This is a genomic window from Streptomyces sp. NPDC054842 (assembly GCF_053611025.1).
Genome location: NZ_JBSGZN010000014.1, coordinates 112,570 through 167,727, shown reverse-complemented (window position 1 = coordinate 167,727; position 55,158 = coordinate 112,570). Strand labels below are relative to the sequence as shown.

56 protein-coding genes, 2 tRNA genes and 2 pseudogenes (1 of these 60 only partly in view) are annotated in these 55,158 nt (G+C 69.5%); 29 read left to right on the top strand and 31 right to left on the bottom strand.

From position 1 onward, the window contains the following. The 3 genes from ACWGIS_RS14215 to ACWGIS_RS14205 form a co-directional block, all read right to left on the bottom strand. Nucleotides 1–619, bottom strand: the 5' portion of a protein-coding gene (locus ACWGIS_RS14215; protein ID WP_453362675.1) for a helix-turn-helix domain-containing protein. 614 nt of this gene lie to the left of the window's left edge; 619 of the gene's 1,233 nt are visible here — the first part of the coding sequence; it begins with the start codon at nt 617–619; its stop codon lies off the left edge, out of view. 831 nt (nt 620–1,450) lie between these two features. After that, complete coding sequence (locus ACWGIS_RS14210) at nt 1,451–2,050, bottom strand: DinB family protein (RefSeq protein WP_453362674.1); 600 nt, start codon at nt 2,048–2,050, stop codon at nt 1,451–1,453. Between the two features lie 155 nt (nt 2,051–2,205). Beyond that, on the bottom strand, nt 2,206–2,904 hold the full coding sequence (locus ACWGIS_RS14205) for a hypothetical protein (protein WP_453362686.1): 699 nt from the start codon (nt 2,902–2,904) through the stop codon (nt 2,206–2,208). A 724-nt stretch (nt 2,905–3,628) separates the two neighbouring features. Between ACWGIS_RS14205 and ACWGIS_RS14200 the strand changes: the two genes are divergently transcribed. The 4 genes from ACWGIS_RS14200 to ACWGIS_RS14185 all read left to right on the top strand — a co-directional run bounded on the left by ACWGIS_RS14200 (nt 3,629) and on the right by ACWGIS_RS14185 (nt 6,389). Then, nucleotides 3,629–3,817, top strand: a complete 189-nt coding sequence (locus ACWGIS_RS14200) for a hypothetical protein (RefSeq protein ID WP_453362673.1) — start codon at nt 3,629–3,631, stop codon at nt 3,815–3,817. A gap of 94 nt (nt 3,818–3,911) precedes the next feature. Then, a tRNA-Cys gene (locus ACWGIS_RS14195) sits at nt 3,912–3,984 on the top strand. A 5-nt stretch (nt 3,985–3,989) separates the two neighbouring features. Further along, nucleotides 3,990–4,061: transfer RNA gene (locus ACWGIS_RS14190), tRNA-Pro, on the top strand. Between the two features lie 3 nt (nt 4,062–4,064). Next, nucleotides 4,065–6,389, top strand: a complete 2,325-nt coding sequence (locus ACWGIS_RS14185; protein ID WP_453362672.1) for a hypothetical protein — start codon at nt 4,065–4,067, stop codon at nt 6,387–6,389. Between the two features lie 89 nt (nt 6,390–6,478). Here ACWGIS_RS14185 and ACWGIS_RS14180 read toward each other — a convergent pair whose 3' ends face one another. From ACWGIS_RS14180 to ACWGIS_RS14160, 5 genes are all read right to left on the bottom strand, one after another. Next, entirely contained in the window at nt 6,479–7,087 is a 609-nt protein-coding gene (locus ACWGIS_RS14180) for a hypothetical protein (RefSeq protein ID WP_453362671.1), read from the bottom strand. After that, nucleotides 7,087–8,625, bottom strand: a complete 1,539-nt coding sequence (locus tag ACWGIS_RS14175; protein ID WP_453362670.1) for an ATP-binding protein — start codon at nt 8,623–8,625, stop codon at nt 7,087–7,089. Before ACWGIS_RS14175 ends, ACWGIS_RS14180 begins: the two co-directional genes overlap by 1 nt. Beyond that, a complete protein-coding gene (locus tag ACWGIS_RS14170) occupies nt 8,622–9,305 on the bottom strand; it encodes a response regulator (RefSeq protein WP_453362669.1) in 684 nt (227 codons plus the stop codon). The genes ACWGIS_RS14175 and ACWGIS_RS14170 overlap by 4 nt, the downstream gene beginning before the upstream one ends. A 23-nt stretch (nt 9,306–9,328) precedes the next feature. Next, nucleotides 9,329–10,879: a murein biosynthesis integral membrane protein MurJ gene (gene murJ / locus ACWGIS_RS14165; protein WP_453362685.1), complete on the bottom strand. Its 1,551-nt coding sequence runs from the start codon at nt 10,877–10,879 to the stop codon at nt 9,329–9,331. A 146-nt stretch (nt 10,880–11,025) separates the two neighbouring features. Continuing rightward, nucleotides 11,026–12,222: a lipid II:glycine glycyltransferase FemX gene (locus tag ACWGIS_RS14160; RefSeq protein WP_453362668.1), complete on the bottom strand. Its 1,197-nt coding sequence runs from the start codon at nt 12,220–12,222 to the stop codon at nt 11,026–11,028. Nucleotides 12,223–12,437: 215 nt separating this feature from the next. Here ACWGIS_RS14160 and ACWGIS_RS14155 point away from each other — a divergent pair, with 215 nt between their 5' ends. Next, entirely contained in the window at nt 12,438–13,640 is a 1,203-nt protein-coding gene (locus ACWGIS_RS14155; RefSeq protein ID WP_453362667.1) for an Ig-like domain-containing protein, read from the top strand. 226 nt (nt 13,641–13,866) lie between these two features. On the opposite strand, the gene ACWGIS_RS14150 is transcribed toward ACWGIS_RS14155, so the two are convergent. Next, nucleotides 13,867–14,295 carry a VOC family protein gene (locus ACWGIS_RS14150; protein WP_453362666.1) on the bottom strand — a complete coding sequence of 143 codons (429 nt, stop codon included), beginning with the start codon at nt 14,293–14,295 and terminating at the stop codon, nt 13,867–13,869. Nucleotides 14,296–14,871: 576 nt separating this feature from the next. Here ACWGIS_RS14150 and ACWGIS_RS14145 point away from each other — a divergent pair. The 4 genes from ACWGIS_RS14145 to ACWGIS_RS14130 all read left to right on the top strand — a co-directional run bounded on the left by ACWGIS_RS14145 (nt 14,872) and on the right by ACWGIS_RS14130 (nt 19,462). After that, the gene (locus ACWGIS_RS14145; protein WP_453362665.1) at nt 14,872–16,065 is read left to right on the top strand and encodes an ROK family transcriptional regulator; all 1,194 of its coding nucleotides are present in this window, start codon (nt 14,872–14,874) and stop codon (nt 16,063–16,065) included. Between the two features lie 156 nt (nt 16,066–16,221). Continuing rightward, entirely contained in the window at nt 16,222–16,665 is a 444-nt protein-coding gene (locus tag ACWGIS_RS14140; RefSeq protein ID WP_453362684.1) for a lasso RiPP family leader peptide-containing protein, read from the top strand. 17 nt (nt 16,666–16,682) lie between these two features. Next, nucleotides 16,683–18,596, top strand: coding sequence for an albusnodin/ikarugamycin family macrolactam cyclase (locus ACWGIS_RS14135; protein WP_453362664.1), 1,914 nt, complete (start codon nt 16,683–16,685; stop codon nt 18,594–18,596). Further along, the gene (locus ACWGIS_RS14130) at nt 18,593–19,462 is read left to right on the top strand and encodes a lasso peptide biosynthesis B2 protein (protein ID WP_453362663.1); all 870 of its coding nucleotides are present in this window, start codon (nt 18,593–18,595) and stop codon (nt 19,460–19,462) included. The genes ACWGIS_RS14135 and ACWGIS_RS14130 overlap by 4 nt, the downstream gene beginning before the upstream one ends. A 237-nt stretch (nt 19,463–19,699) precedes the next feature. Here the strand turns inward: ACWGIS_RS14130 and ACWGIS_RS14125 are convergent, their stop codons facing one another. Further along, nucleotides 19,700–19,858 carry a hypothetical protein gene (locus ACWGIS_RS14125; protein WP_453362662.1) on the bottom strand — a complete coding sequence of 53 codons (159 nt, stop codon included), beginning with the start codon at nt 19,856–19,858 and terminating at the stop codon, nt 19,700–19,702. 679 nt (nt 19,859–20,537) lie between these two features. Here ACWGIS_RS14125 and ACWGIS_RS14120 point away from each other — a divergent pair. From ACWGIS_RS14120 to ACWGIS_RS14110, 3 genes are all read left to right on the top strand, one after another. Continuing rightward, nucleotides 20,538–21,758, top strand: a complete 1,221-nt coding sequence (locus ACWGIS_RS14120; RefSeq protein ID WP_453362661.1) for a GNAT family N-acetyltransferase — start codon at nt 20,538–20,540, stop codon at nt 21,756–21,758. A gap of 285 nt (nt 21,759–22,043) precedes the next feature. Then, complete coding sequence (locus ACWGIS_RS14115; protein ID WP_453362660.1) at nt 22,044–23,549, top strand: cryptochrome/photolyase family protein; 1,506 nt, start codon at nt 22,044–22,046, stop codon at nt 23,547–23,549. A gap of 231 nt (nt 23,550–23,780) precedes the next feature. Then, nucleotides 23,781–24,182 (top strand): DUF6221 family protein, encoded by a 402-nt coding sequence (locus ACWGIS_RS14110; RefSeq protein ID WP_453362659.1) that lies wholly within the window; start codon nt 23,781–23,783, stop codon nt 24,180–24,182. A gap of 64 nt (nt 24,183–24,246) precedes the next feature. Here the strand turns inward: ACWGIS_RS14110 and ACWGIS_RS14105 are convergent, their stop codons facing one another. Both ACWGIS_RS14105 and ACWGIS_RS14100 read right to left on the bottom strand, forming a co-directional pair. Then, complete coding sequence (locus tag ACWGIS_RS14105; protein ID WP_453362658.1) at nt 24,247–24,603, bottom strand: hypothetical protein; 357 nt, start codon at nt 24,601–24,603, stop codon at nt 24,247–24,249. Between the two features lie 69 nt (nt 24,604–24,672). Beyond that, nucleotides 24,673–24,885 carry a DUF4287 domain-containing protein gene (locus tag ACWGIS_RS14100; protein WP_453362657.1) on the bottom strand — a complete coding sequence of 71 codons (213 nt, stop codon included), beginning with the start codon at nt 24,883–24,885 and terminating at the stop codon, nt 24,673–24,675. Between the two features lie 435 nt (nt 24,886–25,320). Between ACWGIS_RS14100 and ACWGIS_RS14095 the strand changes: the two genes are divergently transcribed. Further along, on the top strand, nt 25,321–26,061 hold the full coding sequence (locus ACWGIS_RS14095; RefSeq protein ID WP_453362656.1) for a dienelactone hydrolase family protein: 741 nt from the start codon (nt 25,321–25,323) through the stop codon (nt 26,059–26,061). A 492-nt stretch (nt 26,062–26,553) separates the two neighbouring features. Continuing rightward, entirely contained in the window at nt 26,554–27,015 is a 462-nt protein-coding gene (locus ACWGIS_RS14090; protein WP_453362683.1) for an SPW repeat protein, read from the top strand. Between the two features lie 118 nt (nt 27,016–27,133). On the opposite strand, the gene ACWGIS_RS14085 is transcribed toward ACWGIS_RS14090, so the two are convergent. Further along, a complete protein-coding gene (locus ACWGIS_RS14085; protein WP_453362655.1) occupies nt 27,134–27,670 on the bottom strand; it encodes a 2'-5' RNA ligase family protein in 537 nt (178 codons plus the stop codon). Between the two features lie 125 nt (nt 27,671–27,795). Next, nucleotides 27,796–28,206 (bottom strand): RidA family protein, encoded by a 411-nt coding sequence (locus tag ACWGIS_RS14080; protein ID WP_453362654.1) that lies wholly within the window; start codon nt 28,204–28,206, stop codon nt 27,796–27,798. A gap of 88 nt (nt 28,207–28,294) precedes the next feature. Between ACWGIS_RS14080 and ACWGIS_RS14075 the strand changes: the two genes are divergently transcribed. Further along, nucleotides 28,295–28,669 carry a winged helix-turn-helix transcriptional regulator gene (locus ACWGIS_RS14075; protein WP_453362653.1) on the top strand — a complete coding sequence of 125 codons (375 nt, stop codon included), beginning with the start codon at nt 28,295–28,297 and terminating at the stop codon, nt 28,667–28,669. A gap of 249 nt (nt 28,670–28,918) precedes the next feature. Here the strand turns inward: ACWGIS_RS14075 and ACWGIS_RS14070 are convergent, their stop codons facing one another. From ACWGIS_RS14070 to ACWGIS_RS14060, 3 genes are all read right to left on the bottom strand, one after another. Continuing rightward, nucleotides 28,919–29,281 carry a DUF2795 domain-containing protein gene (locus ACWGIS_RS14070; RefSeq protein ID WP_453362652.1) on the bottom strand — a complete coding sequence of 121 codons (363 nt, stop codon included), beginning with the start codon at nt 29,279–29,281 and terminating at the stop codon, nt 28,919–28,921. A 76-nt stretch (nt 29,282–29,357) separates the two neighbouring features. After that, nucleotides 29,358–30,500, bottom strand: a complete 1,143-nt coding sequence (locus ACWGIS_RS14065) for a baeRF2 domain-containing protein (protein WP_453362651.1) — start codon at nt 30,498–30,500, stop codon at nt 29,358–29,360. A gap of 294 nt (nt 30,501–30,794) precedes the next feature. Continuing rightward, nucleotides 30,795–31,406, bottom strand: coding sequence for a flavodoxin family protein (locus ACWGIS_RS14060; RefSeq protein ID WP_453362650.1), 612 nt, complete (start codon nt 31,404–31,406; stop codon nt 30,795–30,797). Nucleotides 31,407–31,603: 197 nt separating this feature from the next. On the opposite strand from ACWGIS_RS14060, the gene ACWGIS_RS14055 reads away from it, so the two are divergent. Next, complete coding sequence (locus ACWGIS_RS14055; protein WP_453362649.1) at nt 31,604–32,875, top strand: cytochrome P450; 1,272 nt, start codon at nt 31,604–31,606, stop codon at nt 32,873–32,875. A gap of 102 nt (nt 32,876–32,977) precedes the next feature. Here the strand turns inward: ACWGIS_RS14055 and ACWGIS_RS14050 are convergent, their stop codons facing one another. Both ACWGIS_RS14050 and ACWGIS_RS14045 read right to left on the bottom strand, forming a co-directional pair. Continuing rightward, nucleotides 32,978–33,205, bottom strand: a complete 228-nt coding sequence (locus ACWGIS_RS14050; RefSeq protein WP_453362648.1) for a DUF5133 domain-containing protein — start codon at nt 33,203–33,205, stop codon at nt 32,978–32,980. Between the two features lie 180 nt (nt 33,206–33,385). Continuing rightward, nucleotides 33,386–34,015 carry a TetR/AcrR family transcriptional regulator gene (locus ACWGIS_RS14045; protein ID WP_453362647.1) on the bottom strand — a complete coding sequence of 210 codons (630 nt, stop codon included), beginning with the start codon at nt 34,013–34,015 and terminating at the stop codon, nt 33,386–33,388. Nucleotides 34,016–34,392: 377 nt separating this feature from the next. On the opposite strand from ACWGIS_RS14045, the gene ACWGIS_RS14040 reads away from it, so the two are divergent. Beyond that, entirely contained in the window at nt 34,393–35,529 is a 1,137-nt protein-coding gene (locus ACWGIS_RS14040; RefSeq protein WP_453362646.1) for an FAD-dependent oxidoreductase, read from the top strand. 53 nt (nt 35,530–35,582) lie between these two features. Here the strand turns inward: ACWGIS_RS14040 and ACWGIS_RS14035 are convergent, their stop codons facing one another. Next, nucleotides 35,583–35,957: a VOC family protein gene (locus tag ACWGIS_RS14035; RefSeq protein ID WP_453362645.1), complete on the bottom strand. Its 375-nt coding sequence runs from the start codon at nt 35,955–35,957 to the stop codon at nt 35,583–35,585. Between the two features lie 156 nt (nt 35,958–36,113). On the opposite strand from ACWGIS_RS14035, the gene ACWGIS_RS14030 reads away from it, so the two are divergent. Further along, nucleotides 36,114–36,968, top strand: a complete 855-nt coding sequence (locus tag ACWGIS_RS14030; protein WP_453362644.1) for an alpha/beta hydrolase — start codon at nt 36,114–36,116, stop codon at nt 36,966–36,968. Between the two features lie 37 nt (nt 36,969–37,005). Here ACWGIS_RS14030 and ACWGIS_RS14025 read toward each other — a convergent pair whose 3' ends face one another. Together ACWGIS_RS14025 and ACWGIS_RS14020 are read right to left on the bottom strand one after the other, a co-directional pair. After that, nucleotides 37,006–37,395: a hypothetical protein gene (locus tag ACWGIS_RS14025; protein WP_453362643.1), complete on the bottom strand. Its 390-nt coding sequence runs from the start codon at nt 37,393–37,395 to the stop codon at nt 37,006–37,008. 516 nt (nt 37,396–37,911) lie between these two features. Further along, nucleotides 37,912–38,289, bottom strand: a complete 378-nt coding sequence (locus ACWGIS_RS14020; RefSeq protein ID WP_453362642.1) for a hypothetical protein — start codon at nt 38,287–38,289, stop codon at nt 37,912–37,914. Between the two features lie 341 nt (nt 38,290–38,630). Here ACWGIS_RS14020 and ACWGIS_RS14015 point away from each other — a divergent pair, with 341 nt between their 5' ends. The 5 genes and pseudogenes from ACWGIS_RS14015 to ACWGIS_RS13995 form a co-directional block, all read left to right on the top strand. Continuing rightward, nucleotides 38,631–38,879, top strand: coding sequence for a phosphopantetheine-binding protein (locus ACWGIS_RS14015; RefSeq protein ID WP_453362641.1), 249 nt, complete (start codon nt 38,631–38,633; stop codon nt 38,877–38,879). 129 nt (nt 38,880–39,008) lie between these two features. Continuing rightward, nucleotides 39,009–39,446, top strand: coding sequence for a VOC family protein (locus ACWGIS_RS14010; RefSeq protein ID WP_453362640.1), 438 nt, complete (start codon nt 39,009–39,011; stop codon nt 39,444–39,446). 368 nt (nt 39,447–39,814) lie between these two features. Further along, the gene (locus ACWGIS_RS14005; RefSeq protein WP_453362639.1) at nt 39,815–40,360 is read left to right on the top strand and encodes a hypothetical protein; all 546 of its coding nucleotides are present in this window, start codon (nt 39,815–39,817) and stop codon (nt 40,358–40,360) included. Between the two features lie 168 nt (nt 40,361–40,528). Next, complete coding sequence (locus tag ACWGIS_RS14000) at nt 40,529–41,074, top strand: hypothetical protein (protein WP_453362638.1); 546 nt, start codon at nt 40,529–40,531, stop codon at nt 41,072–41,074. Nucleotides 41,075–41,092: 18 nt separating this feature from the next. Further along, a pseudogene (locus ACWGIS_RS13995) lies at nt 41,093–41,185 on the top strand (DUF4259 domain-containing protein); the annotation flags it as partial. A 105-nt stretch (nt 41,186–41,290) separates the two neighbouring features. Here the strand turns inward: ACWGIS_RS13995 and ACWGIS_RS13990 are convergent. Then, nucleotides 41,291–41,914: a hypothetical protein gene (locus tag ACWGIS_RS13990; RefSeq protein ID WP_453362687.1), complete on the bottom strand. Its 624-nt coding sequence runs from the start codon at nt 41,912–41,914 to the stop codon at nt 41,291–41,293. A gap of 157 nt (nt 41,915–42,071) precedes the next feature. On the opposite strand from ACWGIS_RS13990, the gene ACWGIS_RS13985 reads away from it, so the two are divergent. After that, the gene (locus tag ACWGIS_RS13985) at nt 42,072–42,500 is read left to right on the top strand and encodes a DUF6221 family protein (RefSeq protein WP_453362637.1); all 429 of its coding nucleotides are present in this window, start codon (nt 42,072–42,074) and stop codon (nt 42,498–42,500) included. Between the two features lie 111 nt (nt 42,501–42,611). On the opposite strand, the gene ACWGIS_RS13980 is transcribed toward ACWGIS_RS13985, so the two are convergent. The 3 genes from ACWGIS_RS13980 to ACWGIS_RS13970 form a co-directional block, all read right to left on the bottom strand. Beyond that, nucleotides 42,612–42,989, bottom strand: coding sequence for a hypothetical protein (locus ACWGIS_RS13980; protein ID WP_453362636.1), 378 nt, complete (start codon nt 42,987–42,989; stop codon nt 42,612–42,614). Nucleotides 42,990–43,331: 342 nt separating this feature from the next. Continuing rightward, nucleotides 43,332–43,829 (bottom strand): hypothetical protein, encoded by a 498-nt coding sequence (locus tag ACWGIS_RS13975; protein ID WP_453362635.1) that lies wholly within the window; start codon nt 43,827–43,829, stop codon nt 43,332–43,334. A 90-nt stretch (nt 43,830–43,919) separates the two neighbouring features. After that, complete coding sequence (locus tag ACWGIS_RS13970; RefSeq protein ID WP_453362634.1) at nt 43,920–44,741, bottom strand: AfsR/SARP family transcriptional regulator; 822 nt, start codon at nt 44,739–44,741, stop codon at nt 43,920–43,922. 446 nt (nt 44,742–45,187) lie between these two features. Between ACWGIS_RS13970 and ACWGIS_RS13965 the strand changes: the two are divergent. Beyond that, a pseudogene (locus ACWGIS_RS13965) lies at nt 45,188–45,898 on the top strand (vWA domain-containing protein); the annotation flags it as partial. 111 nt (nt 45,899–46,009) lie between these two features. Here ACWGIS_RS13965 and ACWGIS_RS13960 read toward each other — a convergent pair. The 3 genes from ACWGIS_RS13960 to ACWGIS_RS13950 all read right to left on the bottom strand — a co-directional run bounded on the left by ACWGIS_RS13960 (nt 46,010) and on the right by ACWGIS_RS13950 (nt 49,522). Continuing rightward, nucleotides 46,010–46,789, bottom strand: a complete 780-nt coding sequence (locus ACWGIS_RS13960; RefSeq protein WP_453362633.1) for a 4'-phosphopantetheinyl transferase family protein — start codon at nt 46,787–46,789, stop codon at nt 46,010–46,012. Nucleotides 46,790–47,090: 301 nt separating this feature from the next. After that, on the bottom strand, nt 47,091–48,371 hold the full coding sequence (locus ACWGIS_RS13955) for a phosphopantetheine-binding protein (protein ID WP_453362632.1): 1,281 nt from the start codon (nt 48,369–48,371) through the stop codon (nt 47,091–47,093). Between the two features lie 59 nt (nt 48,372–48,430). Further along, the gene (locus ACWGIS_RS13950; protein ID WP_453362682.1) at nt 48,431–49,522 is read right to left on the bottom strand and encodes an AfsR/SARP family transcriptional regulator; all 1,092 of its coding nucleotides are present in this window, start codon (nt 49,520–49,522) and stop codon (nt 48,431–48,433) included. Between the two features lie 732 nt (nt 49,523–50,254). Here ACWGIS_RS13950 and ACWGIS_RS13945 point away from each other — a divergent pair. The 4 genes from ACWGIS_RS13945 (at nt 50,255) to ACWGIS_RS13930 (ending at nt 52,793) form a co-directional block, all read left to right on the top strand. Further along, nucleotides 50,255–50,629 (top strand): hypothetical protein, encoded by a 375-nt coding sequence (locus ACWGIS_RS13945; RefSeq protein WP_453362631.1) that lies wholly within the window; start codon nt 50,255–50,257, stop codon nt 50,627–50,629. A gap of 149 nt (nt 50,630–50,778) precedes the next feature. Continuing rightward, nucleotides 50,779–51,135, top strand: coding sequence for an ArsR/SmtB family transcription factor (locus ACWGIS_RS13940; protein ID WP_453362630.1), 357 nt, complete (start codon nt 50,779–50,781; stop codon nt 51,133–51,135). 363 nt (nt 51,136–51,498) lie between these two features. Further along, nucleotides 51,499–52,182: a DUF4142 domain-containing protein gene (locus ACWGIS_RS13935; protein WP_453362629.1), complete on the top strand. Its 684-nt coding sequence runs from the start codon at nt 51,499–51,501 to the stop codon at nt 52,180–52,182. Continuing rightward, nucleotides 52,140–52,793, top strand: coding sequence for a class F sortase (locus ACWGIS_RS13930; protein WP_453362628.1), 654 nt, complete (start codon nt 52,140–52,142; stop codon nt 52,791–52,793). The genes ACWGIS_RS13935 and ACWGIS_RS13930 overlap by 43 nt, the downstream gene beginning before the upstream one ends. A 33-nt stretch (nt 52,794–52,826) precedes the next feature. Here the strand turns inward: ACWGIS_RS13930 and ACWGIS_RS13925 are convergent, their stop codons facing one another. After that, on the bottom strand, nt 52,827–53,657 hold the full coding sequence (locus ACWGIS_RS13925; protein ID WP_453362627.1) for an alpha/beta fold hydrolase: 831 nt from the start codon (nt 53,655–53,657) through the stop codon (nt 52,827–52,829). A gap of 159 nt (nt 53,658–53,816) precedes the next feature. Next, on the bottom strand, nt 53,817–54,680 hold the full coding sequence (locus tag ACWGIS_RS13920; protein WP_453362626.1) for an alpha/beta fold hydrolase: 864 nt from the start codon (nt 54,678–54,680) through the stop codon (nt 53,817–53,819). Nucleotides 54,681–55,158 lie beyond the last annotated feature (478 nt).

The following is a 55,158-nucleotide window of genomic DNA, read 5'->3' as shown; positions in this document are numbered from 1 at the left end:
CGTCCGGCATCCGGCCCGCCTCGGCTTCCACCGACACCAGTGCGAGCAACACCCCCGCGCGATCCTCCACGTCCACGCCTCCCTCTCTCGCAAGCCCGTGAGCGGTGGTCGCGGCCTCCAGCGCGGCGGGGATCTCACCGAGCGAACGCAGACAACGGGCGAAACGCGTCAGCCCCCGCACCCGCAACGCCACCAGCCCGACCACCTCGCTCAGCTCCACGAGTTCCGCGAGGTCCTCACGCTCCCCCGCGTGATCACCCTGCACTCGCCGCCGGGCCGCCAACTGCCACAGCGCCTGCCACCGCAACACCGGCGACTCGTGCCCCTCCGCCCCCAACGCATCCCGCAAGGTGTCCAACGCCGTATCGGAACCCGTGGAAGCGACGAGCGTCAGCGCATTGGCAAGAGATCCGCCGGCAGGCTCCTCGAAGTCCGACACGTCAAGTCCCAGCCGGTCGGCCAGAAACATCACAGCCCGCTCGGTGGGCTGGCGGGCCCCCGACTCCAACCGCGACAGATACCCCGTCGACATCCCCTCCCCCACCAACGCCGACTGCGACAAACCACGGGCCACCCGCAGACCGCGAAGACGGCGGCCAAAGGCAGGCTGACGCAACATAAAACCAATCCCTCACAAACACACACGCAGAGGCAGGGGCAGAGGCAGGCGCAGAAACAGGTCAGGAAGCGAAAGCGAGCGAGGCACGGCCCGTGGCACGGACGCAAGCCGAAGCAGGCAAAGGCACAAACGCAGGCACATGCAGGGAACCGCAGGCGATCGGGGCAAGAGCAGCAGCAGGCACGGACAGGGGCAGTAACAGTCCGCGGGGAGAGACAGTTTCACGGGACCGCGACCGCCCCGAGCGTAGGCGCCGGGCAACCACCCGGCAATGTTTTGCCACACTCCCTGAACCCCACCTCGTGCCAACCTCACGAGACCTTCATGTGTTTCTCAAGCGGACTTCGACCACCTAGGGGCAGCATCTCAAGCAGCAATGGCACATCCACGCCCCCGACCACCCAACCCCCCGCGGGAACCGTTCTCGTTCACCTCCACGGGAGACACCCATGACACCCTCGGTTCCCCACCGCCGCCCCACCCGCCGCCACAACCGACCCACATCACCACCCGCCGACCCCGCCATCGCCGACGAGGACGACATCGGCTGGCCCAAATAGCACTCACCACCGCCACTTGCCTGCCATGCGAGGCGTACGCGGGCGCTGCCATGAGTGCCGAGGACGCCGGACATGGAGACGTATCGGCTCACCGAGGTCGCGAGCCCTCGGCTCGCTCACAGCCGCTCGTCACACGGAGCGGTCGCACCACCCTGCGGACGAGCAGCGGACTACGGCAGCAACGGCGCGGCCGGCCAGCGGAGTTCAGCAGACCCCGGCCGCTCCGATCGGTCAGCACCCACGACCGGCGTCGACCTGCGCCGACACCAAGTCAGGTGAGACGCCCCTGAGCCTTGATCGGCGCAGCCGACCTGGCGGCCTGCTCGATGTTCGCGCAGTGGGCTGCACGGGCTTCCTCATCGATCGGCTGCTCGTGTTCCGGGCGCAACCCGGTCCGGCCGTCCAGGCTCTCGCGCAGGATGTCGGCGTGCCCCGCATGCCGGATGGACTCGCCGAGGACATGAACCATGACGGCGAACAGATTCGTGCCGGCATGCGGCTGCGGCCACCACGGCACGTGGCCGGGGGCGTCGAGGGAAAGCTCATCGATCGTCGCGTCCGAGTGTTCCCAGGTGCGCCGGTAGAACGCGGTGATCTGCGCGCGGGTCTCCTGCTCGGTCGCCCACAGATCGCTGCCGTCGGAGTCCTGCCATCGGGTCAGGGGTTCCGGGGAAGGGCGGTCGAAGACCTCGCCGAAGTACCTGGCCTCGACGGTGGCCACGTGTTTGACCAGGCCGAGGAGGTTGGTCCCGGTCGCTGTCAACGGTCGGCGGGCGTCGTACTCCGACAAGCCGTCGAGCTTCCAGAGCAGCGCCTTGCGGTCCCGTCGGAGTCTCCCGTGCAGGTGGTCTTTCGCGAACTCATCGATCATGCGGCTTGAGCCTGCCATGGGCTGCTCGTGGTCTCAAGATCCCCATGTGGGTCGCAACGACTGCCAGAGCCGAAGTCTGCCGCCGCCCTGACCTGCTGCAGGGAGCTCGCGGGGCACCGGATCGGCTGCCCCGCGAACCGGCGTCCGGTCTCCGCCTACTCGGCGGCAAGTTGCTTGAGGTCCACGATGTCGCCTGCGGAGGGCTGCTCGGGCTTGACGGGCTTGTTGTAGTCGCTGAACGTCGTCGACTCAGGCTGGGAACCACCCGTGGTGGTCGCCTTGAGGATGTAGGGCTTCCCCTCGGAGGCCACATACAGCGTCCACGTCTTGCCGCCGGACTTCTTCACCAGCTTCACCGCCGGTTCGCCGTCCACCGACGTGCTGCCCTTCTTGGACATGCCCTTGCGCTCGGACTTGTCCTCGTCCAGGGCGGCGAGCAGACCTTGCTTGTCACACAGCCCGCCCAACTGGTCATCCTCCGCGGGCACCTTCACCCACTTGTCAGCGACCTTGGGCACCACCTTGTCCGCGCCGGCTTTCTGCTTCAGGCTGGTCCGCCAGTACTTCTCGTCGCCCTTGAGATACAGCGTCGCCCCTGTATGCCGTACCTCCGCCCTCGCGCCCTCCTGCGTGAGCGTCCCCTGGCAGTTCTCCTCCTTGTCGACCGCGATGTCGAGAGCCAGTAACTCGCCTCCCGCCTGTCGCACATTGCCCTTGAGGCGCATGGAGTCAGCCTGCTGAGTGGCCTTGACCGCCTGATCGGCCACCTCGTCGGCAGACTTCCCCTTGAACGCCTCCTCGTCACTCCCGCCACACGCAACCAGGCTCAAGGCACACACGCCCGTCGTCGCCACTGCTGCCAAGCGTCCCGTCCCTCGCATCACACCCACTCCTCAGAGGGCCACATGCGCGCCCCCGGCAAGCGCCCGATCCCGATGATCACGGCGTGAAACACCCGTCTTCCCCACCGGTCACCCACAACACGCGGTACCTGGCATTCCGGATATGCCGCGCCTGTGCGTCCAGCTGACCTCAACGAGCTGCTTGCCTGCTTCGCGCCCTGACCGCGCTTTCAGTCGCCCTGGCCTATCTCGGCGAGGCCACACTGGTACCCCCTCGACAGGCCGGACGGACGGACCTCATGGACCGGTAGCGCCGCCGGAACTGGTCAGGCGATGGCCGTCCGACCCCACCATCGCCGAAACTGGTCAGGCGATGGCCCTCCGACCCACCCCCTCGCGTCCTCCAGCCCAGAAGCCGACTCACCTGCCCGACCGGATCCCCCGCGAGGACAGTGCGCACCGTGGCAGGATGACGGCATGCTGATCCGAAAGGCGGATGCCGCGTAGGCGTCCGAAAGGGCTGCGCGCCGAGCGTTGGCGGCCCCGACAAGGTGTCCCGGTTCGCCGGATCCGCGGTGTTTCCGCGGCGACTCGCGTGGCGATCCGGAAGTCGGAAGAAGAGCACCTGTGGCCGGGGGCTGTCGCCGCTGCCCTGGCGGAGTGCCGACGCTATCTGGGGCAGCCCGGGCGCGTCCTGCCCGATCCGGTGATGGGCTGCGACTGCTGTGATCCCCTGGTGGCGCGAGACCGTCTGGAGGATGTGCTGCTGTGGCTTCCCCGTGGTGCTCGCGCCGATCTCGGCAGGCTCGTCGCCGAGTTGGACGCCGAGTTCGACCGCAGGGCCGTCTCCCTCGGCCCTCACCTCGTGCTGGCGACTCCGTTCAGTGCGTGTGGACATTGGCGCAGGCGGTTCATGGAGATCTGAGGGTCGTGGACGCTGCGTCCAGGCTGTTCAGGACTGGCCAGGGGCGAAACACAGTTGTCCACACCGGCGTTGAGCGTCTACCTTCGAGCCTCATCGACGTGTAGCTCAGTAGCCAGAGCACCGGGCTGCAGACCCGGAGGGCGCAGGGGCGGAACCTGCCACGTCGGCTCATCGGCGTGTAGCTCAGCAGCAGAGCACCGGGCTCGGGACCCGGAGGGCGCGGGGGCGGCACCCGCCACGTCGGCTTATGGACAATGACGCTGACCAGCAGCACCTCGCAGAGGTCAACCCGGGCTACGCCTCCGGCCAACTGGCCAGGGCGCTCAGCACCGCCCTCACTCACGAAGACCCCGACACCCGCCGGCGCGCCGGGGAACGACAGCGTGCGTGGCGTTCCGTTCTGGCGGGCATGGCGAACGGCCTGCTCACCATCGGCTCCCGCACACCGGTCCGGGATCTGCCCGCGTGGGTGACACCCGAGGTGCTCCGGGGCGGCTTCGCCACCGGCGCGCCGAGCGCCGGCGGCCCCCTGACGGAGTACGAGGTGGAGGCCGCACGCCGCGCCGGGGTGCCGCAGGACCGGCGGGCGCTCTTCGCGTACTGGCTGTCCGAGGACGGGCTGGCACAGCTCTACGAACTCCTGGACGGCGGACGGTACGAGGTCACCGTCCCCGAGGAGGCCGCCCTGCTCACCGTGGCCTGGCTGGCCCGGGCCGGGGAGACGGAGGCGGCGATCGGACTCGTCGAGGAACTCGCCCCGTTCGCCGGACGGTTGCGTTTCACGCCCCGTCCCACCACCCGCCCGGCGCCCGACGCCGACGCCGTGCACCGGCGGACCGTCGCCGAGGCGGCCGACAGCCTGGTGCGACGGCGGACCAGCGAGGCGGTGGAGACGCAGCGGGAGGCGCTGGCCGTGTGGCAGCCATTCGGCGACGAACTGCTCGCCCACTGGCTGGAGACCGCGGACGCCGGTGAGCCGCTCCGGGTGCTGACGCGCACCCCCGACACCGCATGGCGCGAACGTGGGGCCGAACTGCTGCGTCGCTACCGTGACCTGATGGAGCGTCACACCTACTGCACCAAGCACCTCAAACCAAGGGAGAACCTGGGCATCCTGCGCGGGGCGCTGGAGGAGGCCGTCGCCGGACGGGAACCCGACGCGCGCCGCCTCGGGCTGCTGCGGCACGCCGTCGCGTCCATGGTGCGGCGACGCGGGCTGCCCGGCTCCACACAGCTCACCACGCTGCGCCGGGAGCAGGCCGCGCAGGCGGCGCTGCCCTCGCACCGTGCGCTGGCCCGGCTGGTGCTGCGCCGGCTGTCCGGGCTCGACCAGCAGGCGGGCGTGGCCGAGGTCGCGCCGCTCCTCGCCGACGTGAGTGAGGAGGAGGCCCGGGAGACGGGGCTGCCCGCGGGGGCGGTGATCCCGGCCGGCGTCCGGCGGCCCGTCGAGGCCGCGTTGAGCGCGCCCCTGAGCACCCTTGTGGAGCGCGGGGTCGTGCCGTCCGCCGAGGTGCTGGCCGAGCTCGTACCGCAGCTCGTCGCCGTCACCACCGCGCAGGCCTACCCCGACCCGGCGCTGCGCACGCTGGCGGCCGCGCATCACCGGGCATTCGCGGGCCGTCGTTCGCTGCTGCTGCTCAACCTTCAGCATCAGGTGCGGGCGGAGGAGCTGCCGTGGGTGCGGGCCGTGGCCGGGCAGCGCGTGGAGGGGGCAGCGGGTGCGGTGTCGGCCGTCGCGCTGCGGCAGCTCGGTGAGCTGGCCGTGCAGGCTTTCCCCGGCACGATCCTGCCCAATCCGCTGGTCCGGGAGCTGTCCCTGCTGGCCCGCCAGGCCGACCTGGGCGCTCCCCTGGTCGAGGAGCTGGCCGCCGACATCTTCATGGGCACGTTCACCCCGAAGTTCCTCGCCGCGGCCCGGGTCGCGGCGGAGCTGCTCGGTGGCGGCTCGCTCTACGAGCGTTACTACGCGATCGACTACGGGTTTGTGAGCGGCTTAGCGATCGCCGAGGCCGGCGAGGCGGTGACGACGTCGTACGGGGCCGGGATCTCGCCCGGGTTCGCGAGGCTGTGTGTCGAGCGGGCCGAGGCCGGCTCGTCCGGGTCGCGGCGTGCGAACGGGGCGGTGGCCGCGAACGGCAAGGTGATCGAGCAGGCGCAGATCCTGACGACGCACAACCTGGCCACTCTGGTCCACCGGGTGGGGATCGACCCGGCCGTGGGCTGGGAGGAGCTGGCCCGCCGCTGCTTCGTCACGGTGTGCCGGCTGACCGGGCGCGTGCACGGCAACCCGCGCCCGCTGAGCACCATCAAGGACGTGGCCTACGCCTGGCGCCAGATGGTGTTCCACCTGTCCCTGTGCGGCACCGCCGAGCGGGACGGCCTGCTGGGTCGGCTGCCGGAGGAGCTGGCCCGCCACCCCGCCCATGTCGCGCGGCGGCTGGCCCCCGCCCTGACCGGTCTGCGCCAGGTCGTCGAGGGCGGCCGGGCCGACGAGGGCGCCGGCCGTCTGCTCCTCGGCTGGACCACGGACGGGCACTGGCTGCGTCCGGACCCGGCGTCGGCGGCGGGCTGAGGCGGCCGGGGCACGGGCCGCGCTCCCCGGGGAGCGAGGCCTGCCGGTCGGTCATCGCGGACGTGCGGTGGGGGCGGATGCGTCCGACCTCAGGGTCCAGGGCTCGGCTCCGGAGCGAAGTCGCAGGTCCCCGACTTCGACGTACCGTCCGTGCCGGTCAGTCGCACGGAGGCCCGTATCTCGGCGTAGTGGCTGTAGGCGAGCGTGCAGACCAGCTGCTGGACCGCGGTCCGGTTCAGTCCGTCCAGGGCGAGGGGCAGCTCGGCCGTGACCTGCTCACCGCCGTCCGAGACCTTCACTTTGGGTGGCCGGTCGGTCGAGGCGGGGCGGAGTGACGTGCCGAGTCCCGCTTTCCGGTCGCGTTCGCCGGGGCCGGAGAGCAGCGCGGCGATCACCTTCTCCAGCGACGGGGGCGCGGTGTCCGTGGCGGTGGAGTTCTGGCCGGCGACCGTCAGGGCGTCGGAGCCGGTGTTCATCATGTACTCGGCGGGACGGATGACCGGGTGGAGCCGGCCGTCGCCGGTGTGGAAGAAGAGCAGGACCTCGGTCTCGTCGTCGAAGAACGCCTGGACGGAGGCGGGACCCCCCGCCTCGATCACGTCGCTCTCCCGGATGCCGCAGCCGCCGAGCAGCAGCACCCCCGAAGCGACGGCGACGGCGACCGCGCCGCTACGGCGGCACCCACGCGCACGCCCCATCAACAGCCCTCCTCCAGGTGCAGCGGTATCTCCACGGTGAAGACGGCGCCGCCCTCCGGAAGGTTCGCCGCCCGTACGGTTCCGCCGTGCAGCCGTACGTTCTCCAGGGTGATCGCCAGCCCCAGGCCGCTGCCCGCCGACCGGGTGCGCGCCGCGTCGGCCTTGTAGAACCGGTCGAAGATGTGCGGGAGTACGTCGGGGCGGATACCGGGTCCGCTGTCGGCGACCTCGGTGATCAGCACGGGCGGCCCTGAGGAGCGTCGCTCGCTGCGCAGGCTCACGCTGACGGGTGCGCCGCCGTGGCGCAGGGCGTTGCCGACGAGATTGGCGATGACGACGTCGAAGCGCCGCGGGTCGATCCGGGCGCGGATGCCGGGGGTCAGACGGGTGCGGACGCGGTCGTCGGTCCAGTGCCTGTTCTGCAGTGTCTTCTCGATGGTCTGCGCCACGTCGACCTCGTCCGCGTTGAGCCCGGCCGCGCGGGCGTCGAAGCGGGAGATCTCCATCAGGTCCTCGACGAGCACGGCGAGCTTCCCGGTCTCGGCGCTGACCAGGCGTACGGCCCGGGCGGTGTCGGAGTCCAGCCGGTCGGCGTCCTCGTCGAGGACCTCGGTGACGGCGAGCATGCCCGCGAGCGGGGTCCGCAGTTCGTGGGAGACGTCGGAGGCGAAGCGGCGGGCGCGGGCCTCGGCCTCGCGCAGCTCGCGCACCGAGGTCTCCAGTGCGGCCGCGGACTCGTTGAAGGTGCGGGCGAGGTCCGCCAGTTCGTCGCTGCCCCGTACCGGTATCCGGGTGTCGAAACTGCCGCTGCCCATGCTCCGTGCGGCTTTGCGCAGTTCGCGCACCGGGCGCAGCACGCTGCGAGCGGCGATGAGGCCGGGGATCAGCGCGATGGCGAGACCGGGCAGGGCACCGTCGCGAGCGGCTATGAGGAGTGCGTCGACGTTGACCTGTTCGTCGGTCATGCGTGTGACGGCGTAGAGGATGAGGCCGCTGGGCAGCACGCTGTCGGGGCCGGTGTTGAAGACGGTGGGCATGGCGATGGTCAGGTACGGCACTCCGTCCTTGACGACGCGTTCGAAGGCGCCGTGGGGATGGGCTCGTGCGGCGCGGCGCAGTGCGGGGGTGATCACGGTGGAGACGGGCTTCTCGCCGGAGGACGCCCGGATCGATCCGTACTCGGCGAACACGACCCAGGGGTGCGGCTTGCCCGCGCGGGCGATGCTGCGGAGGGTCTCCTCCAGCCCTTCCTTCTGCAACGGCAGGGCCCAGCCGGTCTGCTGGACCTGGTCGCGGAAGGAGGAGACGGCGGTGTCCTGGGCGGTCTTCAGCAACGCTGTGCGGGCCTCGCGGTAGGTCAGCGCCGAGGTGGTGCCCGCGCTGACGGCGGCGACCAGCAGGAAGGCCAGGACCAGCCGGGTGCGCAGCCCGAACGCCCGCGCCCACCCCCGCCGGGCGGGGGCGTCCGCGGTGCTCGTGTCGTCGGTCGGCCGCTCGGCGCCGGGCTTTTGGCGCGCGAGCCCGAGGCGGGAGGTCACAGGGGTCCGAAGCGGTAACCGAAGCCCCGCAGCGTCTGGATGTAGCGCGGGCTGCCCGCCTCGTCCTCGACCTTGCCGCGCAGCCGTGCGACACAGGCGTCGACCAGTCGGGCGTCGGCGTGGAAACTGTGCTCCCACACGTGCTCCAGCAGCTGTTGCCTGCTGAACACCTGCTCGGGGGCGGCGGCCAGATGTAGCAGCAGCTTGAGTTCGGAGGGAGCGAGCGGGATGCGCCGGCCGGACTTGGTGACGCTCAGGCCGGCGCGGTCGATGACGAGGTCACCGTGGACCTCGATGGCCGCCCGGCCCTGACCGGAGTTGTCGATGCGGCGGAGTACGGCGCTGATGCGGGCCTCGATCACCTCGGTGCGGGCGGGTTTGACGATGTAGTCGTCGGCGCCGGCCTCCAGGCCGATCACCACGTCGAAGTCGTCACCCCGCGCGGTGAGCATGATGATCGGCAGCTGGCTGTGGTCGCGGACCCGTCGGCAGACCTGCACACCGTTCATGCCGGGCAGCATGAGGTCCAACAGCATGAGATCGGGCCGGAATTCGGCCAGTGCGGCGAGACCGGCCTCGCCGGTGGCCGCCACCCGTACCTCGTGTCCACGGCGGCGCAGACCGAGTTCGACTCCTTCCCGTACGGATGGGTCGTCCTCGATGAGGAGCACGCGGGGCATGGGCAGTTCTCCCTCGGTAGTGGTCAGGACCGGGTCGGTCTACGGCGCAAGGTGGTGAGCAGGGCGTGGAGTTCGGTGAGCCGCAGCGGGCGGGCGAGCACGGCAAAGGTGAGCACGACGGCCACGGCCCCGGCGGTTGCGGCGGCGAGCGCTCCCGCCCGCGCGGCGACCAGCACGGCGAGGTGGCCCAGGAGGGTGGCGGGTACGGCGGCGACGAGGAGCCGTGCGTGCGTGCCGACGGCGGCCGAGCGCAGCGGGCGGGCGACGGCGAGCGAGCGGCTCAGTACCCGGGCGGTCACCGCCCACCCCGCGCACAGGGCCACCGAATAGGCTGCCGCCATGCCCGTCACGGCCCAGCGGGCGGGCAGCAGTTGGGCTGCCGCCACGGAGAGCCCCGCGTTGACGGCGACGATCACCAGATTGAGCAGGAAAGGGGTGCGGGTGTTGGACAGCGCGTAGAAGGTGCGGGACAGGACGTACTGCCCCGACATGGCGACGAGCCCGGGCGCGAAGGCCATCAGGATGCCGGCCATGGCCGCGGTGTCGTCGGCGCTGGTCCTGCCGTACCCGAAGACGAGGTCCATGATCGGCTGGGCGAGGGCGAGCAGCATGCACGCGGCGGGTACGACGGCGGACGCGGAGGTGCGCAGGGACCGGGAGACGCCGTGCCGCAGGGCGGCGGTGTCCCCGGCGGCCGCGGCCGCGCTCATCCGGGGCATCAGCGCGGTCACCAGGGACACGGTGACGATGCCGTGCGGCACGACCCACAGGACGTAGGCGCTGTTGTACGCGCTGTATCCCGGGCCGCCTTCGAGGCCGGCGGTCGTGGCGAGCCGGGTCGTGACCCAGTAGGCGGCCTGGTTGGCCAGCACCAGGAGCAGCAGCCAGAAGGCCGACCTCAGGGGGCGGGTCAGTCCGCTGCCGCGCCAGTCGAAGCGGGGCCGCCAGCGGAAGTGGGCCGCGCGCAGTGCGGGAAGCAGGGCGAGGGCCTGGACGGCGATCCCGGCGGTCGTGCCGCAGCCGAGCAGCAGCGTCTCGGTCGAACTCAGTGTGCCGCCGTCCGCGGCGAGGGCCAGGTAGAGGCCGAACACGGCGATGACGACGAGGTTGTTGAGGACCGGCGCCCACATCATCGCGCCGAACCGGCCGCGTGCGTTGAGGACTTGGCCGAGGAGGGTGAACAGCCCGAGGAAGAAGATCTGCGGCAGGCAGTACCGGGCGAAGGCGCTCGTCATCGCGGCCTGTCCGCCGCTGTAGTCCGTGTACGCGTCGACGATCGCGGGAGCCGCCCACATCGCGGTGACGGTGATCACCAGGAGGGCGGCCACGCAGGCCGTGACGAGCCGGTCGGTGTACGCGACGCCGCCGTCCTCGTGTTCCTTGGCTGCTTTGACGAGTTCGGGGACGAAGACGGCGTTGAGGGCGCCGCCGAGGAGGAGCATGTAGACCATCGTCGGCAGCGCGTTGCCCACGGCGTAGCCGTCGGCGGTCGGCCCGACGGTGCCGAGCGCCGCCGCGACCACGGCGGCGCGGGCGAAGCCGGTGGCGCGGGAGACGAGCGAGCCGGCGGCCATGACGGCACTGCTGCGGGCCGTGGACGTCCCCTTGGCAGGGGCGCCGCGGCCCGGCTGTCGGCTCGCGCTCCCGGCACTGTCGTCGCCTTGCCGTTCGCCGTCCGCCTGGGAGGCGCTGCCGTCCGCACCGGTCGGAGTGAGGGCGCTCACCGGCGGTTCAGATATGCCTGGAAGGCGCGGTACAGCGCCTGGTTGGCGGGGCCGCCCAATGCTTTCTCCCATTCCCCCAACGTCTCCACGACCTGGCCGCCGGTGCCGAGCTTCCACCGCAGCAAGCCGTACGCACGTTCGGCCGGGTCGAGAGTGGAGGGTACCCCGCGCATGTCGTACACGTCGGCGCCGAGGGCGTGCGCGTCCAGCATCATCCGCCACTGCAGAGCATTGGAGGGCCGCACCTCACGTCGGTGGTCGGCCGACGCGCCGGTTTGGTACCACACCCGGCCACCCACCGTGATCATGGTGTGCGCCGCCAGGATCTCACCTCGGTGGCGGGCGAGATACAGCTTCATCCGGCCCGGCTCCTCCGCGTTGAGCGCCGCGAACTGGCGCTCGTAGTAGGCGAGGGAACGGCCGAGACGGAACCCGTCGCGCTGCTCCGTGACCCCCAACAGCCGGTAGAAGTCGGGAAGTTCGGCGGCGCTGCCCACGACCACCTCGACGCCCTCCTTGCGGGCGCGCCGGACGTTGCGCCGCCACTCCTGGTTGAGTCCTGCCCACAGGTCCTCGGTGGTGCGTCCGGCGAGCGGTATCCGGAAGACGTGGCGGGGCTGGGCGTCGCCGCCGTCGGCGGACCCGTGGCCGCCGCAGCGGAACCACCCTCGCGCGCGCAGCCGTTCGGCGACGGCGCTGCCGAGCGGGTCGACCTCGCTGGCGAGCACGTCGCCCAGCCGCCGGCCGGGTCCGGCGAGGGGCTTCAGCGCGGAGGCGTCCCAGCGCCGGTACGCGGGTGAAGGACCCATCCGTACGGCGAACGCGCCCTCGTCGCGCAGATGATCGAGCAGCGGCGTGAGCCAGAGGTCGACGTCGGGGTCCGCCCAGTCGGCCACCGGTCCCTCGGGCAGGTAGGCGAAGAACTTGCGCGTGCCCGGGAACTGCCGCAGCAGCACGAGTGCCGCGCCGCTCAGCGCACCCGCCTCCGGATCCGTGCCCCAGCCGATGAGCCGGGCCCGCCAGCCCTCCTTGACGTCGGCCCAGGAGGGGCACTGAAGGAAGCCGGGGCGCAGGGCCCGGCCGGCGGGTGACGACAGGAAGGCACGGTACGCGTGCGGCGTGACCGGCCCCAGGGACATGGGTTCCTTCCCCGCTCGGGGGACACGGCCGGGTGGAACGAGCAGTGCTGACATGGTCCGGGCCTCACTCTCCTCCCCGGCTGGCGACGGGGACGCAGAGGATGCTCACAACCGCCCTTGACCGGTCCGCGCGCGGTATGTGACGGGCCCATGACCGTTTCTCACCAACCGCCGTCATAGTGCGGGAGAGTGGCTGACCTGGCCTTTTCCGGCTCTAGGGTCGGAAGTGTCCGCGCAGCACCGCGGAGTCGTCCGTCCTGGGGGTTTCCTTGCTTCACACACGTGCCTTCACCCATGTCCCGATCCGGGCAGCCGTCGCCGCGGCCCTGCTCGCGCCTCTCGCCGCCTGCTCGTCGAGTCCGTCGCCTGCCTCTTCGCAGGCGCCGCGGACGGAGACGTCCGCGGACCGGCCCGTCACGGTCACCGTCACGCCCAAGGGTCGGCAGGTCACGCCGGGCGGGCCGGTGACGGTCACCGCCTCCCACGGCCGTCTCACGTCGGTGACCGTCACGGACGCCGAAGGCCGGCACCTTGCCGGCAAGATCGCGGCCGACGGCCGGAAATGGGTCTCCGCCCGGAAGGCCGCCCCGGGCACGGCGTACACGGTCACCGCCGCGACCCGGACGGCGCGTGGCGGCGCGGCCACCACGAAGGCGTCCTTCACCACCATCCGGGCGGACAAGGTCAACAAGGTCGACTGGCGTCCGGGTGCCGACACCACCGTCGGCGTGGCCCAGCCGATCTCGCTGGTCTTCGACCGTCCCGTCACAAACCGCTCCGAGGTCGAGAAGCAGCTCCACGTCACCACCTCGGTCCCGACGGAGGGGTCTTGGGGCTGGATACGCGACTGGTCGGGCCGGGACCGGGTCGACTGGCGTCCGAAGTCGTACTGGAAGCCGGGGACGAAGGTCGTGCTCAAGGCGCAGCTGAACGGCACCGACTCGGGCGCCGAGGGCGGCTGGTTCGTGCGGGACTACACCACGGCCTTCACCGTCGGCACCCGCCAGATCGTCCGGGTCGACCTCGACCGCCACCGGCTCGCCCTCGTACGCGACGGCAGGACCGTGCGGAGCATCCCCGTCTCGGGCGGCACGCCTGGTGGGGACAAGCGCTCGTGGCGCGGAACGGCCGTGCTCATGGCCAAGGAGGGCACGATCAACATGAATTCGGAGACGGTCGGGCTCGGCGACGCCTACGACAAGACGGTCCACTATTCGATGCGGCTGACCTGGTCGGGCATGTACGCGCACGCCGCGCCCTGGAACGCCCCCTACTTCGGCAACACGAACCACAGTTCGGGGTGCATAGGCATGAGCGACGCGGACGCGGCCTGGTTCTACCGGCAGGTACGACCGGGCGACCCGTTCGAGATCACGGGCAAGGACACCAAGGGAGTCGTCGACCCGGGGAACGGCTTCGGCGCCTGGAACCTTTCGTGGACCGCCTGGCAGGAGAAGAGCGCGCTGCGGTAGGGACGACGGCGCCCACCGGTGATGACGCGGCTCGGCGGGGCACCCCGAAGGGCGGTCCTCAGCGGGTCGCGGGTCCTGACGATCGCCGTCACTCAGGGCGTCGGCTGCGATCCCGCGATGCCGGCCGGGAGCCTGTCACGCGTTGGTGACGGCGTTGACAGCACCTTGCCCGGCATCGCGTGACTGCAGGATCTCGCCCTCACGGGATGACTCCCGCCCCGTGCGCTCAGTCGATACAGAACTCGTTGCCCTCGATGTCCAGCATCGGAATGCAGGAGTCAGTGCCGTCGTACAGGGTTTGCACGTGTACCGCGCCGAGCGGGACCAGTCGCGCGCATTCGGCTTCGAGTACGGCGAGCCGTTCCTCGCCCACGAGTCCGGTGCCGACCCGCACATCCAGATGCACGCGGTTCTTGACGGCCTTGCCTTCGGGGACGCGCTGGAAGTAGAGCCGCGGGCCCACGCCTGAGGGATCCACGCAGGCGAACCATGCGTCCCGCTGCTCGGGTGGCTGCGCACGCTTGAAGTCATCCCACGTCGCGTACCCCTCCGGTGGCGGGGGTACGACGTACCCCAACACCTCGCACCAGAACCGAGCGAGCCGCTCAGGTTCGGCGCAGTCGAAGGTGACTTGGAACGTTCTGATCGCGGACATCGATGCACCGTACCAAGGGGACCTGGGGCCTCGCCGTTCGCTTTTCCCGGCCGGATCCCCCGCGGCCGTCGGGTCCCTGGGGCACCTGAACCACCCCTCCGTGACACGAACAAGGCCACCCGGACGACGCACGCTCGCAACCACGCACCGTACGCGGGACCGAAGTGAGACGGATCCCGACCTGAGCGAAAGCGATCTTCCAGCCGCAGTGGGGGCAGGTCTCGCTGCCTTCGCGTACGTCCTTTGCGACAGGGGCAGCCACCTCAATTCGCCCGCCGGCCCTCACCGCGAATCCTCCTGCACACCCGCGCCCGTCACCGGCTCCCACTGGTTCGATCAACAGGTGACCGCACTGATCAAAAGCGCCCACCTCGTGACTTTCTATCGACAATTTCAGCCAATTGCCGACCGTCATGGAGATCACAGACACACATAGGCGCTCTCAACAGCCACAGCGGCCACCCCACTGTCCCTTCACTATTCGAAGCCGAACCCGGTTCGAATTGAACGAACGGCTGATATTATGTCCGCTTCGGTCTAAAAAATCGAGATGCGGATACCGGGGCTGGGGGACCAATGGCGAACGCGGACGACCTGTTAGGGCGGTTACCGGCGGCCGGCCCCACCCGAGCGGCCAACCGCAGAAAGGTCCTGCTCGCCGTGGCGATCAAAGCAGGCACCCAGGCGGACATCGCGCACCGCACGCTTCTCTCACAGGCGACGGTGTCGGCCGCGGTTCGCGAACTCGCCGAGGCCAACCTCGTGCCCACCGCCAAGGAGCGCGGCAAAGTCTGCCTCTCCGCTGTGAACGACGTAGGCGTCGGCGTCCACCTCGGCTTCAATCACATGACCGTGGTCGCCCGCAGACTCGACAAGGAATACGACCAGGTGACCTCACGAGTCAGTTCGGAGGGCGTCAGCAGGGGCTGGCCCCGAGCTCTGCCGGAGGTCAGGCAGATGATCGACGAGGCCATCGAGGGAACGGGGCGGCGGCGCTCGGACGTGTTCTCCCTCGGCGTCGCCGTGCCCCGGATGATCAACCCGCGCACCGGCGACTTCACTCCGCCGATCCTGCCGCCCTGGCGGGTGGGTGACGACCCCGCCGGAGACCTGGGCAGGTGGCTGGGCGTGCGCGCCTTCATCGACAACGACGCCAACCTCGGCGCCTTGGCGGAACAGACCTACGGCACGCGGGAACACGCCGAGACCGTTGTCTACGTGAAGGCGTCGACGGGTGTGGGCGCCGGAATCATCGTGCACAACAGCGTGCTGCGGGGACACGGCGGCATGGCCGGGGAACTGGGCCACCTCACCGTGGACCCGCACGGCGCGGTATGCCAGTGCGGTGGACGCGGCTGCCTGGAGACGGTGATCGGCGCCGACGCGCTGATCGCACAGGTCCGTGCCGCGCGCGCCCGGAACAGCGCACCCCCGCCAGAGACGCTCGAACAGGTCATCGGAGCCGCCCAGGCCCAGGACGCGGTCTGCATGCGGGTGATCCACGACGCCGGCCGGCGCCTGGGGCAGTCACTGGCCCAACTGTGCAACCTGCTCAACCCCGACCTCGTCGTCATCGGCGGACAGCTCGCCCAGAGTCCCTTGCTGCTGGAAGGTTGCAGGGAGTCGCTCCGCCGTTTCGCGCTGCCGGGCGCGGTCGCCGAGGACTCCAAGTTCGTCCTTGACCTCAGCGAACTGGACACCAGGGCTGAAGCGCAAGGCGCCTTGATCCTGGGCCTTCGCGGCATGGAGCACGCGGCCAACAATTCCTAGACCCACCGGGTGAGCGCACATTTCACCCCGCCGCGGGCGCCCAGGGAGATACTCGATGGCCAGCCAGCCACCCAAAGCCGCTTTCTTCTTCGATGTGACACCCCGGAGCCAACGTCACCGCCCCGTTTCTTCAAATGAGTGGACGCCGCCGACCGAATGAGCCGGGGTCCCGCCCACGAACCCGACGGCCGGACCGGAAACGCTTCCGTCACGCGGAAACAAGGACGAGAACTGCCAGGCAGGAGCACCTGCGATCGCGGGCCGGTTCGACACCTGGTGCGGCTGGTGAATGGCTACACTTTGGGGCCCCGACGCGGCTGGTACAGCCGACGCACGCGTCTTTCCCGTTCCGATCCTTTTCCGGGGCAGTTGATGCCCCTGACCCGAGGCGGTCCCATGACTCACGAGCCTATTGTCGTATCCCCGCACGAGGATGGCGGATGCACGCGACAAGCGGTGAAGCCCGGAGCAATGCCGTCCCCTGAGCTACCGGCCGTCTATGAACCGCCGATGCTGGTCGACCTGGGTCATGTCCGTGAGGTGACGCTGGGCAGTTCCCCCAGCGGCAGTGCCGATGCCAATGCCCAGTACTACTACTGATATCCCGGACAGTTGTCATGCCCCAATCCGCGTCCACCACCGCGATCCTGGACCTGTGCTACCCGCCCTCAGCCCTTCGCCCACCCGACGGGCCCACCATCGCGGGCCTGCTGCCAACGGCCCAGGCGCCGGCACCGGCACCGGCACCGCGTGGGGCCACCCCGCTGTGGCCGGGCGAACCCCTGTTCTGGTCCTGGGGTCCCTGGCATCCCGGTGAGGTCCGCACCGTTCAGCACGCACATACGCGACTGGCCGCCGTCGGCCAGTGCCTCGCCGACGACGTGACCATGCGTCAGGACTTACGGTTAGCGGTGCAGGACGGCCACTGGGAACGTCTGACCCGATGGCCCGGCGCCTACCTGCTCATCGTGCTGCACGAGGACGGCCACGTCACCGCGTATGCCGACCCGGCGGGACAGTTCCCCCTCTACTACGGGCACCACAGTCGGACCACGGTCCTGTCCACCCGCGCGAGAACCGCGGCGGCGCTGTCCGGAGCGACCAACCGGATCGACACGGCCGCGATCGCGGCGGACATCTTCTGCCCCGCAGTTCCGGAACTCGTCGAGGGGCGCACGACGTACGACGGGATCCGTCGACTCGGCGGCGGCCAAGCCGTCACCATCACCCCCTCCGGCGCCCTCACCCACTGGACGTACGAGGACCTCGCCCCCGACCCCGACACGCGATTCGAGGACAGCGCGGCCGAACTGCGGTCAGCCCTCACGCGCGCGGTCAGCCTACGCGCCGACATCGCCCCACGGACCACCTCTGACTTCAGCGGCGGCCTGGACTCCACCTCTCTGGCCTTCCTGGCCGCCCGGACAACCGGTCGGCCGCCTCTGGACGCCTTCGTCTACCACCACCCCGACGCCCCCGCCGGCGATCTCACCCACGCCCTGACCTACGCCGGGTCGGCCCCCACGATCCGGCTCGCCGTCACCCGTGGCACTGAGGACTCCCTGCCCTACAGCGGCCTGTCCGAGCACGGCCCTGCCGATCAGCCCGACCCGGCGGCGGTCATCGGCGCCCGACAGCGGCTGCGACTCGACCACATCGCACACGGCGGCCCCGGCATCCACCTGACCGGAGAGGGCGGCGACGCCCTGCTCGCCGCACCACCCGCCTACCTCGGTGACATCGCGGCCACCGCCGGACTGCGCCGGCTCCTGCGTGACGGGCGTGCGCTGGCCCGCATACGTCAGCTCTCGCCGGCGGAAGTTGTTCTGCGCGCCAGACGCCTGGCACGCACTCCCCTGCACCAGGCGATGGCAGAACTCGCCGCCCGTATCGAGGAACCCCTGGACCACCCGCCGCAGTGGTTGGACGCAGTGGCCTGGTGGCCCTCCCCGGGGCCCGAGGCGGCCTGGCTGACCGCCACAGCACGCCGACACCTGGCCGAACTGGCCGACGAGCGCGCTCGATCGGCAGGTGCCGCACATCATTCCGCGCACGCGACACCGGGCACCCGGGCAGTGCTGTGCGAGTTGCGCACCTCCGCCGCTGCGCAGACCCAGTTCACCAGCACGGCCCGCGCATTCGGTATCTGGCCGCACGCTCCCTTCCTGGACGGCGAGGTCGTACGGGCCTGCACCCGCCTCTCGTTGCACCACCGGATCGACCCGTTCACGGCCAAGCCGCTGCTGGCGTCCGCACTGACCGGTCTGGTCCCCGACTCCGTGCTGCATCGCAGGACCAAGGGCGACTATGCGGCCGAGAACTACCGTGGCGCCCGCCGCTCGGCGGCCCGGATCAAAGCGCGGCTCGGGCGGTCGCCGCTGGCCGACCTCGGCATCATCGAACCCTCGCGAGTGATCGCCTCGATCGAACAGGCGGTTGCGGGTCTGCCGGTACCCTTCTCAGCGCTCAACCGCCTTCTCGGCGCGGACCTTTGGCTGACGGCCGTCAGCAGCGGACAGGAGCGGCGATGACACGGCTGAGCGTGTCCGAACACGTCCGGGAAAGCACCTCACCGCATGGCGGCGGCGTGCTGCTGGACGTGCGGTCCGGCCGCTGCTTCGCAATGAACGCCATGGCCCGCACACTGTGGCAGGAATGGCGCCGCAGCGGGAACTTCGACGCCGCGGTACTGCTGCTGGCTCGCCGTTATCCGGACCTGCAGCACGACAGAATCCACGACGATGCACGCCGCCTCGCCGACGCCCTGATCAGCCTGGGTCTTCTCGCCACCCACGCCCCGATCCACACCGCACCCACGTCCGCGCAACCCGCATGCCCGGATGAGGCTGCCGATGTCCACCCTCTCGCACGGCGGCACCCGGACGGTGCCGGATCCTCCGCGCAGAACTCACCGGCCAGCCAGGTTCCGCCCGTGGCCGAAGTGCCCGCCGCAGCAGGACAGATGACCATGGCCGCCGAACCGGTACGCGACGCGGGCAGCCGCACCCTACGCGGCGCCGCGACCGCGGTACTCGGCCTGCTCGCACTCCTTGGGGCCCTCCTGCTGATCCGGCTGCCGCTGAGGGCCGTCTTCCGCACGGTGAGCTGGACCGCACGAGCCTGGTGTCGGCGAGAGGCCACACCGGACCATGCGTCAGCCACCCTCGCGGCGGTCAGGCGCGCAGCCCAGTGGTACCCAGGACGCGCCGCCTGCCTGGAGTTGTCTCTGGCAACGCTCGGGATCCTGACACTGACCGGTCGGCGGGCGGTGTGGTGCATCGGCACGGCGGACGACCCCTACCGCTTCCACGCGTGGGTGGAGGCGCAAGGAGTCGCCATCGCCTCGCCTGACGAGTACGGCAACGTCGAATTCCGCCGTGTTCTCTCGGTTGGCTGATCCATTGGACATTCCGGCGAAGAGTGCGACCCCTTCATGAGCCTTTTCCCGCCGCCTTGTTCAAATTGCACGCGTCCGGCGCTCCGCCGCGATCCTTACCGGATAGTTCCAAGAACGCCGTGGAGAAACCGAGCGGATTCCCCTTCATCGACCGGACTTTGTGCGCTAGCCTGACAAAGTGAGGGGGCGGTCACCGGTCTCCCGGCAACCGCCCCCTCAGAGGGACCTCCTCGTCCCTCAGGCGCGCGGCAACAGCGCGTCGAGCAGCGTCATGTCACCGTGCCCCTGAGTCATCCCACTCAGGAGCACCAGGACGATGACGATGATGACCACTCGCACGTGCTGCCAGTGCACAGAGACCGAACAGCGGGTGGTCATCGTCATCTTCACACCCATGTGATTCACCTCCTTGTCCCCACGCGTCAGCGCCGTACCCGACAATCAGGAAAAGCGGCAGCAACTCCGTGTGAGAAACAGTGTTACCGTCAACCTGCCGCAAAACAATGGCCTTTGTAGCGCCCCCCACGCGCCTCATGAGCCCCAGGACGGGGGAATGCACTCCGCCTCGCCCTTCAATTCACTTCCATGAGGTACGCGGTGAATGCCGTCACGTCATGAACTGAAAATTGAGATCGCTCTCCGTTCTTGGCGCCACCTCACGGGACAACGCGGAGGCAGGCCGCCTCACACCGCCGAGCCCATAGCGGACCTTCCTGCATCGCAGCCCTCACTCGGACACCTGTCGCGCCCGATTCGAAGGCGAACGGAAGGTACAGGACGCTCAACGTCATCGAATAACCCGAGGCGTGCGCAGCACCGGCGTCACTTCCACCTTCATCCGGTGATCCCGCACTCACAGAATGTGACACACCTCACACATGCTGTGCTTTCGAAGTGGTGCATCTGGCGCGGGTGTACGGATCAACAGCCGCGATCCAGCGCGGCAGGAGCGATCCGGCCATACGGCCGCGGACCCCGGTGCAATTCGCTTGACCCGGGTGCGGGGCAACGCTGCACTGTGCCCAGGCGTCATCACGAAGAAGGGCGCCGGCATCCGGAGGAGGCGGCGGCAGCGATGGAGATCCGTTCCACGACCGACAAGGATCTCGACGTCTTCGTCGATACCGTCCACGCCGCGTTCGGGCGCTTCCCGGAGACCCCGGTCGACGGCGGCGGACTCTGGTGGTCGGCGCTGGAAGTCGACCGGTGCGTCCTCGCGTCGACGGCGGACGGACGGCCCGTCGGTACCGCCGCCGCGTACTCCTTCGAGCTCACCCTCCCCGGCGAGACCCTCGTCCCGGCCGCCGGAGTGACCGCCGTGGGTGTGCTCCCCTCGCACCGGCGCCAGGGTGTGCTCAGCGCGATGATGCGACATCAGCTCGCCGAGCTGCGGGCCCGCGGGGAGTTCCTCGCCGTGCTGCTGGCGTCCGAGGCCCCGATCTACGGGAGGTTCGGCTACGGGTCGGCGACCTACACGGCACGGCTCACGGTGCCGCGCCGTCAGGCCGCCCTCGCGACTCCCCGGGCGCGCGGAGCCGCCGGCACGTCCGCAGCCGGCTCCGTCGAAGTCCTTCGTAGCGCCGACTGCGGAGACATCCTGGAAGAGGTCTACGACCGGTACCGCCGTGGTCAGCCCGGTGCGCTGTCCCGGCCGCACCGCTGGTGGACGCAGCGGGCGGGGCAGCCCCCGATCTCACCGGCACCGCGCTACGTCGCCGTGCACCGTGACGCGGACGGGGTCCCCGACGGGTACGCAAGCTACTCGATCAGCGAGCCCGACACCCTGACGGTCGACGAGACCATCACGACCGACGACGCCGTCTTCACGGCCCTGGCCCGCTTCGTACTCGGCCACGACCTGGTCGCCGACATCGAGTTCAAGCACCTCCCGCCGCAGCACCCGCTGCGCTGGCAGCTCGCGGACTTCCGCGCCGGCCAGGTGAGCAAGGACTCCGACTGGCTCTGGGTACGGCTGCTGGACATCCCTCGTGCGCTGACCGCGCGCGGCTGGTGCACGGACGGTGATCTCGTCCTCGACGTCGACGACCCGTTCCTCGGCGAACACGGCCGCCACCTGCTCACCGTCCGGGACGGCAAGGCCGACTGCGTCCCGACGGACCTGGAACCCGACCTGTCCCTGGACATCGGCGACTTGGGCTCGATCTATCTCGGCGGGACCGCCCCGAGCACGCTCGTGCGCGCGGGACACATACGGGCCCACCACCCGGGCGCGGCCCCCCTCGCTGACGCGCTGTTCCGTGCCGAGCGACCTCCTCACTGCCTGCACTGGTTCTGACCACGCTTTCGCGGTCTGACACGGCGCCTTCGCCGTTATCGTCCACTCCCGCGACGGAACGACTCGCACGCCTTCACGCCGGTCGCCGTCACCCGTCCGGGTCGGGACGCGCCGACTCGCGCCCGGCGGAGGCAGCGGCCCATCGCCGATCGTGTAGAGATGCCCGGTACGGGTGGCTGGGCCGGCGTCGGCCGGGGCACATCACGAGCCCCGCTCGGCGATGCCGTTCAGGACGGATGCCGATCCGCCACACAGACCGCGAGGCATCGGAGGCCGAGCGCGCTCATGACCACCGCTCACTGGCTCTTCGGCGACCAGCTGGGACCCCACTTCCTCACTCCCGGCAGCGACGGCTCCGAGCACGACGCGCCAGTGGTGATCATCGAGGCCCGTTCCGTGTTCCGCCGCCGACGCTTCCATCGCGCGAAAGCGCATCTCATCCTCTCCGCGATGCGGCACAGGGCCGCCGAACTCGGCGACAGGGCTCGCTACATCCGCAGCGAGACCTACCGCGAAGGGCTCCGAGAAGCGCTCGGGGACAGCGCGGTGACGGTGCATCACCCCACCTCACACGCGGCCCTCCGCCTCGTCCGGTCCCTCGACACCGTCACCGTCCTTCCGGCCCGCGGCTTCCTGGTCCCCCAGCCGGACTTCACCGCCTGGGCCGACGGCCACGGCGGCCGGCAACTCCGCCAGGAGGACTTCTACCGGTGGGTACGCCGCGGACACCATCTCCTCATGGACGCGGACTCTCCGGCGGGCGGCCGCTGGAACCACGACCACGACAACCGCGAGCCGCCGCCCAAGGACGTACGGACCCTCGACGCACCGCCGCCCTACCGGCCACACGAAGACGCGATCGACGACGAGGTACGGCACGACCTGGACCGCTGGCAGCGCAGCGGCGAGATCAGCTTCGTCGGAAAGGACGGACCACGACGCTTCCCCGCCACTCGGCGTGAGGCATCGGCGGCCCTCCGGCGCTTCGTCAAGCACCGCCTGGCGGGCTTCGGCCCGCACGAGGACGCCATCCTGCGGGCCGATCCGGTGATGAGCCACAGCCTGCTGTCGTCGTCACTGAACCTCGGCCTGCTGCATCCGGCCGAGTGTGTCGAACTGGCCGAGAACGCGTGGCGGTCCGGACAGGCGCCGATCAACAGCGTGGAGGGGTTCGTCCGGCAGATCGCCGGATGGCGCGAGTACGTCTGGCAGCTCTACTGGTACTTCGGCGACGACTACCGCCACAGCAACGCGCTGGCGCACCGTACGCCGCTCCCGGACTGGTTCCTCGAACTCGACGCGGACGCCGTCACCGCTCGCTGCCTGAGCACGGCCCTGGGCCAGGTCCGCGACACCGGCTGGACCCATCACATCCCGCGGCTGATGCTGCTCGGCAGTTACGCCCTTCAGCGCGGCTGGGACCCGCGGGCGGTCATGGACTGGTTCCACCGCTGCTTCGTCGACGGGTACGACTGGGTCATGCTGCCCAACGTGATCGGGATGTCCCAGTACGCCGACGGCGGCCGGATGACCACCAAGCCGTACACCTCGGGTGGTGCGTACATCCACCGCATGAGCGATCTGTGCGCCGGCTGCGCCTACCGGCCCACGGAACGCACGGGCGACCGGGCGTGCCCGTTCACGGTCGGATACTGGGCCTTCCTCCACCGGCATCGCCACCGGCTGTCCGGCAACAACCGCATGAGCCAGGCGGTCCGCGGCCTCGACCGCCTCCATGATCTGGACGAGCTGCTGCAGCGGGCCGGGGACGAGGGAGACGCTCCTCCGTGACGGGAGCGGCGCATGCCATGACATCGGCGGCGTGGTGACCGACCGAGTGGAGCGCGGGAAGCAGGGCGGGAGATGCGCCGTGAGGTCGTACTCGACGAGCGTGCGCGGGTTTCACTCGTGTCGTCGAGCGAGATCGCCGCTGCGTCGGGTGTCCGGCTCGCTACGGTGCAGGAGATCGAGCGGGTCACACGGGGTCGGCCAAGGACCGATCCCGAGCGAAGGGGATACCGGATGGATGAGCTGGTGCGGTGGCTCGGCGAGCAGCTCGACGACGACGAGTCGGCGGCACTGGGCGCCAAGGGTGACACGGACGGCCGATGGACGCGGGACGACGGGCCGCCGAAGGGCGTCGTGGTCGGTGACGAGAGCGGCACGCTCACGATGCAGCAGGCCCGCCACATCGCTCGCCACGACCCGGCGCGAGTGCTCCGCGAGGTGGAGGCGAACCGCCGGCGCCTCGAACGCCACACCCCGCAGATGATGGTCGGCCCCCAGAGCGACCCCGCCGACCCCACCACCTACGTCCTCGGCTGTCCGCCGTGCCAAGTGACCATCCTGGACGAGGCCAACTGGCCGTGCGTCGAGCTGCGGGACATGGTGGCGGCTTACGTGGACGGCCCCGGAGCGGGATGAACCTCAGCGCTGTCTCGCCGTGGTCTGCCAGCACTCATCGTCGATCGCCGATTGGTCACCCCGCTCAGGTCCTGAGCCGGTCATGCTGCACATCGAAACAGAGCAGCCCCATCGAGTCCGCCAGAGCCGCCGCGTAGGCCGAGACTTCCTCGGCCCTGCTCCAGTCCATCCCGAAGTAGAGAACGGGGCCACTTGCACCAGCGATCAACGGCCCCACCGACCAGGGCGACGTCTCGTGCTCGTCCTCGGTGACGTCACACCACCGCTCAAGAAGCGCCGCGAGATAGGCGGTGATGCGTTCAGACGGAGGTTCTTCGATCTCACCGTCGACATAGCGGTCGTACAGGTCACTGAAGGACCGACGGGCACTCCTATCGTCCGCCGGCCGCTCACCTTCCCAGACAGCCAAGTCGTAGCTCATGACCGAAGATTCTCGCACCACGCCTACAGCCAAAAGAAACGATGCATCAGCCACCCGCGAAGTACGGAACTACCTGCCGGTGTCCTCCGCGAGGGTGTGGGCGACGAGAGCGTTGGCGTGGCCGTGGCCCAGACCGTGCTCGGACTTGGGCCAGTGCACGAGCTCCATGTGCTTGCTGAGCGGCGAGGCGCGGATGAGCTCCTTCCACTCGGCGATCGGGCGGCCGTACTTCTTCTCGATGGAAGGGAAGTAACTGGCAGGGCCCTTCACTGCGTTGGTCATGGGTGTCCTCTTCTCTGTGTCGGGCGGTGTGGATGTTGTCGACGGTGCCGGCTGGAGCTGCCCGTATGTGGAGGCTCACGCTCCTGGCGTGTGGGTCATCGCGACGTCCTTCCGGCGAGGTGTTCTCGCTTGTCTGACCGATGGAGAGCCGGAAAGTCATCGCTCCGGACGAAGTGCTCTCCATGGCAGGGGCACTCCGGCCGCTCGCACCGGACACGCAGAGCGCCCCGACCCGGCGGAATCCGACAGTGAGGTGCCGCCGCGAAAACCGTTTGGCAGGCCAGGACAGCCCCTGCTACCTTCGCGGTGGCCGTGCGAGAGAACAAGGAGGTGGTACCCGTGAACGTATCGACATGGGTGCTCTCCTCCAGGGTCACGGTCGGGCAATAGGTCGTCCGGGAGCGCCGTTCAGCAGCACTCCCGAAAGGCACGACCATGGCCCTTCACTTCACTTCGCAACAGCGCCTCGACGACGGCGTCCTGGAACGTGAATTCACCCTCGGCGAGATCCCCGGCATACTGTGGACCCCCGCGTCCGCCCCCGCTCCGACGCCGCTGATCCTGCTCGGCCACCCTCCGCTGGGACTGGACAGAATGTATCCCCGGCTGTCGGCGCGGGCCCGGCAGGCCGCCGCGGACGGCTTCGCCTCCGCCACCATCGAATTGCCCGGCAGCGGGAAGCGGCCCCGTTGGGACGCCGCCGAGGAGGCTCGCGCCGATCTGCGCCGCGCTCTGCAAGCCGACGAGCCGGTCAGCGCCGAGACCGTCGACGCCCTCACCCTCCCGCTCGTCGACGCGGCGGTCCCGGAATGGCAGACCACCCTCGACGCCCTCCTGGCGCTGCCCGAGATCGGCGGCCCGGTCGGGTACTCGGGCGGAGTGATCTCCATCGGCGTGCGCCTCGCGGCGATCGATCCGCGCGTCGTGGCCGCTGTCCTCTTCGCCGGGAGTTTCGTACCGCGCGCCACGTTCGAGGACGCCCGCCGGGTCACCATCCCGCTGCACGTCCTGCTGCAGTGGGACGACGAAGGGAATGACCGGCAGGCGGCCCTCGACCTCTTCGACGCCTTCGGTTCAGCGGAGAAGGCCCTGCAGGCCAACATGGGCGGACACAGCGGCGTTCCGCAGCACGCCGGGGACACCGCGGCCCAGTTCTTCGTCCGGCACCTGAAGTAGAACGGGCCACCAGGCCGACAGCGAATGGTCAGCCGCTGACGAAGAGGCTGCTCGTCGCAGAACCTGCCCGGGGCTCTGCTGCTGTCGACCGTCGCGGGCCCCTGCCCACCTGGCAGGGGCCCGCACTGGCCACCCGGCAGTGGCCCACAGCGCTCCCACCACACATGCAGACGCGGCTGTTCAGCCGGCCACGCTTACCGGCACTCAGGTCGGCGTCTCCGGGCGCGAGGCATCGGCGGCATCTGTTCCTTCGGGGGCGCGTCGGACAGGGGAAACGCGCCCTCTGACCGAGCACCAGTCAGCCATGCATCCGCCGTGAAATATCCCCTCAGATAGTCCCCCTATACGTGTGTAAAGGCGCCATAAACAGCCACTCGGGCGCAAACAAGACCCTGTAGCGCAGAGGACGGCGGGGGACAGTGTCAGCTCGCTACCCGCCGCATCGAAGGACAAGAGGTGACAGCAATGTCCACGTCCGCTTCCCGGTCATCCATGGAGATGCATCCGGACATCGTCGAAATGCGTCAACGCCACGAAGTGGCCGAGCGTGCCACCAGCACGCCCCAGGGACAGATGGTCGGAACGCTGGCCTTCCTCACCGGGATCTACCTGGCGGCTTCCCCGTGGATAACGGGCTTCAACGGACTGTCGACGCTCGCCGTGACCAATCTGCTCGTGGGCATCGCGTACGCACTGCTCATGAGCGGTGGGTTCGGGCGGGCTTACGAGCGTACCCACAGCATGGCGTGGGGCGCCTGCGCCCTCGGCCTGTGGACGATCGTCGCGCCGTGGGTGGTCGCGGGCGACGTCAGCACCACGAAGACCGTCGTGAACAACGTCATCACCGGAGCGATAGCCGCTCTGCTGGCCATGGCCGCCAGTGCCGCCACTCGCGCGGCTGAGTCCCGCAAGGGCCGAGCGGGCATGACGGCGTCGTACGGCCAGCACGACTGAGTCCGCCGCACACCTCCGCCGACCATCGCACTGGCCGCTCGGGAGCAGGGAGGGCGGGTCCGCGCAGGTCACTCTGCCCGGACCCGCGAACTCACCGTCGGCCCCGGTCCGACTCGGGTCACTGCCGACGGGGCTCCAGCACCTGCAGCGTGCCGGTTCGGGTGTCGAAACTGCGCAGAGTAGTGAACTGAGCCGACAGCGGCGGTGCCGGCAGCAGCTCGGGGACCCGCCGGTCGGCGAAGGCGCCGGCCCGGCGGGTGCGCCCCAGGGTGATGTGCGGGCTCCAACGCCCGGGAGCGTGAAAGGGGTTGAGCGTCTCGGGCGGGCTGTCCGAGGCCACGGCCTCCCACACCCGGCGGTGCAGACCGGCCAGTGCGGAGTCGCAGTCCAGCGCCCAGGCCAGCACGGAGGTGGGCCGCTCGAAACGCACCACACCGGCGAAGCGCACCGGCAGCGGAAGGGCAGCGGCCACCTCGGCGAGCTCCCAGCGGATCGGGGCGGTCAGCTCCGGGCAAGCGGCCAGAGTGAGGTGCGGACTGTTCGTCGGTGAGGAATGGCGCGCCTGACTCGGCAAGCCCGCATCCGCCAGGCGACGCCAGGCCTCCCGGACCGCCAGCTCCGCCGACTCGTCCAACAAGAGCTCGACCGTACGCACGGTCGCAGCCTACCGGTGATCACCCCGCCGGCTTCGTCGCCGTCCCGGAGTGCCCCAGGGCTGGGCTTGCCTTGGCGCACGCGGCGCGCGTCAGAGCGAGCTCGGAAGGTACCCGCTCGGCGAGGTCAGTCGAGCAGCGCGGTCGCCTCGACCTCGACGAGGACGTCCGGCTCGAAGAGGTAGTCGACGCCGATGAGTGAGGCCGGCGGTATGGGCAGCCGGAGGCCGATCTCATCGGCGACGGACTGTACTCCGGCCATGAAATCGTCGATCCTCTCCGGGGTCCAACGGGTCACGTAGAACGTCAGACGCAGCACGTCGTCGAACGACGCGCCCGCGCCCGCCAGCCCCAGTGAGGTGTTGCGCAGCGCCTGGGCGACCTGCCCGGCCAGATCGCCGGGCGCGACCGGCGTTCCGTCCGCCCGGCGCGCGATCTGGCCGCTGACATGGACGTGCTTCGTCCCGGTACCCACGGCGACATGGTGGTACGGGACCGGCTGCAGCATGCCTTCCGGGGTGAAGTGCCGAACAGTCATGGTGTGTCCTCCTCGATCTAGGCATCTCACTAGGTATCTGTAAGCTACCTAGTGGCAGAAGGACACTTCAACGAGACCAGGTTTCGCCATGGATACCGACGACGAACTCAGCCTCGACGCGCCGCACCGCGAACTGCTCGACCAGGTCCTCGACAAGTGGTCGCTCAGCGTCCTCAACGAGCTCTGCGAACGCCCGTGCCGCTTCAACGAGTTGCGCCGGGCCATCCCCCAGGTCACGCAGAAATCGCTGACCGCGACACTTCGGCGCCTCGAACGCAATGGCGTGGTCGAGCGCGAGGTGCTCTCCACCCGGCCGGTCGCCATCAGGTACCGGATCACGCCGCTCGGCAAGACCCTGCGGCACCCCATCGACGTACTGCTGGCCTGGGCCGCGCAGAACATGCCCGCCATCGAGCGCGCACGCGAAGGCTTCGGCGCGCGGGAGGAAGACGCCGCACTGTGAGCCGTCGCTCCGATGCCGGTCGGTGGCTCCCGTCGCACCGATGCGTGTCGGTGGCTCACTTGGCACCGGCGTACGTCGGTGGCTCGGTACGCACCAGGTGGCTCGCACCTGCCGTGGTGGCGGGCCCGCGGCAGACGTGCGACGGGCCTGCGGCAGGTACGGTGCGCAGGGCCGCGGCAGGTGCCTTGGGCCGGCCGGCGGGCAAGTTCGGTGGGCGCTCAATTGGTCTGGGTACGACGGGCGAAGCGTTCACCTCGTGGGCTTGCCGCCCAGCGCCTCGACGACCTCGGTCACGTTGGCGTATGAGCCGCCCTCGGGGAGCTGTCGCGCCGCCTCCAGCGTCGGGTCCGGGGCGTGGTGCGCTTCGAGGGTGTCCAGCAACGTCTGTCGGTCAGCCGGGAAGGCGGTTCGCTCCAGATGGCGGGCCAGATCCAGCCGCAGAGCGTCCGCTTCGGCTGCTGCCCGTGCCTGGTCACGGCCCTCACCCGGTGGCGGGACGGGCCCGGCCGAGTCGACGTGGATGTCGTCGTCGGCCGGTGGCTCGGGATCGACCGCCTCCTCCACGTGCGTGGGCTGACCGCCACGCAGCAGCCCTTCCAACTCGTGCTTCATCTCGTCGTCCTTACGAGGACTGACCGGGTTGCTGCCTCGCTCCATTTCCACACACCGCCTTTCCTGATGTACGCGTCTAGGCCGCGCTCGGTTCGTTGGTCCATCGCAACAGGGCGCCGAGGCCGCCCGTCGGCACGTCCGCTCCCTGGCCGTCCGCGGCAGGGAGGAACAGCACGTCCGCTGCGGTGGCGGCGGCCGCACGCAGCAGCGCGTCATCGGCGCGTGCGGAGACGGGGTCCCCTTCTCCCAGGGTCTTGGCGTCCGTACGCCGGACCGCCACCTGGTCCGGGGCCGCACCCACCCATGTCTCGGTGGCCAGCTCCGGAGCGTCGGAGCGGATCAGGAGCGTGTCGATGCGGTGCTCCTGAGCGGCCTCCACCAGGGCCGGAACGCCTTCCACCGCGCCTGCGGCGTCGCCGGTGTCGGACCGCCCGGCGCGGAATCGCTCCAGCACCTTCTCGGCTCGACGCCGCGCGTGCTCTGCCCGGGCCTGCTCAATCGTCTCTTCGAGGACGCGGGAGTCGCTGCCCGCGGCGCGTCCACCGTGCTCCGTGTCCACCGTCACCTCTCGGATGCCCTGGGGCAGCTTCTCGAGTACGGCAGGCCGCTCACGCACGTCGCCGGCCAGGACGACCATCTCGGCGCCGGATTCCTCGTACGCCGAGGTGAGCGCCTCGGCGATCTCGCCGGCGTTGTGGTCCCAGGTGTTCTCGACCTTGAGCTGGAAGTGCCGCTCGGACCAGTCGGAGGAAGCCGTACGGTGGACCGGGCTCTGCCGACCCTCCACGTGCCCGGCGTCCTTCGGGCCCGCCGCACCTCGCAGTTCGAAATCCGCGCCGGTCCGGTCGACGTACGCCACCAGGCACAGCGGGTCCTGGCCTGCCAGCTCCAGCAGCGGCGTCAGGCGTGGCAGCGGCGCCCAGCAGGCGATGGGGCTCTGCGGCGGCCGCGAGAGACGGCACGTGAGCACCACCTCTCCCCCGGCGGCGAAGACGACCCGGCCCGCGGGATCTTCCTGCGGGGTGATCCTCGCCAGGGCTTCGCCCACCGCCTGGACGGTCGCCGTGTCGGCGCCGGCCTCCTCCAGACTCCCGCAGAGGTCCCGGACGGTCAGCTCCCGCCGTTTCGCTCCCGACTCGTCGTTCTGAGCGGGGTCGAAGTAGACGGTGGCCCACGGACCACGCCGGTCGAGAAGCGGCTCAAGGAATGACAACTGCACGGTTCCTCCTCTTTCATCCCGGGTCGAGACCGAGTGCCCAAAGAGAAGGCGAAAAACACGGGAACCGGAGATCAGCTCAGCCGACCCCTCCTTGCCGGTCGGCGGCTGCCGGCTTGCGGGTCCGCGGCTGCCTGCTTGCTGGTCCGCGGCTGCCTGCTCGGCCAGGGTCCGACCGGCCATACCGGCCGCTCGAACCCTGGCCGGACACCGCTTACGGCTATGCCATGCCGGCCGTTCAGGCCGGTCAGACACCGCTTGTGGCCATGCATCGCTCCCGTCGGCGCGGCGTGCGGGTCACTGGGGCGGCGCGTCCAGCGGCGTCGTGGCCAGCGCCCGTGCGACGCCGAGCAGGTTCGCCGCCATCGCGCGGCCGGTCTTCTGGGCCCAGTCGTGCCCGCGTTCGTCGTCGAGGTAGTCCGGACCCGGGCCCGGACCGAGGTGCCAGTACGTCCACGACTGGCCGGGGATGGTGTAGCCGATGTCGCACAGGGCGCCGTTGATCTCGCTGATGACGTGGTGCGCGCCGTCCTCGTTTCCGGTGACGACCACGCCGGCGACGCGGTTGTACGCGACCGGGCGGCCGTCGTCGTCCGCTTCGGAGAGCATCGCGTCCATACGCTCCAGGACTCGCTGAGCCACCGAGGACGGATGGCCCACCCAGGTCGGGGAGGCGATGACCAGGATCTCCGCCTCCAGCAGCTTGGCATGCACCGCGGGCCAGTCGTCCCCGGCGGCGACGGCTTCGCTGACCACGCCGGGGTGGATGTCGAGATCGACAGCGCGTACGTACTCCACCTCGACGCCGCCGTTCTCCTCCAGCCAGGCGCCGACCGCCTCAGCCAGTGCGGCGGTGTTGGACGGCTCCGGGGACTTCTTCAGCGTGCAATTGATCACTAATGCCTTCATGACACACGCGTACCCCGGTTTCGAGCGGAAGCCGCGCGCTGCACCCACTCGGGGGAAGGCCATCAGCGTCGTGGCCACAGACCGCTCTCCCCAGCGGCATGACGCACTGCGGTGGCGGCCTCGGAACGACCGGCTGCCCTCACTCCAGGGGCGCATTCTGTACGTGTCGCGGTGTGGAGCCTGGGCACCCGGCGGCCATGGAGATGCCACCTTCGCCACTGATCGATCGTTCCCTTCCCGCGCTCGCCCAGGGCTACAACTGGCTGCCCGGCTTGCTGCGTCAGCGTCCTGACGCCGTGGCGCGTACCCGGGTGATGGGCAAGCCCGCGCTCGTCGTACGCGGGCCGGAAGCGGTGCGTTTCTTCTACGACGAGGAGAACGTGCGCCGCGGCGGTGCCATGCCAGGGCCTGTCCTGAGCACCCTGTTCGGTCACGACGCCGTCCACACCCTGGACGGCGAGGCCCACCGCGCCCGCAAGGAGTTCTTCCTGCCGCTGTTGCACCCCGAACGCATCGCCGACCTGGTCGACCAGGTGAACGTCGCGTGGGACGACGCGGTCCAGGAGTGGGGCGGGGCCGAACAGACCGTGCTGTTCGACGCGGCGAGCATGGCGCTCACCCGCGGTGTGTGCCGCTGGGCGGGCATTCCCATCGGCGCACGTTCCGAGGAGATGACGCGTCTCGCCCATGACCTGGTCGCCATGGTCGACGGCTTCGCCACCGCAGGGCCACGTCACTGGCGGGCACGGCAGGCCAGGAACCGACAGGAACAGCGCTTCGCCCGGTTGGTCGAGGACGTGCGTTCGGGCCAGACCGAGGCCCCGCAGGGTTCGGTGCTCGCCTCCGCGTGCACGCACCGGGAGGCCGACGGCGAACTGCTTCACCCGCACACGGCCGCCGTCGAGTTGCTCAACGTCATCCGCCCCACCGTCGCCGTCTGCTGGTTCGTCGCGTACACGGCGCACGCGCTGCATCTGCAGCCGAACCAGCGGGAACGGCTGCGAAGCGGCGACACCGCCTACCTCGCCGCGTTCGTGCACGAGGTGCGCCGCTTCTATCCGTTCGCGCCGTTCCTCGGCGGTATCGCTGTCCGCGACCTGTCCTGGCGGGGTCTCTCGGTGCCGAGCGAGGGCATGGTGCTGCTCGATGTCTTCGGCCAGAACCACGACGAGGAACTGTGGGGCGACCCGTACGTCTTCCGGCCTGAGCGCTTCCTCCAGCACCCGGTCGAGCGCGACGAACTGATCCCGCAGGGCGGCGGCGAGCCGCGTACCGGTCACCGCTGCCCGGGAGAGGGGATGACCATAGGGCTGCTCGAAGCCCTCGCGCTCCGTCTCGCCGACCTCGACTACAGCGTCCCCGACCAGGACCTGCGCATCTCCCTGCGACGCATCCCGGCGCGGGTGCGCAGCGGCTTCGTCGTGCGAGACGTACAGGCACCGAGCAAGCGCCGGCTGGCCGCGGTGTGAGACCCGCCGGCGCAGGGCGGGAACCGTCCTGCGCCACAGAGGCACCAGCGCCCGCAGTGTGCGGGGGCTGGTGCCTCGTCCGTTCCCGGATGCGGTGGACGGTCAGGCCGGCTGGAGAGAGTCGTCGTCGCTGCGGGGTGTGGTCAGCCTGCTGTGGGCAGCGGCCAGAGCGGTGTCGACGTCGCGGGTGCCGGTCGCCACGCACAAGGTGTAGGCGAGATCCTCCATTCGCTGGCGCACCTCTTCGCTGCTGTTCTCGGCGTGCAGAATGCGCAGCGTCTCGTACTGCTCGACCAGGTTCTCCAGGACGGCCGGGTGCGCCATGAGCATGAAAGCCCCTCCTCAACGCTGTTCTCGTGGGTGATACATCGACCCGTGTGCCCCAGGAGGCCGACGCTCATTCCTGCGCATGGAGTGAGCCGGCGAACGGGCGAGAGGCTCGACGCCATGGCGACTTCTTGCTGGGTGAGACCTGTGTGGGGCTCCCAACTTCTGGACGGCTCTGTCTCCTCAAGCGCCGTCGGGATCGCGGCGGGCCGCATCCGCGGCGTTCCAGCCGTGTTCGAGGAGATCGAAGGCTGCGTCGACGGCTTCCTCGGGACGTTCGGCGCGGTGGGCGAGGGCGGAGGTCTCCAGGGCGAAGCGGGCCAGAGCGGCGATGCGTGGGTCGCCCTGCACGGCACCGGCGTCCTGGGCGATGGCGTCGGCCAGGGCGTCCTGGTGGCGCATCCACATGCGGTGCGCGTAGTCGCTGAGGGCGGGAGTGTTGGCGACCAGGGTGAAGAAGTCCGCGTAACTGGGGTCGGAGTCGGCTCCACGCAGCCGGACCTGCTTGACGTGCGCGCACAGCGCCTGGGGGACGGTCGTACCGGGGGCGCGGTTGCGGACCGCGGCGATGAGCGCGGCTTCCTGGTGGGTGTCCTCGTCGAAGACGAGGGCCTCCTTGCTGGGGAAGTGCTTGAGGAGGGTGGTGGTGGAGACGTCTGCCGCTTCCGCGATCTCGTGCAGAGTCACCGCGTCGTAGCCACGGGCGAGGAAGAGTTTCAGGGCGGCGTCGGCGAGCGCTTTGCGGGTGGCGGCCTTCTTGCGTTCGCGCCGTCCCGCGGGAGCTGAGGTCGAGGACCCGGCAGAGGTTGGCATGCCGCCATCGTACATAAAGATGGCTGACGCAAAAAGTTGTGTCGTTGCACTTTTTTGCCGGTTGTGCTTTTTTGGGATGGCGGACGTACGCAGAGCGCCGTCCACTGTCCCTTCCCCTCGCCCTCGCCCTCGCCCTCGCCCTCGCCCTGCCCTGCCCTGCCCTGCCCTGCCCTGCCCTGCCCTGCCGCAAGGCATACAAGGTTGACACCCGTTGACCCTCCGCCCCACCGACGGCGCCTGCAAATCGTGCGCTACGGAAGGACGTGGTGCGCCCAACGTCACTACTGGCGAAGCCTGCTGACAGCACATCACCTCTCCCCCGCCATCCATCTCCGTGCCGGCCACACCACGCCGCACGACACGAACGGAGTACCACCGTGAAGGCTGCACCCTCATCCCGCATAGCGATCGTCGGCGCCGGCCCCGGCGGCCTGACCTGCGCGCGCATTCTTCAGCGCCACGACATTCCCGTCACCGTCTACGACAGCGACGCGGGCCCCGACGTCCGCAACCAGGGCGGGACATTGGACCTGCACGAGGACGACGGCCAGATCGCCCTGCGCGAAGCGGGGCTGTTGGACGAGTTCTTCCGCCTGTCCCGTCCCGAAGGCCAAGAGATGCGTCAACTGGATCCGGCAGGCACGCTCCTCTTCCACCACGTCCCGGCGAAGGGCGACCACCTCAAGCCCGAGATCGACCGCGGCGACCTGCGCGATCTCCTTCTCGCCTCCCTGGCCCCGGGCACCGTTCGCTGGGGCCACTCGCTCACGTCCGTCGACGGCCCCGATCGAGGTCCCCGTGTGCTGCACTTCGCGGACGGCACCACCGTCGAGGCCGACCTCGTCGTCGGCGCCGACGGCGCCTGGTCGAAGGTACGACGAGCCGTCTCCTCCGCCGTCCCCGAGTACAGCGGGGTGAGCTTCCTCGAAGCCTGGTTCCACGACGTGGAGAACCGGCACCCGGAGATCGCCGAACTCGTCGGCCAGGGCGGCGCGGCCGCTGCCGACGGCGAGCGAGGGCTGTTCGCCCAGCGGAACAGCGGGGACCACATTCGCGTCTACATCATCCAACGCGTCCCCGCCGACTGGATCGGCGCATGCGGCCTGACCGTCCAGGACACCGACGGCATCCGCGCACTTCTGCTGGAGCAGTACGGCAGTTGGTCACCGCGCCTGCGCCGCCTGCTCACGGACAACGACGGTCTCTACGTGGACCGCCCGATACACGCCTTGCCGGTGCCGCACACTTGGCAGCACAGCTCCAGCGTCACCTTGCTCGGCGACGCCGCCCACCTCATGCCGCCGCTGGGCGTGGGCGTCAATCTCGCCATGCTGGACGGCTGCGAACTCGCCCTCTCCGTCGCGGCCGGCAACAGCGTCAAGGACGCCATCCTGGCCTACGAGGGAGGCATGCTGCCCCGCTCCCACAAGACGCAGCGGCTCCTTCACCACGCGGCCGAGGAACTGCTGTCCACCGAACTGCCCGACTTCGCCACTGCCGACGACGGCGACTGACAACACCCCTGCCGTCGGCATCGGGTCGTCGCCCCGGTACCACCAGTTCCTGCTCAGGCGCCTGGCAGGAAGAGACAGAACGGGTGACCGTGCGGGTCGGCGAGAACCCGCACGTCCTTCAGCGGCTGGTAGTCCTGGAGCGTCGCGCCGAGTGCGCAGGCCCGCGCGGTCTCCGCTTCCAGGTCGTCCACTTGCAGGTCCAAGTGCGCCTGCATCTGCTGTGTACCGGGGCGCTGCGGCCATGTCGGCGGCGTGTGGTCCGTCTCCAACTGGAAGCTGAGGCCGGGCCGTTCCTGCTCAGGGGCCCTCAAGCGGACCCATTCCGGCCCGCGTTCGACTTCTTCCCAACCGAGCAGGGCCCGATAGAAGTCGGCCAGCGCCGGTGGATCGGGAGTACCGAGAACAAAGGCACCGAGCTTCGTCGTCATGCCTCCCACCTTGCCCCAGGACCCCACCTCATGCACGCGTCCTCACGAGCAGCCGGCGGCACCATCGACATCGGGGCCAGAGATGGGGGGAGCCAAACGTGGGCCCTGCCAGATTTTGGGGCTTGCTCCGAAGATCGTGGTGTTGGAGGCTGAGGCATGCCGACTCTTCCCACGTTCGTCCTTGTTCACGGAGCCTTCGCCAATTCGTTCTCGTTCGCGCCGCTGCAGGCCGAACTCGCGCTGCTGGGACACCGCTCGGCCGCGGTCGACCTGCCCGGGCACGGATTCGAGGCCACTTTCCCCGCCGCCTACCAGGCTCCCCAGGATCTCGAAGCTCTGGCCGCAGAACCGGGGAGCATCAAGGGAGTCACTCTCGCCGACAACGTCGCCCGTGTGATCGAGGTCCTCGAACGGGCCAAGCGGCACGGGCCCACGGTCCTCGTCGGCCACAGCAGGGGCGGCATCACCATCACCGCCGTCGCCAACGCCCGGCCCGAGCTGATCGACCGGATCGTCTACGTCTCCGCCTGGTGCCCCGTCGATCTGGAGGTGGGCGCCTACTACGCCCAGCCGGAGATGGCGGACGTCGACATGGGCTTTCTCGCGGCCACGCTCGTCGGCAACCCCGGTCAACTCGGCTTGCTGCGCACCAACTTCCGCACCGCCGACCCGACGGCGCTCGCCGCGTTCAAGCGAGCGTTCGGCGCCGACCTCACCGACGACGAGTTCCGGACCTTCCTCAACACCTTCCAGCCCGATGAGAACCTCGACGCCGGTACGTCCGCCGACCGAGCACAGGCCTCCACCTGGGGCCGTATCCCCAGAACGTACGTGCGCCTGGCCGCCGATACCAGCCTTCCGCCAGCCGTGCAGGACCGGATGATCCGCGAAGCGGATGCGCTCACCCCGGACAATCCCTTCGACGTCCGCACACTCGAAGGCAGTCACTTGCGCTGGCTCGTCCACCCCGAGCCCGCCGCCGAGCTGCTCGCCGACCTCGTAGCGCGCTGACACGTCAGCCCGGGCCACGAGCGGTTACGGACCGCCCTCACCGGTCGTGGGAGCTTGCGGCGAGTGGCGGGGCCAGGGCTTGCGCGGGGGGTGGCAGGTGACTCCAGGGTCCCTGATGGGCGGGGGCGCAGCGGACCACGAGCTCGAAGCCGCCTGTTCGCAGGCCGAGTTCGGCACTCACATCGCCGGGCTCCGGCAGGCCGTGTCCGGACACCAGCAGTGGGGCCACCTCGGCCAGGTCCAGGACGCCGGCGACATATCCGGCGGCACAGCCGCCCGCCCCCTCGCCGGCAACGGCCGCCACAGGCAGCGCATGGCACTGCTGCCACTGCGTGAACAGCGCGACCTGGTACGCGAACAGGGCGGTCCGGCGGAACTCGGCACGGTGCAGCAGACCGGCGTCGACGCTGTCCTGGGGAGCGAACACGGCGGCAGCCAACGGCACCGGCAAACTGCCGTCCACTACCTGGCACACGGCATCGAACTGCTCCCGGAAAGGCGAGAACGACCCGTACAACGAACGTAGTTGTGCGGGACACACCCCAGGCCCCGCCGGAAAGGACACCGCCAACTCACCGACAGCGTCCAGCATCACGGGTTGGCCCCGCAGCACACCACAGCCCACAGAGGGCGAACCAAGGCCCACAGAGGCCGGCGCATAGCCCGCGAAGACCGACCGCCGCACCAGAGCGGTCCAACGCGACACACCCTTCACCAACCACTCTCCTCACCCAGTACCTGATGGCGGCAAAACATCCCCAGTACGCCGACCGCTCACCGCGCTCGGCCACCACGGCGGCGCTCCGGTCCGCGACCGTGCCGCGCGTACGGCCGGCAGGTCGCTGATGGTGCGCGTGCGTCACCCGGGCCGTTACGGCGTGCGGCTGGTGCAGCGTGCTGGAGCGCTATGCCTGCGCCGGCCCAACGGCGGGACATGCCCCGGTCAGGGCCTTGCGAGAGGGGTGCCGTCGCCGGGAACGAGCATGTCGTGGCACTGCACAATGCGGCCCGCTCCATCAAGGCGCAGTTCAGCGACCAGTGACCAGGCCGACTGTCCGGCCCGCGCAGTCGCCCGCAGTACGGCGGTGTCCGTGTCGGCCAGCAGGCTCTCGACCGTGAGGACCAGTCCCTCGGGCAGCGGAGCCCCGCCGGGGACTGCTCGGCTCGCCCAGGGACGAGTGAGCTCATTGACCTCACCGAGGTTGCCCGCGCCTACCAGCGCGAGAACCACTTCCTTGTTGCGCTCTCGCAGGCTGCGGGCGGTGAGCAGATCGTGCAGCACCCCGCTGAGGGGGTCGGCCAGCGTGAGCGCCATGACCATCAGGCCCTTCTCCGTGGAACGCCGTCACGTTCAGCTGTCGTGAGACACCCTGCCCGTGTCGCCTCGAGAAGTGCCGGAGGGCAAGTCGACCGCCGACACTGTGCCGTGCCTCCACTGCCCCTGTAGAAGACACGTTCAGACTTCGGACGAGGACCACGGGAGTACAGCGCCCGAACTCCGGGCGTTGCGCTGCCACGTGTTGAGGCACGGAGGTGTGGGCTGAGGACGCCGAGCTTGCAGGGGTTCAGAGGTTCAGGGGGCACGGCTCGCCCGCCTGCCGCCTGCGGCCGTCACCACCGCAGCAGACCGACCGCGTACAAGAGTGAAAGGTTGAATGAGCCATGCCCTGGGACACGACCTTCGAGGAACTCCTGCGCAGTTATCTGCCGTTCCTCGACCCGACCGAACCACTGCACGCCGACACGGACCTCCTCACCGCAGGACTGGACTCCCTTGGTGCAGTCGAACTCCTCGGGTCACTCGAAAGCGCCTACGACGTCCGTTTCGTCAACGACGCGCTCTCGCTGGACACCTTCGCCACCCCCGCCGCGCTCTGGGAGACCCTGACCCGCCTGCAAGCGAAGGTGTGAGGCACCGGAAGCAGAAGGACGTAGCCGGCCACAGCAAGTCGGAGCACACCGCGACCGCACAACTGGCGCGTCACCCACCAGCTCGCGATCAGCGCGGTCGGCGCGGCCGGGCTCGGTAGCATGCAACGCATGGCCATCACTCTCGAGAACGTCGGCATCGCCGTGCGCGACCTCGAAGCAACGATCTCCTTCTTCACCGACCTCGGCCTCACGGTCGTCGGCCGTGACACGGTCAGTGGCGAATGGACGGACATCGCCGTCGGCCTCGACGGCAACCACGCCAAGATCGCGATGCTCCAGACGCCGGACGGTCTCGGTCGCCTCGAACTCTTCGAGTACATCCACCCCGACGCCATCGAGACGGAGCCCACCCTCCCCAACGAGATCGGCATGCATCGCGTCGCCTTCTCGGTCGACAACATCGACGAAGCCCTTGAGGCAGCCGCGAAGCACGGATGCCGTCCGCTTCGCGGCGTGGCGAACTACCAGGACGTCTACAAGCTGACGTACCTCCGCGGCCCGAGCGGCATCCTGGTGATGCTCGCCGAGGAGCTGAAGAGGAACTGACGGCTGATCGATTCCATCAGCCTCACGCTCGCACCATGTGCGCGTTGTCGGGCCGGTGCTCGAAAGAAGCGGCGGGAAGGGCCGACTCCGCTGAGCGGCCGCCACGACCGACCAAGGGAAGACGCGACGCCGCCGCTTTCCCCTCCGGCCACTCCTCCCCGCGAGGATGGGCGAGTTGGCGCTGCCGGATGAGCGCTGCCGGCCAGGCACGGGTAGCGGTGCCGGCTCCGCTGCACTGGCCGTTCGTGTACACCGACAGCAGCACGGCTCCGCCGACGGAAGCAACCGCTCCGGCAGCCGAAGCCTGACCTCGGCCATTGCCGTGCCCTTCGCGGGCGACTGTCAGTCCCCGTTCGTAGGATCACGACATGTCTGATGCCTTCACCGTCCTCTGGACTCATGACACGTGCCGTGCGCTGCGCAAGGCGGGCAGGGTGGGCGAGCGCCCGCCGGTCGCTTTCAGCGGCGTCCATTCATCCCTCCCTGCGTGGACGGGTGCCCGTGCCGGGGACGATGTGTACGCGCTGCACGTCAGCCGACGTGAGGTGTTCGTCGTGAGTCACATGCGAGTGATCGACACGGAGCGACGCGACTGCTGCGGCCCGGCGCCCACGACCTGGGAGGACCCTGCCTACCCCGGGCACAGCGATTGGTCCATGCTCGGCGCCGACGGCTGCGGCGCAACGTCGGTGCACGTGAAGGCGACACCCGTACGCTTCGATACGACCATTGCCGGCGAACTGCTCGAGAGACTCACGTGGCGCAACCGCCGAGGTCACACCCGTGGTCTGAAGTACGTGGTGGATGGCCGTCTCATGAACTCGATCAGCCTTCAGGGGTTCTATCGTCTGACCCCGGAGGCTGCCGGTGAGCTGGCTCAGACCGTTGGCAGCCATGCCAGTTCACGCCGCTGAACGCCGAAGTATCCGAAGCGAGCACCGCTGTGGCGGACGCACAGCCTTTGGGCAGCGGTCGCGGGATGTCACCCGGGCACCCGCATGTGGTGGGTCGGCGGAGCGCCGCTTTGCGGGGACAGTCAAATTCCCAGGCACTCTCGCGAGTCGTGCTGCATCGTGTGAACCATGGCAGCGATAGAGGACACATCCGGAGCCGACAGCCCTGTCCGCAGCGTCTATCCGCCCCTGGTGGAGGCAGCGTGGCTGTACGCGGCGGATCAGGTGTGTCCGGAAGACCTACCGATGACCGCTGCCCAGGCACTCGCAACGGGAATGAACGGACCGACTCTGTGCGAGCTCGCAGGCCTGCCGCGTCATGCGGACCCCCGGGATATTCGCGACGTATTTGAGCAGGCCCTCGAAGAACTGGGGATCACTCTGCCCGATCACCACCTGGCCCGGCGATACGCGCTGAGCAGGTTGGCCACGCGATTCACCGCTGGGGAGGTGAATCTCGCCGAGTTGGCATCGGACGAGTGGGCGGAGACAGAGGTCGAGACCGCTGAGGAGCGTGCGTTCGTGGCGCTACTACCGCCATGCGCGTGCTGCATCGAGTACACGCTGGGGCTCGACGAGGCGACATGGAAAGCGCAACTGCGCATCGCGGCCCGTGCCTTGGCGAGCGCACCGGCTTCCGAGTTCTACGCAAACAGGCCCTGCTCGGCCCCGTAGTCACGTTGTCAGTTCCTGATGCGAGGATCCGAGCGACCTTACGCAAGGGAGATCAGTATGGGGACCGGGGATATTGGTCCCTTCGACAACGACACAGCTGAGGACTTCGCCAACGCTCTCGACGACGCCGAGCCCGAGGCGCGCGAAGCTCTGATCGGCCGCCCGCCCCCACTGGGCGCCAGGCATCTCCACCTGCCTATGCCGCGAACGGAGATTTCAGGTGGCGAACGGGTCGGCTCGGCCGGGCAATTGCTGCTCCGGGCGCAGGAACCGTTGGCCGCCCTGTTCGTCGCGTACCGCGAGGAACCCGGCGGCCGTCAGCCGCTGTGTGATCTGCCTGCGGCGGATCGCACCCACCTTGAACGCCACGGTAATGAGCAGGGCGACCGTCCCGCCTGAGGCGACTGCTTCGACCGGCGAGCTGTCGATGAGCATGAGGGCTGCCAGCGCCGCGCAGGCGAGGTAGCACAGCACTTTCTGGGTTCGGTCGGCGACGTACATCCCCATGACGTCGAAGGTGACGAGGTCCTTCAGCACGGCCACGGCATCGACCGCGTCGGGGAGCGGCTTCAGCGAGCCCTGCTTCAGCCCCGGCACTGTCCCCCCGTTGCCCGCCTGTGGATGGGTGGCGATAGTGGCCGCCTCGCGGACGCGTGCCTCGGGCCGCGGGTCCCGGTACATCCGGACCTGGACGAGTGAGTTCCTGAACCCGGTCCTGTACGCCGTGCCGTACATGTAGCCGTACTGCTCCGCCACGTGCGCCAGGGCGGCCGCCTTCAGCGTCGAGCCCTGGGGGACAATCTCAACGACGTCCTGCTGACGGGCGATCTGCCGAAGCATCCCCGCTACCTGACGCTCTACGGACATCTCGTTCCCCGCCCCCTGGGACCCCCTGCGCCTGGGCCCGACCGGCGCATAGCCTAGTACGCCAGCAGGGTGTCGCCGTTGGCCTGGCCAGGAAGGACGTGGCAACTGCAGTGGGTTGGTGCGGGTGCCGGTGGCGGTCTTCGCCGAGTGCCCCGCCACCGAGGCCCAGCTGACGGAGCCGACGGCATCGCGGCGGGATCTGAGCGACACACCGCAATCGGCATGGGAGATCATGCAGGTTATGACCGCTGAACTGATCACCTGGCTGCGCGAGCAAGTCGACGCCGACGAAATGGCAGCCGCAGACCAGCCACCCATGTCATGGGTTCCCGAAGGGCTGTCCCCCGACAACCCGCTTGCCGCGCTCTACTCACCAGTCCGCACCATCGCCATGCGCCGCGACTTGCTCGCCGCCTGGCGCGACCCGGAACACGCCGGTGCCGAGGACGACGACAGCCACACCATCGACTGGTCGCTGCGGGTCCTCGCGGCGACCGCCTACTCCGATCGCCCGGGATACCGCGAAGAGTGGGCCCCCGACGACGACGAGCCGGTCTGACACCGTCGACTCCGACCAGCGAACCCAAGGGCTGAGGTCGACGGACAACGGGGTCCGCTTCTCCTCTCCGGAGAGGAGAAGCGGACCCCGCTCATACGCCCGGCGGGCCGCTCAGCACTGGCGCAGGCCCGGGGCCGGGTCGACGGACGTGTTCACGTCCACGGCCGGCACGTTGCCCCACTGTCCGTTGTCGAGCTGCGTCCAGTACCAGATGTTGTTGCCGCCGCTGTGCCGGTCACCCGGACCCCAGCAGGCGAACCAGCTGAAGGACGTGTTCAGCGGGCCGCGCACCGCCGAGTTGTACGAGCGGTGCTCGTATCCCTTGGCGCCGACACGGTTGCCACACCACAGCTTGCCGTCCGCGCGCACTCCGCACTCTGCGGCGGCCACACGGGTGGGCTTCGCCGATGCCGGCGCGGCGGCGGTGACCAGCCCTGTCGCCAGCGCGGCGGTGGCGAGGGCGATGGAGAGGTGCTGTCGGATGATCATGAGGGCTCCTCGGGAACGATGGTCGAACTGACCGTGCTTCGAGACTGCGGTGCGCCATGACCGACTGTCGAGAACCGCCGCGTTGCCCACCTCAACCGGAAACGGGAAACACTTGAGGGAAACCTCCGGCAGCCCGGGTCACCTCGCCTTTTCCGCGTTCTGTGCCGCCCGCGTGAACCGCCCTGCCGGCCGGGTCGGCGTCGTACTGACCATGGCGCGGCGTGCCCGACGGGGCGCGGCGCCGCCGGCCCGACGGGGCGCGGCGCCGCCGGAAGCCGCAGCGCACGGGGCTGGAAGTGGGCTCCCGGAGCTGCCGGCCGGCCCGCGCCTTGACCGTCCTACTCATTCGCTGTGCGCAGCTGGTTGAACGCACCGCAGGTCCTGCCGGTACCTGACGGAGCCCTGCCGGTACCAGAACCGGCAATGCGAGGTGTCACTCGTCACGGATCCGGTCACCTTGAGCCGGGCCGCGTAATAGAACTTGGCCGGCTCGTGGGCCTTCACGGTGAAGGGTTTCGACCGTCCCGACACGCCGGAGAACTCATCGGATGAAGAGTTCACCGTGACCACGCCGATGCCGTATCCGTCGGTGTCCGCGGTGTCCAGCAGCTTGTAGCCGAGCAGTTTCAAGCCTCGCGGAAGGCTGACGAACCGAGCTTTGCGTATGATCACCGGCTCACCGCTGACATTGGCTGCCTGCGGCAGGCTCAGCCAGTACTCCTCACCGATCCGCAGGCTGTCGAACCCCACCTCAGCCTGGGAAACCAAGCCACCGTCGAGCGCCTGACCGTTCTGCGTGCCGTCGGCATTTCGCTTTTCTGGGACCAGCCAGGCCGCCAAGGCCTTAGATACGATTAGTAGTGCGAGTCCCGCGATCAGCGTGCGGCTCAGCCGTCCTCTCGGACCCTCTGTGTCTGTGTTCGCTCCCGCTCAGGCCGCGAACAGGTCGAACGTCGAGGCGTGCCGCGGTCCCGCCAGCACGTCGAGCTGCGGGTCCACCGCCAGTACCGCCTGATGCATCCGCTGCAACTGCGGTGACGGCTCAACCCCCAGGTCGTCGATCAGACGCATCCGCAGCCTGCGGTAGACCTCCAGCGCCGTCGCCTGCCGGCCCGCCCGGTACATCGCCAGCATCGCCTGGGAATGCAGCCCCTCGTGGTGAGGATGCCGCGCCGTCAGCTCCGTCAGCTCGGCTATCAACTCCGAGTGCCGGCCCAGCCGCAGATCCGCGTCGATACGCCGCTCGACCGTCACCAGCCGGCTCTCCTGCAACCGCATGACCTCGATCTCCAGCACCGGCCCCAGCTTCACGTCCACCAGCGGCGCACCACTCCACAACTCCAGCGCCGCACCGAAACGCGCCGCGGACAACTCGTTGTCGCCCGCCTCGAACGCCGCCTGCCCCTGACGGATCCACTCCTCATAGCGGTTCACATCCACGCAGCCCTTGTCGATCTGCAGCAGATACCCGCCGTGCCGGGTGACCAGAACGTCCTTCGCCCCCGCCCCGGACCCCGGCCCGATCGCCGTCCCCAACCGCCGCCGCAACTGCAGAATGTAGGTCTGCAACGTCGTCAGCGCACTCGCCGGCGGCTCACACCCCCACAGCTCCTCCATCAGCGTCGGAACCGGCATCACGCGCCCCGGATACAGCGCCAGCAACGCCAGGATCTGCCGCGGCTTCCCCGCCGACGGAACGATCGACGCCCCGTTGACCTCGGCACTCAACGGACCCAAGACCTGAATCAGCATGGCGCCCTCCCCACCTCGTCGAGTTCGTGCCCCAGATTGCAACCCGGCTGAAAAACACCGCCACCACGCACGCTAACGGCCCACCCACGCCACCAACACGACCCTGTAGCCATCCTCCAGCGGCACTCCACACCACATGAGGCACCACACCCTGAGGCTGGAAAGTGGACCGCCATTGACAGCCCCGGCGCGGACCGACGCGGTGTCTCCCGGCCGACCTCAGGCGCCGCGGCCACCGGCATACGCAGACAACCGTCCCGTACTCCGTCTGCTGACCTCCACTGGATACCGGCAGGCGCGGCAAGCTGCCGGTCGGAGCGATTCCTTCGGCAACGAGATCGGCACGCGTGGCGCGGCACGCAAAGACTCCGCGCCAAGGCGTCGACGACGGCACCTGCGTGCCCGGGCAGATAGCGCGAGGCCCCTGCCGCCGCCAGCGCCAGTAAGTGCGCAAGGAACAGGTGGCCGTCAGTCTGCGCAAGCACGGGGCGGAAGGAGTGAGCGCGCGCGTCATCCTCGTCCTGGACGCCTCCGGCTCCATGTCGTTTCTGTACACGAAGGGAGTTGTGGCCGATGTCGTGGAGCGGATGGCGGCGGTGGCCGCGCAGCTCGACGACGACGGGGAGATGCAGGCGTGGACGTTCGCGTCGAACCCGGCCCGCCTGCCGGACCTCGCTTTGGGTGATCTGCCCGAGTGGCTGGAACGCCATGTCCGGGTCGGTGAACTGACGTTGTTCCGGCGCAAGAAACCGCGTAAGGGGTTGCTGCCGGGCCAGGTGGACATGCGCGCGGTCGGCATCCAGAACGAGGAACAGAAGGTGATCGCCGAGGTGCGGGCGTACGTCCGTGAGCACCCGGCTGCCGCCCCCACCCTGGTGCTCTTCTTCTCCGACGGCGGCGTCTACCGGAACAACGAGATCGAGGCCGAGCTGCGCCAGGCGGTGGACGAGCCGGTCTTCTGGCAGTTCGTCGGACTGGGACGCTCCAACTACGGTGTGCTGGAGCGGTTCGACACCCTGCCCGGCCGGCGCGTCGACAACGTGGGCTTCTTCGCCGTCGACGACATCAGCGACGTACCGGATGCGGAGCTGTACGACCGGCTGTTGTCCGAGTTCCCGTCATGGATGCGCGAGGCGAGGCGGCTGGGCATCATCTGAGCGAACCGACTCCCGAGTTCGAAACAGGAGTTGGCGCACGTCAGTAGTCGTCCTCAGGCAGCTCCCGCCGACTTGGGGACGGCGGAAGACGTCTCACGGACCGGCTGTCGTCTACTGGGAACGGGAGCCGGTCCGCGGTGTCGCGGCGGGGGCTGGGAGCGTGACGATGTGAGGCGCGGCCCGGTCCCAGGGAAAGCCGTGGTGCAGTTCCAGATACGGGGCCGGGCCCTCGGCCGCGGGCAGCGCCACCGCGGCCAGCACACCTGGCACCGGCTCCAGTTCCGCGAACCGCCAGCGCCCCGCCGCGTCATCGGCAGGCGGCCGGAACGCGAGGACCCCCGCCTCCTGGCCCAGGGTGAAGGAGAACTCGTCGAAAGGCAGCCCCAGCCCCACCCCCCGCGCCTTGGTGTACGCCTCCTTGAGCGTCCACAACCGCAGCACCCGTCGGCTGCGCGTCTCGCCCGCCGGAACCTCCGCCGCCCACCGCTGCTCCTCCGACGTGAACGTCGTCAGGATCGTTTCCAGCGCGCGTGGTTCACGTTCCAGGTGCTCCACATCCACCCCGATACGCGACGCCCGCACGATGCCCAGCAGGCTGTACCCCCCGGCGTGGGAGAGGTTGAAATCCAGGTGATGGCCGCCTCTGGGCAGTCCTTCCGGCAGCGGCTGCAGAAACGGCCGCCCACGCGAGGAACGCCAGATCACCTGCTCCGACTCCGCCAGCCCCGCTTCCAGCGCCAACGCGCGCCGCACCAGCGTATGAGCCAGCAGATACTGACGACGATCACGCTCGAACAGGAACCGGGCCGCGACCTCCCGCTCTCCCGTATCCAGCCAATGCCCCGCCAACACGCCCACCACGTCGGGCGACAGAGCGTCGTTGGCGCACACCCACAACTTGACCGCCTCCGCACCGCCCTGAGCCGCTGACCCAGTCCCCACAGACCCATCCGATACGCGTGTCATGAAGCCATCTCATTCATCTCCGACCACCCCACACACGCCGCTTCCGACGTCTACCGCATCCCGCCGGAATCGCCGCCACCCACGCCGTGGAGGGCGCCATCAGTCCCCTCGAGAACGCCGACCGCGAGACGGAGCGTTACAGAAGGGAGCCGAGCACCTGAGGCCCCAGCCCGCTGCGATACGTGCGAGCGGGGTGAGTTGGCACCCGATGGGGTGGCTGTCGGGTTCACGCGGAGCGGCCTGTCAGAAGCGCTGCGGCCTCATCGACACCGATCCGCTCCCCACGCACCGCATCCAGGAGCGCGAGCATCTCCTCCTGCGACAGGGCAGGTTTGGCCGCAGCGGGCATCACGGGCTGCTTCGGCTCAACTTCCCTTTGCAGTGCAGCCGTTGTTGCGCCGGCTGCCAGTGCGACAGTCGTCGGCGTTTCAAGTCCTGCCGTTCCGGACGCCGCTACGGCATCCGCGTCCGGCTTCTCGCGAGCCGTGGGCTCAGGCGCCACTTCCGTTGAGGCGGGTGCGTAGCCGGACTCCGGTGTGCTCGGTGTCGACGCCGTGTCCGTGACCATGCCCCGGGTGCGGGTCGTGATGTAGGCGGCCATGGCGGCCAGGCTCCGCTGCTCGTGGGCAGTGACCGGATACTGGTCCATGCCGTACGCGCGGTTGACCCCCGCGACGAAATCATCGGCCAACTGCGAGCCGATGCCGAGCTCGGACAAGAAGGCACCGCCCTCGATCTCCCACGGCTCACAGTGCAGAATCCTCGCCAGTCGCTCCCGCAGCACGGCCAGGACCTCCTGCACAGCGCCCGGCGCACCGCCGCTGTCCAGCACGTCGGACCGAGCGCTGCCGGTGCCCGGTCCGACGGCGGACGCCACGCCGGTACCCGACACGGACGGGGCGCTTGCAAGGCCCGCTGGAGCGGCAGGGGCGTCACCGCTGCTCGACGCCATGGCAGGCGCGTCGCTGATGGCCGTCGTGGTGCCGGTGTGTGTGCCGATGTACGAGGCCATCGCGGCCAGGGTGGGATGCTCGTGGAGAGTGAGGGGGCGTTCATGCAGTCCATAGGCGTCATTGATGCCGGCGACGAAGTCGGCGGCCAGGATGGAATCGATGCCCAGAGCCACGAAGGGGGCGTCGGCCTCGATCTCCCACACGTCGCAGTGCAGGCGTCCTGCCAGCTGCCGACGCAGTGACTCAAGGATCGGGGACGGGGCATCGGGAGTCCGAACGGCCGGCGCCGGGCTGCCTTCACGCAAGGCCGACAGGTGGCCTGCCAGCAGTGCGGGCGTGGAGAACTCGTACAGTGCCCCACCCGTGATCCGTATGCCGAAGTGCTGGTGGATCGCCGCAACGAGTTCCGCGGTCAGGAGCGAGTCCAGCCCCAGGGCGGCAAACGGCTGCTGAGGGTCCACCCGCTCGGGATCAGCGCCCACCACACCGGCGAGGACGTCCCTCAGTTCACCGACGACATCCCCGCCGCCCGGTACAACCGATGCACCGCTCATACTCCGCGCCTCCAGAACGCCAGGGAAGTCGACATCACACCGCTCGCCCACGCCGGTACTCAGCGGGCCGGGGTGAGCGGAGCGCCGCGCACGGCGCGCCCGCCCTCCGCACGGTCCGAGTCGGTGTGCTCGGCGCCGGCGACGGTGTCGAAGTCGACGCCGTTGCCGGCCCCTTGACCGGAGGGACGGCCGGCGCCGGAGCCGATGGTGACGCCGGTGCCGTTGCCCGGGGTGCTTCTGGGCGTGGGGGTGGGCTCGGAGGTCGCCGTCAGGATCGTGTGCTGGAGAGCCCGCAGCCGCGGAGACGGCTCCAGCCCCAACTCACGTCCCAGCGTGGCACGCAGTTGCAGGAACACGTTGAGCGCCTCGCCGCGCCGGCCCGAGCGGTGCAGGGCGATCATGAACTGTGCGTGCAGGTTCTCATGCGTGCGATAGCGGCTGGTCAGAACCGTCAACTCGGCCAGCACCTCGCGATGACGACCCAGCCGTAGATCCGCCTCGATCCGCTGATCCAAGGCGCACAGCCGGCTCTCGTCCAACCGTCGGACCTCCATCCCCAGTTGGACGCCTGCCTGCACGTCCGCGAAAGGCGTTCCCGACCACAGGTCCAGGGCCGACGCCAGCGTGCGGGCCGCACCCGTGAAGTCACCGCCGTCCATGGCCCGGTAGCCCAGCCCCGCGAGCCGCTCGAACTCCCGCACGTCGCTGAACCCGCCGCCCGACGACAGCAGATAGCCGCCCGGCAGCGTCACCAGGACGTCTTTCGCTCCACCACCCGACACCCCCACAGCGGCACGGGTCGCACCGTGCTCCGTGGCTTTCGCGCCTGGGAGGCCCTCACGCACCCCCATGTCGGCGCGGCCGGCACTTGCCGCCACGCCCTCGGCGGCCGCGGAACCGGCGCCGACCGTGCCGCTCACCAGAGCTGTCGCGATGAGTTCACGCAGCTGCAGTACGTACGTCTGCAACGTGGTCCGCGCACTCCGCGGCGGTTGCCCCGCCCACAACTCCTCGATCAACGACGCGACCGGCACCACACGGTCCGCGTGCAACGCCAGCAACGCCAGCACCTGCCGCGGCTTCGGCGCCGACGGAGCCACCGACACCCCGTTCACCCGTACGTCCAGCGAACCCAGCACACCGATGTCCACGCCGTCCCCCAATCCGCCAAGCCTGTCTGACACTCCACCATTCAAAAACAGCACGCACGGTATGTCAATACAGAACCGACCGTCCTGTTTTTTAGACCCGACCCGCAGAGCCGCCGCAAGCTGCACACATCGGGGCAGTTCGCCCTAACCCCCGCGCCATCAGCGCCAGTTGCAGGCACGTGGAGCACCCCGGCCGCCCGAACGAGCCTTTGCGGTTAGGCGGGCAGCCGCCCGCACCTGGAGGGGAACTCGCCAGTCACGTCAGGTGAACTGGCCATAAACAAACCCTGTGGTCTAGTTCCAGGCGCAACAACTACCCATGGTCGAGCCGAGTTCGCTCAGCCCGGCAGCCCGCCCCTTCCGGAGCGAGACAGGCGATCGAGGCATCTCACGGAGAGAAGGTTGCGTCGTCAGCGCGCGAGCCCGCAGAAGGGACGGATCACGCCGGCAGCCGGGCGACCGCTCACGATCCGGCCTCTCCGAACCGGCCTTGCGCCGACCAGACTTCGCAGCGGCGGCGCCCACGGGACGCGACGCCACTGACGTCGAAGTACGGTCGACTTCCGTCTTCAGCGTGATCAAAGTGTGGCAGTCGCCCACAGGTTCCGAAGCTCCTCGATCAGCTTCGGATCGCATCACACGCACGAGCGACCCCGTCCGTACGGTACGACGCACGAACGGGGCCGGAGCAGACCGTCCCGTGCAGCCGGCGGAAGCCGCAGGAGGACCGTCATGACGAACGTGGAAATCTCTCTCAAGGAGACGATGACCGCAGTGGAGGGGGCCCTCGGCGCGGCCGTCGTCGACTACACCAGCGGCATGGCGCTCGGCACGCTGGGCGGCGGCAAGGATCTCGACCTGGCCGTCGCCGCCGCCGGCAACACCGACGTGATCCGCGCAAAGGTCCGCACGATGGAGCACCTGGGACTGAAGGGCGAGATCGAGGACATCGTGATCACCCTCGGGACCCAGTACCACCTCATCCGACTGGTGCAGGGACGACAGGGCAGCGGGTTGTTCATCTACCTCGTCCTGGACCGCGGCCGCTCGAACCTCGCGATGGCACGTCACCAGCTCAAGCGGATCGAGATGGACCTAGAGGTGTAACCAGCTGTCCGACGGGGGCTTCGCATGCCCATGAGTTGAAGATTTCTTCAACTCGGCACATCCACATCAGTGCATCACCAGGGCGTGCGAAGCCCGCAGTCGCCAGGATCGTGACGGACGCAGGACCTCGAGAGCGGTAGGGAGCGAGCGTGCAGGTTCCCCTGTATCAAGCCAAGGCCGAGTTCTTCCGCATGCTCGGGCACCCGGTGCGCATCAGGGTTCTCGAACTGCTGCAGGGTGGGCCCGTCCCGGTGCGGGACCTGCTCGCCGAGATCGAGATCGAACCCTCCAACCTTTCCCAGCAGTTGGCCGTGCTGCGCCGGTCGGGGATCGTGGTCTCGATCAGGGAGGGCTCAACGGTCAGTTACGCACTGGCCGGCGGTGACGTCGCCGAACTGCTTCGGGCAGCCCGCCGGATCCTGACCGAACTGATCGCCGGTCAGAACGAGTTGCTGGCTGAGCTACGGCACTCGGAACCGCCCGTGCCGACGCCTCCCCTGCGCTGACGTGAGCCGTCCCGCCCTGAGCCTGCCCTCGACGCGGTGACGGCGCCTGACCCGCGGGACATCGGCCCGGACGGGACTCGCCGGCGTGGCGCTGGCCCTCGTAGGGGCGCAATGTCACTGGAACCCTCTCAGCGCCCGCCCGCCTCCCACGTGCCCACCTCCCACACCCACCTCCCGCACAGAGGATCAACATCCCTCTGCGCCGCCTTCGCAATGCCCGAAACCGCTCCATTCGGGTGAATAAGTAGATTTCGCGAACATTCTGGCGTGTCTCATGGAACGGATACATGCCGGGTGCTAAAGCAGCGCCCTTCTTCCATGTGCGCCGGACCGCTCTGCCGGTGGGCGCGAAAGGAGCACGTTGTGACGCGTACTCGGCTGACGTTCCCCGTCGTTGTGGCCGCAGTGGTGTGCGGTATATCCGCGGCACCCGCGGCCGCCGGTGGGGCGAGTTCCCAGGACCACACGTTCACCAGGGCAGCCCACCAGGGGAATCTCGCGGAGATCGCCGCCGGGCATGACGCGCAGAAGAACGCGACCACTGCGTGCGTGAAGGCGGTCGGTGCGACGCTGGTGCGCGACCACGGCAAGCTCGACTCGGATCTGCGGATGCTGGCGCACAAGCTGGGCATCACGCTGCCGGGCATGCCGACCGCGGAGCAGCGGCAGGAGCTGGCCGCGGTGCAGGCCAAGGCCGGGACCGCGGCCTACGACACGGCGTGGCTCAAGACCCAGGACGCCGCCCACACCGCGACGCTCGCACTGATCGACAGCGAGCTGAAGGCCGGGCAGAACGCCGAGGTGAAGGCCGCTGCCCGAGCCGCCCGGCCAGTGGTGGCGATGCACCTCGACATGGTGCGCGGAGGCACCTGTCACGCCGGCAAGGACGCGAGCATGGTCAAGGCCGGTAACGGCGGCCAGTTCGCCCAGGCCGCCAACGACTCGCAGGACTACCGGACGGCCGCCGTACTCGGTGGCGGACTCCTCGCGGGCGCGGGTGCCATGTGGCTGCTGCGCGCCCGTCGTGGTGCGTCACACAAGGGCTGAGCTTGCTGCACTTGCGCGGCAAGGCGTCCGCCGCCGCGGCAGTCGCCCTTGGCGCTGCGGCGGCGGTCGCCGGGTTGACGACGCCCACCGGCCCGCTCCTGTCACAGGACGCGGGCCAGGTGCCCTCCGCCACCACACCCCACGTCGCACCTGCCGGCGCCCGGGTCCCGTCGCCACCTCGTAAGGTCCGTGGCCCTGGCGGCTTCCGGGCCTCGGTCGTCCCGGTGGCCGCCACCGCCGACGGGGAAGTGGCCGTCCCGAAAGACGCCCGCAGCAGCGGATGGTGGGCTTTGGGATCCCCGGCGGGCGCCTCGCGAGGAACCGTGCTGATCGCCGGCCACGTCGACACCCGGGCCGGCCTCGGAGCGTTCGCGGCCATCCACGACCTGCCTCTGGGCGCCAAGGTGAGGGTGATCGCCGCCGACGGCCACAGTTATGCGTACGTGGTCGCTGCCCGCCGCACGTATCCACAACGGAACCTGCCACGCGATCTGTTCACTCGGCGCGGGGCTCCCAGGCTCGCCCTGCTCACGTGTGGTGGAACCTTCGAGCGCGAGACGGGCGGCTACGACAGCAACCTCGTCGTGTACGCCACCCCGGCCCCGGACTGACGTGACCGCGCAGAGGCAAAGGTGGGTGGGATGTCACGCCTGCCCGGCCAGCGGTACCAGCAGGAGTTCGGTGAAGCGTTCGGGGACACGCAGCGGCAGGTAGTGGTCGGCTCCCCGTATGCGCTCGCCGACGGCATCGGGGATACCGGCAACGAGCGTGTCAGCCAGGAGGCCGATCTCGGCATGGTCGCACTCGCCATCGACGACGAGCGTCGGCACGGTGATCTGCCCCAGCTCGCCGATGGCGTTGCGCCCCGCGTCGATGACGTGGCGTTCGCTCACGAGGCGTCGCTGCGCGTTGTCCTCGATCATCGACTTGATCAGATCCCCGCCCGGAGCGGCGGCCCCCGTACCGACGGATGCCCAGATCGACCGTTCGAGTTCGGCCAGTCCGGCCGCATCCCCCTCACGGCGGGCCGCGGCGTAAGCCGCCAGTTCGGGATCGTGCCGCCAGACATGACCACTCACCGAGGCCGCGACCAGTACAAGCGAACTGACCCGCTCGGGGTGAGCGAGAGTGAAGTCCAGGGCCGTCTCCCCACCCATGCTCAAACCGACCAACGCGGCCTGCCCCAGCGCGAAGTGGTCCAGCACGGCGCGTAGGTCTTCCACGTCGTCGAACGGATCCTCCGGTGGCGTGGACGAGCCGAGGCCACGGGCGTCGAAACGGACAACCCTGTGGTGGCGGGCCAACGCAGGCAGGACGAGGTCCCACAAGCGGGCGTCCATGCCGGCGCCGTGGAGAAGCACCACCGGGCTTCCTTCGCCGCGGTGTTCCGCCCACAACCGGCCGCCACCCGAGACGGGAACCCAATGGATCTCGGAGTCCTGCGCACGTTCCTGTTCACGGGTGTTCTGCCACATGACACGATCATGGCAGGGCGTTGGACCAGGGCTCCTCGCAGGGCGAGTGCGCCGGGTATCACACCCGGACGTCTGCCCTAGCAGGCGGTGTGACTACTCCCAGTGCACCGAGTACCCGCCTCCACCCGCTGCCCCTGCATCGCCGCGTCGAGGACAGACCTATACGGCACCCTCCTTACCTCGTCCGAGTTCCAGCATCGCCTCTGCGACCTCGCCCACCGCCGCGTCGGGGATCGCCGTGGCGGCCTCTTCGAGTACGAGCAGTCGTGCTCCCGCGATGTCTCGCGCAAGCGCCTCGCCGTTGCCCGCGGGGAAGAACCGGTTCCGGCGGCCGTGGACGACGAGCGTGGGGACGTCGATGTCGGCCAGGCGCTCGCGCCAGCGGGGCGTGCAGTCGAGCCTGGCGAAGACCAGGCCCAGTTGGTTGGCCATCTGGACCGAGGGCGCGGTTCCGGGCGTGCGGTCCCAGATGCGCGCGGCGGTTGCGCGCCCCGCCACGGGGTCGTCGCCGAGGATGTCCGCGCCCGCGGCGGCGTGGTCCGCGACCGCCTCGCGGTCCGTCCAGTCGGGCAGCGGACGCGCGAACAGCCGGCTCATCGTGGCCTGGTCGTGGTCGGGGAGGTCGTCGTCGGGCGGGCCGGGGGCGACGGCGCGGGTGTTCACCAGCGTGAGCGCCGAGAACGCGTCCGGATGGTCGAGCACAGCCACTTGGGCGACCATTCCGCCGACGCCGATCCCCGCGAGGTGTGCGGGTCCCCCGCCGAGCGCGTCCACAAGGTCCGCCGCGTCGGCGGCGAGGCTGCGCAGGGTGTAGGCGGGAGCCTCCGGATCCTCCGTCGTCGATTCCCCGCTGTCGCGCAGGTCGTAGCGCACCACACGGCGCCCGCCGGCGGCCAGGCGCTCACAGAGCGCGTCGGACCAGGAGAGCATCGTCGTCGCTCCCGCGAGCAGGACGAGCGGAGCGGCGTCGTCGCCGAACGACTCGATGCCCAAGGTGATCCCGTTGGCCTTGACGGTGGTCATCGGATCACCGCCGGACGTCGCAGGCCGGGTGCGTCGTAGTCGATGCAGATATCGGAGTCCTCCGCACCGTCGTGCCCCCTGCTTGGCCGGAGCGCGGCGGTAGCCCGGCGCGCGTCACCAGGTGGGCGGGGTGCGGCATCAGCGCGTCGCACCCGCCGGGCGCCGCGCACCGTGCCATCAGGGGCCGGGGGCGAGCCGTTGTCCGAGCTGGGATCGAGTCCGCACGGCGCCTCACCCCACGTACCGGGCCCGCCGGGGAAGCAGCCGAGGGAGGCCCGGCTGTCAGCGATAGTTCGAGTCATGCAGGGCAGACCTGATCCGGCGCCCGAACTCATCGCTCAGTCGTGAACAGCGCGACGCGGGCGGGCTCCAGACGCGACGCGCCAGGCGACAGCACGCACCACGTACTCAGGTGTGGGAGAGGTGCCGAAAACAAGGCACGGTGAAACGACAAAGCCCATCGCGATAAGGTCCGGTC

Coding starts and splice junctions, on each gene's coding strand:
- ACWGIS_RS14010 (WP_453362640.1), top strand. CDS start 39,009: ATGGCCATCACTCTCGAGAACGTCGGCATCGCCGTGCGCGACCTCGAA.
- murJ (WP_453362685.1), bottom strand. CDS start 10,879: ATGGCCGCCGGCTCGCTCGTCTCCCGCGCCACCGGCTTCGCCCGCGCC.
- ACWGIS_RS14090 (WP_453362683.1), top strand. CDS start 26,554: ATGGAGATGCATCCGGACATCGTCGAAATGCGTCAACGCCACGAAGTG.
- ACWGIS_RS13955 (WP_453362632.1), bottom strand. CDS start 48,371: ATGAGCGGTGCATCGGTTGTACCGGGCGGCGGGGATGTCGTCGGTGAA.
- ACWGIS_RS14160 (WP_453362668.1), bottom strand. CDS start 12,222: ATGTCAGCACTGCTCGTTCCACCCGGCCGTGTCCCCCGAGCGGGGAAG.
- ACWGIS_RS13945 (WP_453362631.1), top strand. CDS start 50,255: ATGACGAACGTGGAAATCTCTCTCAAGGAGACGATGACCGCAGTGGAG.
- ACWGIS_RS14095 (WP_453362656.1), top strand. CDS start 25,321: ATGGCCCTTCACTTCACTTCGCAACAGCGCCTCGACGACGGCGTCCTG.
- ACWGIS_RS14115 (WP_453362660.1), top strand. CDS start 22,044: ATGACCACCGCTCACTGGCTCTTCGGCGACCAGCTGGGACCCCACTTC.
- ACWGIS_RS14080 (WP_453362654.1), bottom strand. CDS start 28,206: ATGACTGTTCGGCACTTCACCCCGGAAGGCATGCTGCAGCCGGTCCCG.
- ACWGIS_RS14170 (WP_453362669.1), bottom strand. CDS start 9,305: ATGCCCCGCGTGCTCCTCATCGAGGACGACCCATCCGTACGGGAAGGA.
- ACWGIS_RS14145 (WP_453362665.1), top strand. CDS start 14,872: ATGGCGAACGCGGACGACCTGTTAGGGCGGTTACCGGCGGCCGGCCCC.
- ACWGIS_RS14075 (WP_453362653.1), top strand. CDS start 28,295: ATGGATACCGACGACGAACTCAGCCTCGACGCGCCGCACCGCGAACTG.
- ACWGIS_RS14005 (WP_453362639.1), top strand. CDS start 39,815: ATGTCTGATGCCTTCACCGTCCTCTGGACTCATGACACGTGCCGTGCG.
- ACWGIS_RS14015 (WP_453362641.1), top strand. CDS start 38,631: ATGCCCTGGGACACGACCTTCGAGGAACTCCTGCGCAGTTATCTGCCG.
- ACWGIS_RS14035 (WP_453362645.1), bottom strand. CDS start 35,957: ATGACGACGAAGCTCGGTGCCTTTGTTCTCGGTACTCCCGATCCACCG.
- ACWGIS_RS14055 (WP_453362649.1), top strand. CDS start 31,604: ATGGAGATGCCACCTTCGCCACTGATCGATCGTTCCCTTCCCGCGCTC.
- ACWGIS_RS14060 (WP_453362650.1), bottom strand. CDS start 31,406: ATGAAGGCATTAGTGATCAATTGCACGCTGAAGAAGTCCCCGGAGCCG.
- ACWGIS_RS14020 (WP_453362642.1), bottom strand. CDS start 38,289: ATGGTCATGGCGCTCACGCTGGCCGACCCCCTCAGCGGGGTGCTGCAC.
- ACWGIS_RS14100 (WP_453362657.1), bottom strand. CDS start 24,885: ATGACCAACGCAGTGAAGGGCCCTGCCAGTTACTTCCCTTCCATCGAG.
- ACWGIS_RS14045 (WP_453362647.1), bottom strand. CDS start 34,015: ATGCCAACCTCTGCCGGGTCCTCGACCTCAGCTCCCGCGGGACGGCGC.
- ACWGIS_RS14185 (WP_453362672.1), top strand. CDS start 4,065: ATGGACAATGACGCTGACCAGCAGCACCTCGCAGAGGTCAACCCGGGC.
- ACWGIS_RS14180 (WP_453362671.1), bottom strand. CDS start 7,087: ATGGGGCGTGCGCGTGGGTGCCGCCGTAGCGGCGCGGTCGCCGTCGCC.
- ACWGIS_RS14050 (WP_453362648.1), bottom strand. CDS start 33,205: ATGCTCATGGCGCACCCGGCCGTCCTGGAGAACCTGGTCGAGCAGTAC.
- ACWGIS_RS14135 (WP_453362664.1), top strand. CDS start 16,683: ATGCCCCAATCCGCGTCCACCACCGCGATCCTGGACCTGTGCTACCCG.
- ACWGIS_RS14105 (WP_453362658.1), bottom strand. CDS start 24,603: ATGAGCTACGACTTGGCTGTCTGGGAAGGTGAGCGGCCGGCGGACGAT.
- ACWGIS_RS14000 (WP_453362638.1), top strand. CDS start 40,529: ATGGCAGCGATAGAGGACACATCCGGAGCCGACAGCCCTGTCCGCAGC.
- ACWGIS_RS13970 (WP_453362634.1), bottom strand. CDS start 44,741: ATGCTGATTCAGGTCTTGGGTCCGTTGAGTGCCGAGGTCAACGGGGCG.
- ACWGIS_RS13920 (WP_453362626.1), bottom strand. CDS start 54,680: ATGACCACCGTCAAGGCCAACGGGATCACCTTGGGCATCGAGTCGTTC.
- ACWGIS_RS14210 (WP_453362674.1), bottom strand. CDS start 2,050: ATGATCGATGAGTTCGCGAAAGACCACCTGCACGGGAGACTCCGACGG.
- ACWGIS_RS14140 (WP_453362684.1), top strand. CDS start 16,222: ATGAGCCGGGGTCCCGCCCACGAACCCGACGGCCGGACCGGAAACGCT.
- ACWGIS_RS14125 (WP_453362662.1), bottom strand. CDS start 19,858: ATGGGTGTGAAGATGACGATGACCACCCGCTGTTCGGTCTCTGTGCAC.
- ACWGIS_RS14120 (WP_453362661.1), top strand. CDS start 20,538: ATGGAGATCCGTTCCACGACCGACAAGGATCTCGACGTCTTCGTCGAT.
- ACWGIS_RS14150 (WP_453362666.1), bottom strand. CDS start 14,295: ATGTCCGCGATCAGAACGTTCCAAGTCACCTTCGACTGCGCCGAACCT.
- ACWGIS_RS13990 (WP_453362687.1), bottom strand. CDS start 41,914: ATGCTTCGGCAGATCGCCCGTCAGCAGGACGTCGTTGAGATTGTCCCC.
- ACWGIS_RS14110 (WP_453362659.1), top strand. CDS start 23,781: ATGGATGAGCTGGTGCGGTGGCTCGGCGAGCAGCTCGACGACGACGAG.
- ACWGIS_RS14030 (WP_453362644.1), top strand. CDS start 36,114: ATGCCGACTCTTCCCACGTTCGTCCTTGTTCACGGAGCCTTCGCCAAT.
- ACWGIS_RS13925 (WP_453362627.1), bottom strand. CDS start 53,657: ATGTGGCAGAACACCCGTGAACAGGAACGTGCGCAGGACTCCGAGATC.
- ACWGIS_RS14070 (WP_453362652.1), bottom strand. CDS start 29,281: ATGAAGCACGAGTTGGAAGGGCTGCTGCGTGGCGGTCAGCCCACGCAC.
- ACWGIS_RS13980 (WP_453362636.1), bottom strand. CDS start 42,989: ATGATCATCCGACAGCACCTCTCCATCGCCCTCGCCACCGCCGCGCTG.
- ACWGIS_RS14130 (WP_453362663.1), top strand. CDS start 18,593: ATGACACGGCTGAGCGTGTCCGAACACGTCCGGGAAAGCACCTCACCG.